Origin of the sequence: Mesobacillus foraminis, assembly GCF_004340465.1 — a bacterium.
GTDB classification, from domain to species: Bacteria; Bacillota; Bacilli; order Bacillales; family Cytobacillaceae; genus Mesobacillus_B; species Mesobacillus_B foraminis.
The window spans coordinates 1-57,181 of the sequence record NZ_SLVV01000001.1; the positions used below are offsets into that span (position 1 = coordinate 1).

60 protein-coding genes are annotated in these 57,181 nt (G+C 42.6%); 22 read left to right on the forward strand and 38 right to left on the reverse strand.

Annotated elements, in window-relative coordinates; all coding sequences use genetic code 11:
* Window positions 1-187 precede the first annotated feature (187 nt).
* The 5 genes from lpdA to EV146_RS00025 all read right to left on the reverse strand — a co-directional run bounded on the left by lpdA (window position 188) and on the right by EV146_RS00025 (window position 6,442).
* The gene (lpdA, locus tag EV146_RS00005; RefSeq protein WP_132000580.1) at window positions 188-1,597 is read right to left on the reverse strand and encodes a dihydrolipoyl dehydrogenase; all 1,410 of its coding nucleotides are present in this window, start codon (window positions 1,595-1,597) and stop codon (window positions 188-190) included.
* A gap of 3 nt (window positions 1,598-1,600) precedes the next feature.
* Entirely contained in the window at window positions 1,601-2,953 is a 1,353-nt protein-coding gene (locus EV146_RS00010; RefSeq protein ID WP_132000582.1) for a dihydrolipoamide acetyltransferase family protein, read from the reverse strand.
* A 162-nt stretch (window positions 2,954-3,115) separates the two neighbouring features.
* Window positions 3,116-4,093, reverse strand: a complete 978-nt coding sequence (locus EV146_RS00015; protein ID WP_121609410.1) for an alpha-ketoacid dehydrogenase subunit beta — start codon at window positions 4,091-4,093, stop codon at window positions 3,116-3,118.
* A 3-nt stretch (window positions 4,094-4,096) separates the two neighbouring features.
* A complete protein-coding gene (gene pdhA / locus EV146_RS00020) occupies window positions 4,097-5,212 on the reverse strand; it encodes a pyruvate dehydrogenase (acetyl-transferring) E1 component subunit alpha (RefSeq protein ID WP_132000584.1) in 1,116 nt (371 codons plus the stop codon).
* A 555-nt stretch (window positions 5,213-5,767) separates the two neighbouring features.
* Window positions 5,768-6,442, reverse strand: a complete 675-nt coding sequence (locus tag EV146_RS00025) for a YkyA family protein (protein WP_241993759.1) — start codon at window positions 6,440-6,442, stop codon at window positions 5,768-5,770.
* A gap of 187 nt (window positions 6,443-6,629) precedes the next feature.
* On the opposite strand from EV146_RS00025, the gene EV146_RS00030 reads away from it, so the two are divergent.
* The 4 genes from EV146_RS00030 (at window position 6,630) to rnjA (ending at window position 10,223) form a co-directional block, all read left to right on the forward strand.
* Complete coding sequence (locus EV146_RS00030; RefSeq protein ID WP_132000586.1) at window positions 6,630-6,752, forward strand: YjcZ family sporulation protein; 123 nt, start codon at window positions 6,630-6,632, stop codon at window positions 6,750-6,752.
* A gap of 149 nt (window positions 6,753-6,901) precedes the next feature.
* A complete protein-coding gene (gene def, locus EV146_RS00035; RefSeq protein ID WP_132000588.1) occupies window positions 6,902-7,456 on the forward strand; it encodes a peptide deformylase in 555 nt (184 codons plus the stop codon).
* 883 nt (window positions 7,457-8,339) lie between these two features.
* Complete coding sequence (locus tag EV146_RS00040) at window positions 8,340-8,552, forward strand: DNA-dependent RNA polymerase subunit epsilon (protein WP_121609414.1); 213 nt, start codon at window positions 8,340-8,342, stop codon at window positions 8,550-8,552.
* A gap of 3 nt (window positions 8,553-8,555) precedes the next feature.
* Window positions 8,556-10,223, forward strand: a complete 1,668-nt coding sequence (rnjA, locus tag EV146_RS00045) for a ribonuclease J1 (protein ID WP_121609415.1) — start codon at window positions 8,556-8,558, stop codon at window positions 10,221-10,223.
* 68 nt (window positions 10,224-10,291) lie between these two features.
* Here the strand turns inward: rnjA and EV146_RS00050 are convergent, their stop codons facing one another.
* From EV146_RS00050 to EV146_RS00090, 9 genes are all read right to left on the reverse strand, one after another.
* Complete coding sequence (locus EV146_RS00050) at window positions 10,292-10,948, reverse strand: potassium channel family protein (protein WP_121609416.1); 657 nt, start codon at window positions 10,946-10,948, stop codon at window positions 10,292-10,294.
* A gap of 141 nt (window positions 10,949-11,089) precedes the next feature.
* The gene (locus EV146_RS00055) at window positions 11,090-11,911 is read right to left on the reverse strand and encodes a DUF4349 domain-containing protein (protein ID WP_158286951.1); all 822 of its coding nucleotides are present in this window, start codon (window positions 11,909-11,911) and stop codon (window positions 11,090-11,092) included.
* 651 nt (window positions 11,912-12,562) lie between these two features.
* The gene (locus tag EV146_RS00060; protein WP_132000593.1) at window positions 12,563-13,018 is read right to left on the reverse strand and encodes a TlpA family protein disulfide reductase; all 456 of its coding nucleotides are present in this window, start codon (window positions 13,016-13,018) and stop codon (window positions 12,563-12,565) included.
* A gap of 84 nt (window positions 13,019-13,102) precedes the next feature.
* Window positions 13,103-13,645, reverse strand: a complete 543-nt coding sequence (locus EV146_RS00065; protein WP_132000595.1) for a peroxiredoxin — start codon at window positions 13,643-13,645, stop codon at window positions 13,103-13,105.
* A 201-nt stretch (window positions 13,646-13,846) separates the two neighbouring features.
* Window positions 13,847-14,968: an N-acetyldiaminopimelate deacetylase gene (locus EV146_RS00070; RefSeq protein WP_132000597.1), complete on the reverse strand. Its 1,122-nt coding sequence runs from the start codon at window positions 14,966-14,968 to the stop codon at window positions 13,847-13,849.
* A gap of 130 nt (window positions 14,969-15,098) precedes the next feature.
* Entirely contained in the window at window positions 15,099-15,809 is a 711-nt protein-coding gene (gene dapD, locus EV146_RS00075) for a 2,3,4,5-tetrahydropyridine-2,6-dicarboxylate N-acetyltransferase (protein WP_132000599.1), read from the reverse strand.
* Window positions 15,810-15,880: 71 nt separating this feature from the next.
* On the reverse strand, window positions 15,881-16,771 hold the full coding sequence (locus EV146_RS00080) for a LysR family transcriptional regulator (protein ID WP_121609422.1): 891 nt from the start codon (window positions 16,769-16,771) through the stop codon (window positions 15,881-15,883).
* An 89-nt stretch (window positions 16,772-16,860) separates the two neighbouring features.
* Window positions 16,861-17,295: a cyclic-di-AMP-binding protein CbpB gene (cbpB, locus tag EV146_RS00085; protein ID WP_121609423.1), complete on the reverse strand. Its 435-nt coding sequence runs from the start codon at window positions 17,293-17,295 to the stop codon at window positions 16,861-16,863.
* Between the two features lie 155 nt (window positions 17,296-17,450).
* A complete protein-coding gene (locus tag EV146_RS00090; protein ID WP_121609424.1) occupies window positions 17,451-17,687 on the reverse strand; it encodes a YkuJ family protein in 237 nt (78 codons plus the stop codon).
* A gap of 242 nt (window positions 17,688-17,929) precedes the next feature.
* On the opposite strand from EV146_RS00090, the gene EV146_RS00095 reads away from it, so the two are divergent.
* Both EV146_RS00095 and EV146_RS00100 read left to right on the forward strand, forming a co-directional pair.
* Window positions 17,930-18,880: an MBL fold metallo-hydrolase gene (locus tag EV146_RS00095; protein ID WP_132000601.1), complete on the forward strand. Its 951-nt coding sequence runs from the start codon at window positions 17,930-17,932 to the stop codon at window positions 18,878-18,880.
* 16 nt (window positions 18,881-18,896) lie between these two features.
* Window positions 18,897-19,133 carry a glutaredoxin family protein gene (locus EV146_RS00100; protein ID WP_132000603.1) on the forward strand — a complete coding sequence of 79 codons (237 nt, stop codon included), beginning with the start codon at window positions 18,897-18,899 and terminating at the stop codon, window positions 19,131-19,133.
* 30 nt (window positions 19,134-19,163) lie between these two features.
* Here EV146_RS00100 and EV146_RS00105 read toward each other — a convergent pair whose 3' ends face one another.
* From EV146_RS00105 to EV146_RS00115, 3 genes are all read right to left on the reverse strand, one after another.
* Window positions 19,164-19,859, reverse strand: a complete 696-nt coding sequence (locus EV146_RS00105) for a DUF3993 domain-containing protein (protein ID WP_158286952.1) — start codon at window positions 19,857-19,859, stop codon at window positions 19,164-19,166.
* Between the two features lie 203 nt (window positions 19,860-20,062).
* Entirely contained in the window at window positions 20,063-20,302 is a 240-nt protein-coding gene (locus EV146_RS00110) for a hypothetical protein (RefSeq protein WP_121609428.1), read from the reverse strand.
* 67 nt (window positions 20,303-20,369) lie between these two features.
* A complete protein-coding gene (locus EV146_RS00115) occupies window positions 20,370-21,584 on the reverse strand; it encodes an EAL domain-containing protein (RefSeq protein ID WP_121609429.1) in 1,215 nt (404 codons plus the stop codon).
* 193 nt (window positions 21,585-21,777) lie between these two features.
* Between EV146_RS00115 and EV146_RS00120 the strand changes: the two genes are divergently transcribed.
* Entirely contained in the window at window positions 21,778-22,653 is an 876-nt protein-coding gene (locus EV146_RS00120) for a metallophosphoesterase (protein ID WP_132000607.1), read from the forward strand.
* 37 nt (window positions 22,654-22,690) lie between these two features.
* On the opposite strand, the gene EV146_RS00125 is transcribed toward EV146_RS00120, so the two are convergent.
* Window positions 22,691-24,790 carry an EAL domain-containing protein gene (locus EV146_RS00125; RefSeq protein WP_132000609.1) on the reverse strand — a complete coding sequence of 700 codons (2,100 nt, stop codon included), beginning with the start codon at window positions 24,788-24,790 and terminating at the stop codon, window positions 22,691-22,693.
* Between the two features lie 151 nt (window positions 24,791-24,941).
* Here EV146_RS00125 and EV146_RS00130 point away from each other — a divergent pair, with 151 nt between their 5' ends.
* From EV146_RS00130 to EV146_RS00140, 3 genes are all read left to right on the forward strand, one after another.
* Entirely contained in the window at window positions 24,942-25,439 is a 498-nt protein-coding gene (locus EV146_RS00130; RefSeq protein WP_132000611.1) for a L,D-transpeptidase family protein, read from the forward strand.
* 122 nt (window positions 25,440-25,561) lie between these two features.
* Complete coding sequence (locus tag EV146_RS00135; protein WP_132000613.1) at window positions 25,562-26,029, forward strand: YkyB family protein; 468 nt, start codon at window positions 25,562-25,564, stop codon at window positions 26,027-26,029.
* A gap of 119 nt (window positions 26,030-26,148) precedes the next feature.
* Window positions 26,149-27,300 (forward strand): aminotransferase A, encoded by a 1,152-nt coding sequence (locus tag EV146_RS00140; RefSeq protein ID WP_132000615.1) that lies wholly within the window; start codon window positions 26,149-26,151, stop codon window positions 27,298-27,300.
* A 191-nt stretch (window positions 27,301-27,491) separates the two neighbouring features.
* On the opposite strand, the gene EV146_RS00145 is transcribed toward EV146_RS00140, so the two are convergent.
* Together EV146_RS00145 and EV146_RS00150 are read right to left on the reverse strand one after the other, a co-directional pair.
* The gene (locus tag EV146_RS00145) at window positions 27,492-28,379 is read right to left on the reverse strand and encodes an NAD(P)-dependent oxidoreductase (protein WP_132000617.1); all 888 of its coding nucleotides are present in this window, start codon (window positions 28,377-28,379) and stop codon (window positions 27,492-27,494) included.
* Between the two features lie 19 nt (window positions 28,380-28,398).
* Window positions 28,399-29,178, reverse strand: a complete 780-nt coding sequence (locus EV146_RS00150) for an SDR family oxidoreductase (protein WP_132000619.1) — start codon at window positions 29,176-29,178, stop codon at window positions 28,399-28,401.
* Window positions 29,179-29,293: 115 nt separating this feature from the next.
* Between EV146_RS00150 and EV146_RS00155 the strand changes: the two genes are divergently transcribed.
* A complete protein-coding gene (locus tag EV146_RS00155; protein WP_132000621.1) occupies window positions 29,294-29,968 on the forward strand; it encodes a GNAT family N-acetyltransferase in 675 nt (224 codons plus the stop codon).
* 150 nt (window positions 29,969-30,118) lie between these two features.
* Here the strand turns inward: EV146_RS00155 and ptsP are convergent, their stop codons facing one another.
* The 3 genes from ptsP to EV146_RS00170 all read right to left on the reverse strand — a co-directional run bounded on the left by ptsP (window position 30,119) and on the right by EV146_RS00170 (window position 32,750).
* Entirely contained in the window at window positions 30,119-31,834 is a 1,716-nt protein-coding gene (gene ptsP, locus EV146_RS00160) for a phosphoenolpyruvate--protein phosphotransferase (protein WP_132000623.1), read from the reverse strand.
* The gene (locus EV146_RS00165) at window positions 31,834-32,100 is read right to left on the reverse strand and encodes a phosphocarrier protein HPr (protein WP_121609438.1); all 267 of its coding nucleotides are present in this window, start codon (window positions 32,098-32,100) and stop codon (window positions 31,834-31,836) included. The genes ptsP and EV146_RS00165 overlap by 1 nt, the downstream gene beginning before the upstream one ends.
* Window positions 32,101-32,555: 455 nt before the next feature.
* The gene (locus EV146_RS00170) at window positions 32,556-32,750 is read right to left on the reverse strand and encodes a hypothetical protein (RefSeq protein ID WP_121609439.1); all 195 of its coding nucleotides are present in this window, start codon (window positions 32,748-32,750) and stop codon (window positions 32,556-32,558) included.
* Window positions 32,751-32,999: 249 nt separating this feature from the next.
* Here EV146_RS00170 and EV146_RS00175 point away from each other — a divergent pair, with 249 nt between their 5' ends.
* On the forward strand, window positions 33,000-33,191 hold the full coding sequence (locus EV146_RS00175; RefSeq protein ID WP_121609440.1) for a YkvS family protein: 192 nt from the start codon (window positions 33,000-33,002) through the stop codon (window positions 33,189-33,191).
* A 53-nt stretch (window positions 33,192-33,244) separates the two neighbouring features.
* Here EV146_RS00175 and EV146_RS00180 read toward each other — a convergent pair whose 3' ends face one another.
* Window positions 33,245-33,904 (reverse strand): oxidoreductase, encoded by a 660-nt coding sequence (locus EV146_RS00180; protein ID WP_132000625.1) that lies wholly within the window; start codon window positions 33,902-33,904, stop codon window positions 33,245-33,247.
* A 141-nt stretch (window positions 33,905-34,045) separates the two neighbouring features.
* On the opposite strand from EV146_RS00180, the gene EV146_RS00185 reads away from it, so the two are divergent.
* Together EV146_RS00185 and EV146_RS00190 are read left to right on the forward strand one after the other, a co-directional pair.
* The gene (locus EV146_RS00185; RefSeq protein ID WP_132000627.1) at window positions 34,046-34,660 is read left to right on the forward strand and encodes a CPBP family intramembrane glutamic endopeptidase; all 615 of its coding nucleotides are present in this window, start codon (window positions 34,046-34,048) and stop codon (window positions 34,658-34,660) included.
* Window positions 34,661-34,709: 49 nt separating this feature from the next.
* Window positions 34,710-35,369 carry a hypothetical protein gene (locus EV146_RS00190; RefSeq protein ID WP_132000629.1) on the forward strand — a complete coding sequence of 220 codons (660 nt, stop codon included), beginning with the start codon at window positions 34,710-34,712 and terminating at the stop codon, window positions 35,367-35,369.
* A gap of 41 nt (window positions 35,370-35,410) precedes the next feature.
* Here EV146_RS00190 and EV146_RS00195 read toward each other — a convergent pair whose 3' ends face one another.
* On the reverse strand, window positions 35,411-36,487 hold the full coding sequence (locus EV146_RS00195) for a YkvI family membrane protein (protein WP_132000631.1): 1,077 nt from the start codon (window positions 36,485-36,487) through the stop codon (window positions 35,411-35,413).
* 196 nt (window positions 36,488-36,683) lie between these two features.
* Here EV146_RS00195 and EV146_RS00200 point away from each other — a divergent pair, with 196 nt between their 5' ends.
* The gene (locus EV146_RS00200; RefSeq protein ID WP_132000633.1) at window positions 36,684-38,825 is read left to right on the forward strand and encodes an ATP-dependent Clp protease ATP-binding subunit; all 2,142 of its coding nucleotides are present in this window, start codon (window positions 36,684-36,686) and stop codon (window positions 38,823-38,825) included.
* A 50-nt stretch (window positions 38,826-38,875) separates the two neighbouring features.
* Here EV146_RS00200 and EV146_RS00205 read toward each other — a convergent pair whose 3' ends face one another.
* Both EV146_RS00205 and EV146_RS00210 read right to left on the reverse strand, forming a co-directional pair.
* Window positions 38,876-40,570, reverse strand: a complete 1,695-nt coding sequence (locus tag EV146_RS00205; protein WP_132000635.1) for a M3 family oligoendopeptidase — start codon at window positions 40,568-40,570, stop codon at window positions 38,876-38,878.
* A gap of 95 nt (window positions 40,571-40,665) precedes the next feature.
* A complete protein-coding gene (locus EV146_RS00210; RefSeq protein ID WP_132000637.1) occupies window positions 40,666-41,106 on the reverse strand; it encodes a MarR family winged helix-turn-helix transcriptional regulator in 441 nt (146 codons plus the stop codon).
* A gap of 144 nt (window positions 41,107-41,250) precedes the next feature.
* On the opposite strand from EV146_RS00210, the gene EV146_RS00215 reads away from it, so the two are divergent.
* Together EV146_RS00215 and EV146_RS00220 are read left to right on the forward strand one after the other, a co-directional pair.
* Window positions 41,251-41,826 carry a LemA family protein gene (locus EV146_RS00215; protein WP_132000639.1) on the forward strand — a complete coding sequence of 192 codons (576 nt, stop codon included), beginning with the start codon at window positions 41,251-41,253 and terminating at the stop codon, window positions 41,824-41,826.
* The gene (locus EV146_RS00220) at window positions 41,826-42,548 is read left to right on the forward strand and encodes a TPM domain-containing protein (protein ID WP_132000641.1); all 723 of its coding nucleotides are present in this window, start codon (window positions 41,826-41,828) and stop codon (window positions 42,546-42,548) included. Before EV146_RS00215 ends, EV146_RS00220 begins: the two co-directional genes overlap by 1 nt.
* A 39-nt stretch (window positions 42,549-42,587) precedes the next feature.
* Here EV146_RS00220 and EV146_RS00225 read toward each other — a convergent pair whose 3' ends face one another.
* Window positions 42,588-42,917, reverse strand: coding sequence for a hypothetical protein (locus EV146_RS00225; protein WP_132000643.1), 330 nt, complete (start codon window positions 42,915-42,917; stop codon window positions 42,588-42,590).
* A gap of 26 nt (window positions 42,918-42,943) precedes the next feature.
* Entirely contained in the window at window positions 42,944-43,513 is a 570-nt protein-coding gene (locus EV146_RS00230) for a spore coat protein (protein WP_132000645.1), read from the reverse strand.
* Window positions 43,514-44,425: 912 nt separating this feature from the next.
* Here EV146_RS00230 and EV146_RS00235 point away from each other — a divergent pair.
* Complete coding sequence (locus EV146_RS00235; protein WP_132000647.1) at window positions 44,426-45,655, forward strand: MFS transporter; 1,230 nt, start codon at window positions 44,426-44,428, stop codon at window positions 45,653-45,655.
* A gap of 201 nt (window positions 45,656-45,856) precedes the next feature.
* Window positions 45,857-46,192, forward strand: a complete 336-nt coding sequence (locus tag EV146_RS00240) for a hypothetical protein (protein ID WP_132000649.1) — start codon at window positions 45,857-45,859, stop codon at window positions 46,190-46,192.
* Window positions 46,193-46,325: 133 nt separating this feature from the next.
* Here the strand turns inward: EV146_RS00240 and EV146_RS00245 are convergent, their stop codons facing one another.
* From EV146_RS00245 to EV146_RS00270, 6 genes are all read right to left on the reverse strand, one after another.
* On the reverse strand, window positions 46,326-46,610 hold the full coding sequence (locus EV146_RS00245) for a ferredoxin family protein (protein WP_121609455.1): 285 nt from the start codon (window positions 46,608-46,610) through the stop codon (window positions 46,326-46,328).
* Window positions 46,610-47,905 (reverse strand): FAD-dependent oxidoreductase, encoded by a 1,296-nt coding sequence (locus EV146_RS00250; protein ID WP_121609456.1) that lies wholly within the window; start codon window positions 47,903-47,905, stop codon window positions 46,610-46,612. Before EV146_RS00250 ends, EV146_RS00245 begins: the two co-directional genes overlap by 1 nt.
* Window positions 47,898-48,923, reverse strand: coding sequence for an electron transfer flavoprotein subunit alpha/FixB family protein (locus EV146_RS00255; RefSeq protein WP_181215899.1), 1,026 nt, complete (start codon window positions 48,921-48,923; stop codon window positions 47,898-47,900). The genes EV146_RS00250 and EV146_RS00255 overlap by 8 nt, the downstream gene beginning before the upstream one ends.
* A 27-nt stretch (window positions 48,924-48,950) precedes the next feature.
* Complete coding sequence (locus EV146_RS00260) at window positions 48,951-49,775, reverse strand: electron transfer flavoprotein subunit beta/FixA family protein (protein WP_132000653.1); 825 nt, start codon at window positions 49,773-49,775, stop codon at window positions 48,951-48,953.
* 403 nt (window positions 49,776-50,178) lie between these two features.
* Window positions 50,179-50,433, reverse strand: a complete 255-nt coding sequence (locus tag EV146_RS28065; RefSeq protein ID WP_277873197.1) for an aspartyl-phosphate phosphatase Spo0E family protein — start codon at window positions 50,431-50,433, stop codon at window positions 50,179-50,181.
* 315 nt (window positions 50,434-50,748) lie between these two features.
* Window positions 50,749-51,234, reverse strand: coding sequence for a methylated-DNA--[protein]-cysteine S-methyltransferase (locus EV146_RS00270; RefSeq protein WP_241993760.1), 486 nt, complete (start codon window positions 51,232-51,234; stop codon window positions 50,749-50,751).
* Window positions 51,235-52,040: 806 nt separating this feature from the next.
* Here EV146_RS00270 and EV146_RS00275 point away from each other — a divergent pair.
* Together EV146_RS00275 and EV146_RS00280 are read left to right on the forward strand one after the other, a co-directional pair.
* A complete protein-coding gene (locus tag EV146_RS00275; RefSeq protein WP_132000657.1) occupies window positions 52,041-53,084 on the forward strand; it encodes an acyltransferase family protein in 1,044 nt (347 codons plus the stop codon).
* Between the two features lie 105 nt (window positions 53,085-53,189).
* Window positions 53,190-54,938: a B12-binding domain-containing radical SAM protein gene (locus EV146_RS00280; protein ID WP_132000659.1), complete on the forward strand. Its 1,749-nt coding sequence runs from the start codon at window positions 53,190-53,192 to the stop codon at window positions 54,936-54,938.
* A 13-nt stretch (window positions 54,939-54,951) separates the two neighbouring features.
* Here EV146_RS00280 and EV146_RS28070 read toward each other — a convergent pair whose 3' ends face one another.
* The gene (locus tag EV146_RS28070; protein ID WP_257535644.1) at window positions 54,952-55,086 is read right to left on the reverse strand and encodes a hypothetical protein; all 135 of its coding nucleotides are present in this window, start codon (window positions 55,084-55,086) and stop codon (window positions 54,952-54,954) included.
* Window positions 55,086-55,247: a hypothetical protein gene (locus EV146_RS27375; RefSeq protein ID WP_162990108.1), complete on the reverse strand. Its 162-nt coding sequence runs from the start codon at window positions 55,245-55,247 to the stop codon at window positions 55,086-55,088. The genes EV146_RS28070 and EV146_RS27375 overlap by 1 nt, the downstream gene beginning before the upstream one ends.
* A gap of 146 nt (window positions 55,248-55,393) precedes the next feature.
* Between EV146_RS27375 and EV146_RS00285 the strand changes: the two genes are divergently transcribed.
* On the forward strand, window positions 55,394-55,741 hold the full coding sequence (locus tag EV146_RS00285) for a DUF3905 domain-containing protein (RefSeq protein WP_132000661.1): 348 nt from the start codon (window positions 55,394-55,396) through the stop codon (window positions 55,739-55,741).
* Between the two features lie 34 nt (window positions 55,742-55,775).
* Here the strand turns inward: EV146_RS00285 and EV146_RS00290 are convergent, their stop codons facing one another.
* Window positions 55,776-57,131 carry a TrkH family potassium uptake protein gene (locus EV146_RS00290; RefSeq protein WP_132001427.1) on the reverse strand — a complete coding sequence of 452 codons (1,356 nt, stop codon included), beginning with the start codon at window positions 57,129-57,131 and terminating at the stop codon, window positions 55,776-55,778.
* Window positions 57,132-57,181 lie beyond the last annotated feature (50 nt).

Here is a 57,181-nt window from a genome sequence, read left to right on the forward strand (position 1 = left end):
AAATCGAAGGTTGAAAACGAAATGGGTCTAGCATTAATGGCCGTGAATTTACGAAAATTCACGGCCAACAGCTAAGAATATAGTAGAAAGACAAGCAAAAACAGAGAAAGGTGAAATTGAGTACGCTCAATTTCACCTTTCTCACTATTTGAGCTAGTTATGGCCCAGCCTCTTTATTATTTATTTTTTACTTAATAATATGAATTGGATTGCCAAGAGCTACTTCAGCAGTTTCCATAGTGATTTCACCAAGTGTTGGATGGGCATGGATTGTCATTGCGAGATCTTCTGCAGTCATGCCTGTTTCGATTGCGAGACCTAGCTCTGCAATCATGTCAGAAGCGCCTGAACCTGCAATCTGCGCACCAATAATCAATCCATCTTCTTTTCTCGTAACAAGCTTCATGAAACCATCAGACTGGTTTAATGAAAGCGCACGGCCATTAGCTGCAAATGGGAACTTGGCAGCTGTAACCTCGATACCCTCATCCTTTGCTTGCTGTTCGGTGTATCCAACTGATGCCAATTCAGGATCAGAGAATACCACTGCAGGAATTCCAAGGTAGTCAATTTCGGATGCATGTCCAGAAATAGCCTCAGCTGCAATTTTACCTTCATAAGATGCCTTGTGAGCCAGCGGAGGGCCTGCAACAACATCACCGATGGCATAAATGTTGCTGATATTGGTTCTGCATTGTTTGTCTACATTAATAATTCCACGTTCGCCAAATTCAACTCCGACCTGCTCAAGGCCAAGTTCATCCGTATTTGGCTTTCTGCCGACCATGACGAAAACATAGTCTGCTTCAATTTTCTGCTCTTCACCTTTCACTTCATAAGTGACGGTTACACTGTCTTCTTTCTCTTCTACACCTTTTGCAAGGGCTTTAGTTATGATTTCGGCACCTTTTTTCTTAAGGTTGCGTTTTACAAGTGAAGACATTTGCTTTTCAAAGCCGTTCAGGATTTCGTCTGCGCCTTCAAGGATGGTTACTTTAGTGCCAAAGCTAGCATAAGCGCCGCCCAGCTCTGTTCCGATATAACCGCCGCCAATAACAACAATGCTCTTAGGAAGCTCCTGAAGATTCAGTGCGCCGGTAGAATCAAGGACACGCTTGGAATATTTAAACGCTGGAATTTCCAAAGGTCTTGAGCCTGTAGCGATAATGGCATTTTTAAAAGTATATGTCTGTGCTGAATTCTCATCCATTACACGCAGTGTGTTTGCGTCCACAAAATAAGCTTCACCGCTTACGATGTCAACCTTATTTCCTTTAAGCAGTCCCTCAACGCCGCCAGTCAGCTTTTTTACAACCCCGGCCTTGAAGTTTTGCACTTTCGAAAAATCCAATGTGACGTTTTCAGCTTTAATCCCCATATCTTCAGAATGCATGGCATTCTCATAACGGTGACCCGCAGAAATTAATGCTTTTGAAGGGATACAGCCGACGTTTAAGCACACGCCGCCCACTGTTCCTTTCTCGACGATTGTCACTTTTTGTCCCAGCTGGGCAGCACGAATCGCTGCAACATATCCTCCAGGGCCTGCACCAATGACTATAGTATCCGTTTCAATTGGGAAATCTCCTACTACCATTTATTACGCCTCCATTAACAATAGTTCTGGATCGTTTAACAAGCGTTTAATGTGATTCATTGCATTTTGCGCTGTTGCACCGTCGATCATACGGTGGTCAAAGCTTAGAGATAGGGCAAGGACTGGAGCAGCCACAATTTCTCCATCTTTGACGATAGGTTTTTCAGCAATGCGGCCAATTCCGAGAATGGCTACTTCTGGATGATTAATTACCGGAGTGAACCACTGTCCTCCAGCAGATCCGATGTTTGAAATCGTGCAAGATGCACCCTTCATTTCATCAGGAGCCAGTTTTCCATCACGAGCTTTGACTGCAAGTTCATTGATTTCATTCGAAATGGTAAATACAGACTTACGGTCAGCATCTTTTACAACAGGAACAAGCAAGCCTTTCTCTGTATCTGCCGCTATTCCGATATTGTAGTAATGCTTATGAACAATTTCGCTTGTTGCATCATCAAGGGAAGTGTTTAATGCTGGATACTCACGCAATGCACTTGTTAATGCTTTTACCACATAAGGAAGGAATGTAAGCTTAATTCCTTTTTGAGCTGCAACTTCTTTGAACTTTTTGCGATGAGCAACAAGCTTAGTTACATCAATCTCATCCATTAAAGTAACGTGTGGAGCAGTATGTTTTGAGTTAACCATTGCTTTGGCAATCGCCTTGCGGATTCCGCTCATCTTCTCACGTGTTTCAGGATACTGGCCTTGAGGAATTGCTTGAGCTGGCGCTGCAGCTTTTTCAGCAGCTGGTGCTTCTTGAGCTGCTGCCGGTGATTCTGCAGCCTGTGGTGCTCCCCCGGCGATGAAGTTGTCTACATCCTCTTTTAATACTCGGCCATTCTTGCCTGTGCCGGCAACTTGGCGAATATCAATGCCTTTATCGCGGGCATGCTTGCGGACAGATGGCATCGCGATGACACGGCGGTTTGGATCTACTTCTGTCTGAGGAGCTGCTGCCGCGCCTGCTCCTGTGGCACCTTCAGCTGCAGGAGCTTTTGCTTCTTCTTTCTTGACATCCTGGCCAGCTTCCATAGTTGATTGAACTTGTGCCTCTGTTTTTTCAGTCTTTGGAGCTTCTTCCTCATCACCTTTAAATTTCAGGTCTTCATACCCAGGAGCATCAAAAGAAATGAGTATCTGGCCCACTGTGGCTACTGTTCCTTCTTCTACCAGAACTTCCTCGACTGTTCCAGCGACAGGAGAAGGAATTTCGACAACCGCCTTATCATTTTGCACTTCGCAAAGTACATCGTCTTCTTGAACTTTGTCACCTGGCTTTACAAACCACTTAACAATTTCACCTTCATGGATGCCTTCACCAATATCCGGCATTTTGAATTGGAATGACACTTGCAATCACCCTCCTATTATTTAAAGCGCGAGCACCACTTTACCTGCAGGCAATGCAGCGAGCCCCTCCACGGCAGGCGTACTGCCGGTAAAGGGGTTCGATCCTGCAGCCAGTAAAGCTAGGCACTGTTGCACAAACTCATCTAAGTTGTCAAAAAAATTTTAGAAAGTAAGTACTTTCTTGGCAGTTTCAATTACATCTTTGTAATTTGGAAGCCAGACAGTTTCAGCTTGAGAGAACGGGAATACCGTATCTGGAGCCGCTACGCGAAGTACTGGTGCTTCCAGGTTCAAAATGGCACGATCATTGATTTCAGCAACGATTTGTGATGCCATTCCTGCTTGTTTTTGAGCTTCCTGAACCACAATTGCACGTCCAGTCTTTTCAATTGAAGCAACAATTGTTTCAATGTCGAACGGCATAACAGTGCGAAGGTCGATAACCTCAACAGAGTGACCTTCTTTTTCCAGTTCTTCTGCAGCTTTTAATGATTCATGAACCATTGCACCATAAGTTACAATCGTCAAATCTTTACCTTCGCGCTTAACTTCTGCTTTGCCAAGAGGAATAGTGTATTCTTCTTCAGGTACTTCCTGGCGGAAAGAACGGTAAAGCTTCATATGCTCAAGGAAGATAACAGGGTCATTATCACGGATAGCAGAAATAAGCAATCCTTTTGCATCATAAGGAGTTGATGGGATGACAACTTTTAAGCCAGGTTGTTGAGCCATCAATCCTTCAAGGCTGTCAGCGTGCATTTCAGGAGTATGTACGCCTCCGCCAAAAGGAGAACGAATAGTTACAGGAGAGCTGTAACGGCCGCCTGAACGATAACGCATGCGAGCCATTTGCCCAGAAATGGCATCCATTACTTCATATACAAATCCAAAAAACTGAATCTCAGGAACCGGACGGTAGCCTTGAAGAGCAAGACCAATCGCTAAACCGCCAATCCCGGATTCTGCCAATGGAGTATCGAATACACGATCTTCACTGAATTCTTTTTGCAGCCCTTCTGTTGCACGGAAAACACCGCCGTTCACTCCAACGTCCTCTCCGAATACAAGTACATTAGGGTCGTTGCGAAGCTCTGTGCGCAACGCATCTGTAATTGCTTGAATCATTGTCATTTGAGCCATGGCTTACTTCGACTCCTTCTCTTTATATATTTCATATTGTTCTTCAAGGTGGTTTGGCATTTCTTCATACATGAAGGAAATTAAGTCCGTTACTTTTTGCTTAGGCTGCTCATCTGCCTTTTTAATCGCATCCTTAATTTCTTCTTTTGCACGTTCGATTACTTCGTTTTCCATATCTTCATTCCAAAGACCTTTTGTTTCAAGGAACTTACGGAAACGAACAAGCGGATCTTTCTTTTCCCACTCATTATCTAGATCAGCCGTACGGTAGCGAGTTGGATCATCCCCAGCCATAGTGTGAGGACCATAACGGTAAGTAAGAGTTTCAATTAAAGTTGGACCTTCGCCATTAACCGCACGCTCACGAGCTTCACGAACAGCCGCGTAAACAGCCAATGCATCCATACCATCAACCTGAATTCCAGGAATACCTGCTGCAACCGCTTTTTGAGCAATTGTTTTCGCACTTGTCTGCTTTTCAACAGGAGTCGAAATAGCAAAACGGTTGTTTTGAACGATGAATATAGCAGGAGCCTTGTATGCACCGGCAAAGTTGATTCCTTCATAGAAATCACCCTGTGAAGACCCGCCATCACCTGTGTACGTAATAGCAACGGATTTTGCGCCGCGCTTTTTCATTCCAAGTGCCACACCTGCTGCCTGAATATATTGGGCACCAATGATGATTTGTGGAGAAATTACATTAACGCCTTCCGGAATCTGGTTTCCGTGGAAGTGACCGCGAGAGAACAAGAATGCCTGATAAAGCGGTAACCCGTGCCAGATAATTTGAGGAACATCACGATAGCCTGGAAGAATAAAGTCTTCCTTTTCAAGAGCAAATTGGGAAGCAAGCTGGGAAGCCTCCTGTCCAGCAGTTGGTGCATAGAAACCTAGGCGGCCCTGACGGTTTAAGGAGATGGAACGCTGGTCCAGAATCCTTGTATAAACCATTCTCTTCATGAGTTCCTGAAGCTGTTCGTCTGACAGGTCAGGCATTGCCGCTTCATTAACCACTTCTCCTTCTTCATTAAGGATTTGAAGTGTTTCAAACTGGTTTTCAATTTTCTCCAGCTGCTTGACTGAGTCAGCCAGAGTTGTTTTTGTTTTCGATGCCATCTATAGTCACCTCTTCCTTTCTAATACAATAATTTATCAATTATACAAAAATAGAATACCCAAAAACCAAATGAAACTTCCATATGCGGGTAAACGAATTACTATCGAGCCATTATACCAACAGTTTGGCGATTGACCAAAAGCAGGCAACTGAATCAGCCCGCATGTACATAAGTTATCATTTTTTGATCTTTCCGCCATTATGTAGTTTTCCACAGAACAAGCCTCGGGAAACACTATTTTCCATATCCAATCCTTCTTCTATCTGTACTACTCATTTTTTTATCCCTATTGATACAATCAGCTCTCACGTAACTCAGTTTACAATAACTAAAAAGGTCCGTCAAATACTAAGATTATCATTTTAATCTTTTTATTACTGTACTAATATTGTTTATTTTTTCTCCATCTGTACTATAAAAATAAAACTTCTGTGTTATAACATTGCCCCTGACAGCTTACTAAATGTCCGTTTATTTTTCCGCTACAATAAAAACCGGCCTCCATTACAGATGCCGGCAAACAAAAATCATTATTTCAGTAAATCATCAGCTGTTATTTGTTATCCTGTGTTTTAACATTCAACCCGGCCGCCCTGTAAAATTCAAGCTTGGCCTCGTTGTATTGATCTGTTTTTTCATTGAATTTCTGGTTGGAATCAAGTACTTTTTTATAGGAAGAATTCACTTTATTAACCTGGTCTTCAAGTTCTTCAATGGTTAAATCTTTATTTTTCAGCAGTGCATACAGCTCTTTGTCCTGAGAAAGGCCTGTTGAGTAATAGTTATACAAGTCACTATGGATATCATAGCGTTCAATCATTAAACTCTGAAGCTCTTCCGCCTGACTCTTTAATTCGGGATCGTCAATTTTCTCAATAATATCGGAAACCCCGCTAAATTCCTTTTTTGATTCCTCAATACTATCCTTTTCTTTATCAATGTGCTCTTTTCTTTTATCAGCGATCGAAATTGCCTGATCCGATAAATTGACGATTTTTTCATATTCGTCCATATTAAGCTCAATAAGCTGGGCATATAACTCTTTTTCTTCCTTCTCAAGCTTCACAAGCGGTTCTTGCTGCTCTTCAAAGGTCTGTTCAATTTCGACAACTTTTTCAAGTTTATCGAACATTTCTTCTGCAGGGGTTTTTCTGTCCATGCACCCTGCAGAGAGTACAGTCAAAGCAAGAATGATAAAAACCAGAGATTTTTTCCGGAAAATTCCCAATTTACAACCTCCTTATATTTCTCCATTTTCACTATAGCGATTTCCCTTTGACTTGACAATATTAAACAAAAACCACCCAATAAAAAAAGGATTCATCTGGGCATCCGCCCATACATTTTCTCACAATCTACATAGGCTAAAGTATCGCTCAACCTATACAGCGAAAAATATCAAGGAGGTTTTCCTTATGTTTGGTTACGGATATGGATGTGGCTATCCTGCTCATGGTTTTGGTTTTGGTAGAGGATTTGCTCTAATTGTGGTACTCTTCATCCTTCTTATCATTGTAGGCTGTGCCTGCTGGAGATAAATAACAAAAGGGAGATGCAAAAACATCTTCCTTTTTTGCATCATTGTATCCACTTAGGCCGTGTCCATGCTGTATGTTTTCATATTAACTTTTTTATAGACATTTGTTAGACTAGGGATTACATAGAATAGACCAGAGGTGAATGAAAGATGTTAACAATGGATAACATCGTACGGGATGGACACCCTTCCCTGCGCAAAGTAGCAGAAGAGGTCCCCTTGCCCGCTTCAGATGAAGATAAAGCAACCCTGGAGAGGATGCTTGAATATGTTAAAAACAGCCAGAATCCAGAAGTCGCCGAGAAATATGGCCTTCGTCCTGGTATTGGGCTTGCCGCCCCGCAAATTGATGTCGAAAAAAGAATGATTGCTGTACACGTACATGATGAAAAAGGAAATTTATACAGCTATGGCCTTTTTAATCCCAGGATTATCAGCCATTCTGTTGAACGTGCCTACCTGACAGCAGGTGAAGGCTGTTTATCAGTGGACGAACCCTATCCCGGATATGTTCCTCGCTATGCAAGAATTACGGTAAAAGGAGTCAGTCTTGACGGCGAAGAAGTCAAGCTTAGGTTAAAAGGGCTTCCCGCCATTGTTTTCCAGCATGAAATCGACCACCTTAATGGGGTTATGTTCTATGACCACATAAATAAAGAAGATCCATTTGCTGAGATTGACAATGCTATACCTGTTGACAGATAAACCACTTGAAAGCCGGCCTATTCCAGAGCCGGCTTTCAACATATTTCCTCCACCCTGGCTCCTCTCGATGGATACAATCGACTTTAAATCTCCACTAATGGTCCAACAAACCGATTCAGGTCCCACATCCCTGTGGCTATTCCTGGCAAAAGTCTGTCGCCATCCGAATAACATCTGACTCTCCCAAAGTGCCCCTCAACTTGTTTCCTTTTGCAATTAGAGCGGTTTAGGCAAAAAAACTGCATCCGCACGCTGACTCATTCACTTAGTATCATTTCATCAAAGAATATATCATTTTGCTGATGCGCCAAACACCCCACGCGAATACTCATTCTAAAGAGTGCTTTCCACTATTTTTTACTGAAAAGGGCGTTGGACAGTTCTTCCCCCCCGCCCAGGTCCCCACCCAATCGATAATTTCAAACATGTTCCATTTCAAAACAACATAATCGTGAAAAAAAAAAACAAAAAGCTTTTTATATATCATATTTTTAAATTCCATCATTAACCACGAGATAAATTACTATTTCATCATATAATATTAGTAAAAAGAAAAGGTTTACACGGAAATCGAGTTAAACTTTCCTTGCACTCCTTTACATTGGACAAGGATTGTTTAAAATAAAGGTAAGGAGATGATCCACTATGTTAAAAAAGCTAAGACGCAAGCTTAGACAACAGTGGAGAGATTTGCTTCGTAAAAAAACAATTGCCTGAGTTTTTGAGCCCTTCAAACTTGCGAAGGGCTCCTTCATTATTGTACATTGGTTAGAGTGGAAACTGGGATATATGTGTAATCCAGGCGTGATTAGAAAAACAATGAAAAAAATGTTAATTTTTTATATAATAGACAAAGTCATGTCAGATAAGGAGAGAGAGCTCTATGATTTTTAAAGTATATTACCAAGAACAACTTAAGGAAGTTGCTGTAAGAGAAAATACTCAAACCCTGTATGTTGAGGCTGGTTCCGAAAGGGAAGTGCGAACAAAACTTTCTGATCGTCCTTATAATATTGAATATATTCAGGCAGTTGAGGGTAGTTATCTTGAATATGAGAAACAAAAAGAAGACTTTGAAGTATTGGAGAATGAATAATTTATGAAATTTGTAAAGAACGATCAAACAGCTGTCTTTGCCCTTGGAGGTATGGGCGAGATCGGCAAAAACATGTATGCCGTCCAATTCCAGGATGAAATCATTGTCATTGACGCTGGTATTAAATTCCCTGAGGACGAATTGCTCGGAATCGATTATGTTATCCCTGATTACTCTTATCTTGTTAAAAATGAGGACAAGATAAAAGGACTCTTTGTTACACACGGACATGAGGACCATATTGGCGGGATTCCTTATTTGCTTAAACAAATTAATGTCCCGATTTACGGTGGAAAGCTTGCCCTCGGACTAATCCGGAACAAGCTGGAAGAACACGGTCTCTTGCGCCAGGCCAAGTTCCATGAAATTAAAGAAGATGACATTATAAAGTTCCGGAAAACATCTGTAACCTTTTTCAGGACCACGCACAGTATTCCGGATTCATATGGAATTGTTGTCAAGACACCGCCAGGACAAGTCGTCCATACTGGTGATTTCAAATTTGACTTCACCCCTGTAGGTGAACCAGCAAACCTTACGAAAATGGCTGAAATCGGCAAGGAAGGTGTCCTGTGCCTTCTTTCAGATAGCACGAACAGTGAAATTCCCAACTTTACCATGTCTGAAAGACGAGTAGGCGATACCATTCATGACATTTTCAGAAAAGTGGACGGCAGGGTTATATTTGCAACTTTTGCGTCCAACATTCACCGCTTGCAGCAAGTAACGGAAGCGGCTGTCGCTAATGGCAGGAAAATAGCTGTTTTTGGACGGAGCATGGAAGCAGCAATCAATATTGGACTTGATTTGGGCTACATCAATGCACCAAAAGAAACTTTTATCGAAGCACAGCAAATCAATCGCCTGCCTGCAAACAAGGTAACAATTTTATGTACCGGAAGCCAGGGGGAGCCAATGGCTGCCCTTTCCAGAATCGCTAATGGCACACACAGGCAAATTCAGATTATCCCTGGAGACACTGTAGTCTTCTCGTCTTCTCCGATTCCTGGAAATACGATTAGCGTGAACCGGATAATCAACTTGCTTTCACGTGCAGGCGCTGAAGTCATTCATGGGAAGCTGAGCGATATTCATACATCCGGTCATGGAGGACAGGAAGAGCAGAAATTAATGCTCAGGTTAATCAAACCTAAATTCTTTATGCCTATCCACGGTGAGTACAGAATGCAAAAAATGCACTCAAAACTAGCAATTGACTGCGGTGTGCCTGAAGAAAACTGCTTTATTATGGACAATGGCGATGTGCTTGCCCTAAGCGAGAATGAAGCACAGATATCAGGAAAGATTCCGTCCGGTTCTGTTTACATTGACGGAAGCGGAATCGGCGATATCGGGAACATTGTGCTCCGCGACCGCCGTATTCTTTCCGAGGAAGGTCTGGTTGTTGTTGTTGTCAGCATCAATATGAAAGACTTTAAAATTGCGGCAGGCCCGGATTTGATATCCCGCGGATTTGTTTACATGCGCGAATCAGGCGATTTGATTAATGATGCCCAAAGCCTGATAACCAAACATTTGAATAAAGTCATGGAACGCAAGACTACACAATGGTCTGAGATCAAGAATGAAATTACGGATACCCTTGCTCCGTTCTTATATGAAAAGACGAAGCGCCGTCCTATGATTTTGCCAATCATCATGGAAGTTTAATATCAATCTTTTTCGAATACGCTTGATAATAAAAGCCCTTTAGCTGCATGCTAAAGGGCTTTTTTGTGCTATAGTGCTTTTCTTTCAAAGCGATTTATATCGGAGTCAGCTCCGATTACAATTAAAATATCGCCAGCACGTATCAGTTCATCCGCCTGAGGAGACACCAGTATATCGTTGCCTCTTTTAATCGCCACAATATTAATGCCATGTCTCGCACGAATATTGAGATCTATAATGGAATTCCCTCCAAGCTTTTCACTTGCCACTACTTCAGCGATGCTGTGTTCATCCGACAGTTCCAGATAATCAAGGACATTGTTTGAAACCATGTTATGAGCAATCCTTTTCCCCATGTCCCGTTCAGGATGTACAACATGATCAGCTCCTATTTTGCGCAGCACCTTTTCATGATAATCATTTTGAGCCTTAGCTGATACTTTCTTAACCCCTAGCTCTTTAAGCATCAAAGTAGTAAGAATACTCGCCTGGATGTCATCGCCGATTGCGACAATCACATGATCAAAATTGCGGATCCCAAGGCTTTTCAACACTTTTTCATCGGTAGTGTCAGCACAAACAGCATGGGAAGCAACAGCCGCAAATTTATTGACTCGTTCTTCATTAATATCAATAGCCATAACCTGCATACCCTGCTCGGCCAGCTCGTTGCAAATGCTTCCGCCAAAACGGCCAAGCCCAATTACTGCAAATTCCTTTTTCATTTAATAGTTCCTCCCAAACCAGCCAACTGTACAGAACTAATTTTAGCACATTGACAATAAATTCATAGACCCAGACTGTGGTACCTAAACTGAATCTTATGGAAAATGCCTAGTATTTTTTCTCCTGGGGCGGTAAATGATTCATCCTTTTTTCCTTCTTAGAAAAATCCAGATTGTTGATAAAACCATTCCAGTTAAAATTAAAATCGGCAAATTCCCGGCAATAAGGACAATTATACCCGACACAAGGGCTAATAAGACATTGATATTCACTGCCAGCTGCTTTTTGACCTTTTGCCATGTATTTAAGTCTGACGCCTGATCAACTTTAGGAACAAGAATATTGGTTTCAAGGGATACCGTAACCGTTGAATAATCGGTCTGATTTTGAAGAAAGTTCTTCCTTCCTGCCAGCTGTTCAATTTCCTCCTGTACGGCAGCAAGATCAGCAGATATCTTTAGTAAATCCTCTGTTTTTTCGGCCTCATCCATAAAAGATAGCAGCCTTGCCTCTACTGCCTTCTTCGAACGGAGCCTTGATTCAAGGTCGACGAATTCTTCTGTAACATCCTGGCCGCTTACATTCCGATGTGTTATTTCTTCAGCTGTTCCCTCCGCATCATGAAGAAATGATTGAAAGTTCCTTTGGGGAATCCTGAAGACCATCGTTTCGCTTAATTGTTCATCTTCAAAAGTGCTGGTTTGTGACTGAACAATATAACCTCCATACGAAATAGCTTTTTTCTCAAGTTTTCCCTGTACTTCTGTATAATTATTTACTTTTAGCTGCAGATCTGCATTGTAGATTACCTTTCTGCCAGAAGATTCAGATTCTGGAGAAGTGTCGCCGGACTTTTTTCCATCTGTATCCTCGGCTTTTTCAACTCTCTCTTCTTGCTCCGAGAAAGCAATATCTTTTTTGTTTAAAGTCCTCTGACTCGGTTTGTTCAGATCCTTTCCCACCCGAAGAGTTCTTATCAGTTCCTTCACTGTTGCTGCTGCATGCAGCGATACTTAAAAGCAGAATAAAAACAGGGAAAAACCATTTTAGCTTCATCGCCCACACTCCTTCTAATTTAACAGATATGACGTAGTGATGACGAAAAGGTTACAGACAAATATACAGCATTCTTAAAAGGTAGGAAGTAATTTCCCTTTACCGTCCTTAAAATCAAACACTTATAAGCAATTGCTTTTAGACGTGTGCTTAAATTTAAATGAGTAGAATGATTTATTCGCTCTCTAACCGGAGTGCAGGGTGAAACTCCTCTAGGGGAGAAGCGGTCATAGGTACCAGACCGGGCGGCTTAAGGTGCCTTGCTGGCTTTTGTACCCCCCTGGAGGTTACAGGCTGTTTAGAGAGCTTTAAATTAGTAGAAGCTTTTAAGACAATAGCGGGGATATCCGCATTAACAAAATCAGTCTATATAGCGGCTTGCCAGTACGAAATCATTATTTATAAAAAAATATCATGGTATTCTAATAAATAACTAAAAGCTTGTAAAATGTAAAATTTGATGATGGAGAGGATGTTTGGAAATTATGGGTGCCTTTCATGTTGCCTGCACTTTTCAGCACAAAAAAGAGCCGGCTTAATAAGCCCGCTCTCCCTTGTTATTCAGCTTTTTCAAGTTCATCAAGTACACGATTGACACGTTTCTCGAGCATTTTCATGCCGCTGCCGCCTGCCTGGAAATGTCGGAGCTTTCCTTCTTTATCAAATACATAATAGGCAGGTACATACTGATTTTCAAAACGGTTAGTCAAATTATGTTCACTGTCCACGTAGATTGGCTGAGTAATTCCATGTTCAGCAGCCACTTTTTTGATTTCTTCCATGTTGAGATCGTCCTCGGACCTTGGCATATGCACAGCAACCACATTTAACTTTCCTTCATATTTATCGCGAAAATCGTTTACCTGCGGCATAGCTTCTTTACAAAGGTGGCAGCTGATGGACCAGAAATGAATCAGCGTGGGAATAGTTCCTATTAGATCTTCTTTTGTTACTTCTCCATTAAGCCAATCTGTCGCACCCGACAGCTCTGGCATTGGTTCACGCAATTTCATCTATTAACACCTCTTTTGGAGTAGTTTACATGTCCAGGAAAAAAGCCTAACTGCTTGTTAGGCCTTAATATGGCTTTCTGGAAATTAAAGAGTGGCTTGTCCAGGCTTCCAGTTAGCAGGGCATAGTCCGCCAGTTTGAAGAGCCTGAAGCACACGCAGTGTTTCATCCACGTCACGGCCGATGTTATTATGGTTTACTACAGAATACATTAACTCCCCTTCTGGGCTGATAATGAACAGGCCTCTGAGAGCAATTCCTTCTTCTTCAATCAGAACTCCATATTCACGTGCCACTACATGGTTTGTATCAGCAGCAAGCGGGTAATTCAAGTCACCCAGTCCGTTCTCCTTGCGGTCTGTTTTAATCCAGGCAAGATGTGTATGAACCGTGTCAGTCGATACACCAATAACCTCTGCATCAAGATCTTCAAACTCATCATAACGATCGGAAAGAGCAGTGATTTCAGTTGGGCAGACGAAAGTGAAGTCCATTGGATAGAAGAATAGAACTGTCCACTTATCATTCTTCATGTTTCCTTCAAGACTTACTTTTCCAAATTCTTTATCTGGCATTACTGCATCCATTTCAAAACGTGGTGCTTGTTTACCTACCATGCGTTCTGGCATCTAAAATCCCTCCAACGTTAATAAAGTCAGGACAGCATACTTTGTCCTATTTTTTGTCAATTATGATTATAGCCGGCCATTTAAATGAAGTCAAAATTAAATGATAATTAATCCAATTAAGATTAATACCATTTAAAACTCCATTATTTGTTTTGCCCTTTTAACAATCCAAATAAACATTTGGAAAATCCGTTTATTGAATTAGTTCCCCTTATACTCGATATATTTTGTCAAAAGCGTTATGGCAGACCCAATGGCATTTTCATCAGGAGCCAGCTTTGAATGGTGAAGCCCAAAGCTTGAATTGACACCCAGCCAGAACATGAATCCCGGGATTTCCTTTAACATATAGCCAAAGTCTTCACCTGTCATTGCTTCTCTGCATTCAATCACCTTGATGCCTTCTGTCTTGTCCGCAAACTCCATGAACTCCTTTGTTAATGTTGAATCGTTATAAACCTGATGATACATTGCACCAAAATCCACGGCCGCCTTGCATTCATACCCTATTTCAATTCCATTGACGATAGCCATGAGCCGCTGCTTAACCTTTGCCATGGACTCCGGGGATAATGTCCGAATGGTCCCTTCAATACGAGCCTTTTCGGCAATAACGTTTTGAACGGTCCCACCGGTTATTTTCCCTATGGTGACAACTGCGCTGTCGAGCGGATCGACGTTTCGGGAAACGATAGATTGGAGTTGGGTAACCAATGAACATGCAGCGATAATCATATCATTCGTTTTATGGGGATAGGCAGCATGCCCCCCCTTGCCCGTCAAATCTATAAATAACTCCGATGTATTGGCAAACAGGAGACCTTCTCTAGTAGCAATCGTTCCGACAGGATATTCTGGAGCAATATGGAGAGCGATGATCATGTCCGGCTTCCATTCTTGCATAATGTCTGTCTTTAGCATTGGTTCCGCGCCACCAGGACCTTCCTCAGCAGGCTGAAATAAAAACAAAAGATCATCATTGATGGGATGGTGGACAAAGTGTGTTACCAGACCTAAAGCAATGCTCATATGGAAATCGTGTCCACAGGCATGCATTCGGCCCTCATGCTGGGACAGATAATCCACCCCTGTTTCTTCCTCGATAGGAAGACCATCAATATCCGCACGGTAGCCAATTGTTTTTCGAGGGTTCAACCCATTGATTTTCACAAAAACCCCAGTTTCCCATGTCCTGATTTCAAGATGGGTTTGCGGGAGACTTTCAAGATAGTGGAGTAAATAGGCCTGAGTCTTGAATTCCTGGAACCCAAGCTCTGGAATCTTATGTAAATCCCTTCTTATCTGTGTAAATATATTTTCCATTTATATGTCCCCTTTTCAATTAAATGAAGCTGGCAGATATGGGGAACCTGCCCTTCAATAGATAGAAAGAAAGCGCGGACAGGATCCACGCTTGCCATTCCATATACGATCATTCACCAGGCGGTTTTCTTTACAGCTGGCGAAGCTCTTGCTTGATTTCTGTTTTGGATTTAGTCTTTTCATCAATCTCTTTTATTACTCGCGCAGGTATTCCCGCTACAACTGTATTTGGAGGTACATCATCGACAACTACAGCACCCGCAGCAACAACCGCACCTTTACCAACTGTAACACCCTCAAGAACAACACAATTTGCACCGATCACTACATCATCCTCGACGATAACCGGTTTTGCAGAAGGCGGTTCAATAACACCAGCCAGTACTGAACCAGCACCAACGTGGCAGTTTTTCCCTACTGTTGCACGGCCCCCAAGGACAACATTCATGTCAATCATGGTTCCTTCTCCGATTACTGCCCCAATGTTGATTGATGCGCCCATCATAATAACAGCATTGTCCCCAATTTCCACCTGGTCGCGAATAACGGCACCAGGCTCGATGCGGGCTTTAATGTTTTTCATATCCAATAACGGGATCGCAGAATTCCTGCGGTCATTTTCAATCACATAATCCTCAATTTTGCCTTCGTTTGTTTCAATCACTTGTTGAATTTCGGACCATTCGCCAAATACAACACCTGAATTTCCAGTAATAAAAGCTTTTGAGCTCGGACCGAAATCGAGGCCTTCAAGGTTACCTTTAACATATACCTTTACAGGCGTAGCCTTTTTGCTATTTTGAATAAATGAAATAATTTCGTTTGCATCCATCATTTTCATTAAGAACCCCTCCAAAAATATGTATTTGCGCTAAAAATTACTTTACCAAACAAAAGATGTGAAAACAAGAATTATTGCTCTTCAGCTGAATCCTCTAAATGCTCTTTGACAATATCAACGAAAGCCTGCACTTGTTTCAGCTGAAATGCTGATTCATAACCAAGCAGCCAAGTATCACGCTTAATAGGCACCCCATGTTCATCAAGAAGCGGAATTTTAAAAATATTTTTCTCCGCACCATTTAAAGTGATTTCGGGCAGTATTGCATACCCGATTCCATTGAACGTCATTTGCTTGCAGGTTTCAATTTGATCCACGATAATGGTTCTCCTCGGAGGAGTCTGGAAGTTCCTCAGCCACCAATCCTGGATTTCCTGATAATAACTCGAATCACTTTTGAACTGGATAAAGGGCCTGTCTGTTTCAAGCATTTGTTCAGGTCTGGTGATTTCAGTATCCACAAGGTTCAGGCTATCCTGGAAAAGATGAATTTTTACACCTTTCCAATCAGGAGTGCCCCTGATAATGCCAATATGGACTTGATCCTCATATAGCGCCTTGGCAATTTCACTGCTCCATCCGGTGATCAATGAAATCTTTGCCTGAGGGTACCTGTTAACAAATTTTTTCAGCACCTGCGGAAGCCAGTTTTGTCCGACAATAGATGCCACAGCAATTTTAAGGGTGCCATATACCTCTGTATCAAGAGCGGAAATGGATTCTCTTACTTTTTCTTCCTTCATCAGCATCTCATTGGCAAACTGGATGACAAGCTCGCCTGCCGGAGTCAGCGACAGTCCCTTTTGCGAGCGGAGAAATAATTTTTTCCCCCATTCTTTTTCAATCGTCTGAAGCCGCTGGGACAATGCAGGCTGTGAAACAAATAGGCGTTCCGCAGCCTTCCTCATGTTCATTTCCTGGGCCAAAACAGTCAATAAATGAAGCTCTGACAGCGAAGACATACTCCCACCCCCAAGACAATCTCTATATTATGTAAAGGCCGCCCGTTATAAAAATCAGCTCCCTGTATCATACGGGAGCTGACTCCATCTTAGTTTGTCTGTAATTCATCAAGCCTTTTAAGAACCGCTCTTCTCGTGAGTATCCCCTCAAAATACCCTTTATCATCCTCAACACATAAAAATGGATGGTCGATGAGGTGGCCAAGGGAGGACTGCAGAGTAGACTCAATCTTTATTCTCGGAATATCTTTATTCATTGCCTCTTCAACTTTTTTTTGTTCCAATAGCTCAAACTCTATTCGTTCAAGGCCTAAAATAGAATCCATTATGATAGGGGTGCTGATTAAGCCATGAAGCCGATAATGCGGGTCAAGCACTGGTATCGATGTATAACCGCTCTTCGTCAATACTAACAATGCATGTTCAAGACTGTTCCCCACCTGGACATGGGCCACCCTCTCCGAAGGAATCATCATGTCCTTTATGCATACCTGTAAGAACTCTTCACTATGAAGACTAAACATCGGCGAAAACTCCCTAGTATCAATTTCAATCTTCTTTATTTTATCATATTACGTTATTTTATGCCGTTGATTCACATCTGTCTCTCTCACCAAATGCAAAAAATAAAGGGGCACACCGGCCCCTTTGGATAATGCATTCTGAACATCATCAATAATTATTGAATCAAATCAAATATTTCAATTGTGATCATGTCTATATTGTCAAATTGGTATTTTTTCGGTTTTTCTTTTTCATTGTAAACTTCCAGCTCATACGTTTCAGTTTTGGGATGAAAAGTAACCTGGCATTTCCGTTCGCCATTCACCTCAAAGAAACGCTGTGCAGGCTCTCCGTTAGCTGCTTGTTCCTGTAGGTTTTTTAATCTTGTAATGATACCCTGAAGCTGTGACATATTCCCTCTCCTTTCAAATTAAAAAGCGGCAGCGGCTTGTCCATGTTCCAGCTGGCAAAAGCCATGCTTTCCTAATTAACTTAAATATTGATGTTTTTAGGTTTCTCTTTTGGCATGTTTCTATCCGCCCGAAATGAATTCTGAATATTTCAAGGACTATTCCTTTACATGCCAATATTAACAGAATAAAATAATGACAGGCATTTGTACAAGTAAAACCTTGTGAACGGAGTGAATTTTATTTGAAAAAGCCTGTCCAGCCGAGCAAAAATATTTTTTTGATTGATGACCATGATCTAGGCCTCGAAGAGCGGACAGGAACCTATGTGCTGACAGCCCGTGACCTCACCCTTATCGAGACTTCGGCAAGTCCATCTGTTCCTTACCTCTTAAACGGTCTTTCTCACCTCGGACTCTCCGGCGATGATGTTAAATATATCATTGTCACTCATATCCATCTTGACCATGCTGGAGGAGCTGGCGCATTCCTTGAACACTGTCCCAATGCACAGGTTATCGTACATCCAAAAGGAATGAGGCACCTTGCTGACCCTTCCAGACTGCTGGCCGGTGCAAAAGCTGTTTATCGCGAGAAATTCGAGGCACTTTTCCACCCAGTCGTCCCTGTCCCAAATGACCGGTTGCTGGCAAAAGGACACGGGGACACTTTGGAAATCGATGAGGGCTGCCTCTTAACCTTCTATGATTCCCCCGGTCATGCCAACCATCACTTTAGCATTTACCACCCTCAGGCAAACGGAATGTTCACCGGAGATACCGCAGGGATTTTTTATCCTCAGCTGTACCGGAAAGGAATTGAGCTTTATATACCCTCTACATCACCAAACCAGTTTGATCCCGAAAAGATGCTTGCTTCGATTAGTCTATTCAGGAAAATGAACCTGGATTGCCTCTTTTTTGGCCATTACGGCATGAGTGATCACCCTGAGGAAGCGTACCAGCAGGTGGAAGATTGGCTTGAACGATTCCTACAGGAAGCAAAATCTGTTTTTGAGGCGGAAGGGGATCTTCGAACTCAAACAGCGGTTTTGAAGAATCGATTGTTTGACAGGCTGAAGATCTTCCTTCAGGCTAGAGGGGTACAGGAGAATGACCCTGTCCTGGAACTTATTTTGCTGGATCTCGAAATCAGCTCAATGGGATTAATCGATTATTTAACGAAAAAAATATGAACGGGAGTAAACCTTAATGAAAGAAATTGTTATCTTTACTCAGAACGAATGCCCTCCCTGTAAAATAGTCAAAATGTTTCTTGATGACCACAATGTCGACTATCGGGAAAGAAACATTTCTACTGACAGTAAAGCACGGAAAGAGTTAACGGAAAAATACGGAGCTTTTTCTACTCCAACTGTTTTAGTTGGAGAAGAGGTTATTATCGGGTTTGAACTTGAAAAGCTGAAGAAAGCATTGAAGATTGAGTAAAAGAAAAGGAGCCAGCAGATGGCTCCTCCCCTAATTAAAAAGGTTAAAGTTAAAAGAGCTTGTACCTAAATAGGTCATAGAATCAGGGGGTTCCTTAAGTGCTTGGCCATTGCCCAATATGGCTTGAAGAGAATTCGTCCACAGGTTGATGGAAACGGGCTCAGCCAGGGAAGTTGCCCCGATGCCTTGATTTCGCAAATGGTCTGATCCTTCAGAAGCGGATGGATAGGCTTCCCTTACTGCCTCAGCTGGCAAATTATCATGCAGCATCTCATTAACCTTCCAGACCCCCGCCTCTTTTATTAACACCAGCCCCTCGTAATGTGTTTCATAGCTTACAGGGCCATCATCACTCGCTGGAAACTTTTCGACGATATAAATTTTTTCTTGAAGGAAAACAACCTTTGTCTCGTCGGAAAATTCAAAAAACGGAATATAGTATGGAGCAAAGTCAGAACCGTATGTTAGATACTTCCCATTCTCCTCCACTACATTTTCCTTAATAAAATCGCTTTTAAATGATTCTGTAAAAAACGGCTGCAGAACTGCTTCCACTTCAGTCATACTTCTTGCCTGCTCGCTTAGTGAAAGTTGAGCATTAAAAGCCGACTCCAAAAATTGCAATACGTCTTCCCTGCTTTTCAGCTGATCTTCCTCCGCATTCACCCGTAACGGAATGGGCATCAACAACAGGATAGCCAAAAAGATCATCGGAACCTTGTTCATCTTCATCCCCCTTTTTCAAGGTATGTTAACTTCAATAGTAACAACTGAACAGGTTAAGTATGACAAGAACTGTTCGCAAAATCTCCCGAGGGATTGACAACGTTAGACGTTCTATTCGCCTTTTACCCTGAATAAACTCGAATTAACACGTAAAAGGACAAAAACCAGGCGTATATAAAAAAACCCCCAAACTGGGGGCTTTCTTATTGCTGGAGATCCATGGTAAAAAAAATGATCGTCACTAATACCAAGGCAAAAAAGATCAGGTAAGTTAAAAAAATTGGATTACGGATGTATGGACGTTCCTGGACTCCCTCTAAAATCTTACTATCAAGATTCCCTTTGGCCTTTTTCTGGCTTTTCGTCAAAACGAGAGTATAGGCCATTGCTAAAGCGAGGATGCCTATTGTCACCAGTGTAAGAATCATAATTCCCAAACTCATTTTTCATCCCCCTCTTAGAGGTTTGCTACTCTTAAAATGTGCCATAGCGGGAATTATTATTCCAAATTTAGAACAGGCCTTCACGATCATACAAATAGGTGGATGAAAGATCGATAAATAAAAAATGCCTGGAATTAACCGGCAGGCAAAAAGTTCTGATGGTTTCGCCGGTTTCAATGTCGTTATACCTGTCTGAAAGGATGCCCTTCCTTTCCTTTCTCATTTTTATGATGTTTTCAAGGAAATATGGGCGCCAGCTCCAGTTTTTTTCGATATATTCGGGCTGTATGATCCAGTTTTGAGAGGATTTAAACACATTAGGGGACTTCTGGAACCCATCCTCGTCACATATATACATCCTGAATGCCATATCATCGGTTTCTATTGCGAGCGTTTGAAGAAGCTGACTGTAATCGGTTAGCTTCTTATGTTTGGCAAGGAGCTCATGTATTCTCGTATTAAATTCCTCGCTTAAGGCAAAAAGTGTCTCAAGCTTTTTCTTTTCGGATAAAATAAATTCGTGGCATTCGTTTTTTAATTTTTCTTTTAAAATGTGACTGTCTACAAAATTCGCAGCCGGCTCCATTAAATAGTGGCCCTGGTAATATCGGCCTCCGTTTTTCCAGGCAAAACGGAGCTGAAAGGCCGTTTCAATATTTTCAAATAACAAAGCGGCCCCAATTTTACGAGCCAGCAAGGATAGTGAAAACAGCACATCCTGATAGGCAGGACCAATAGCTGTTGACCGGAGCAGCTGAAGGCTGACCTTTAAGATATCGGGCTCCAGCTGGCTAATACGGTCAAGGTGGCTGCTGTCATTGCCAATTTTATCTATCGCCACTTTGATGCCGTACGTTCTGTAATAACGCAGCAAGTGATCCAAGTCTTCAAATTTGCCGTCATAATTCCGTTCCGAGACCTCGAGGACAACCTGGTCCGGCCTTACCCCTCGCTCCTGAAATGATAAAATAAGCTGAAGCAGTTTTTGCTCATGATCATACATCAGCAGGTCTGCATCGCGATTAATAAAAAAAAGGATGTCCCCATCCAGATGAACAGCCTGCTCAAATGCTTTTTCCAATATCGCAAGGTCTACTTCAAGACGGTATTCTTCGGGTATCTCAGTATCCTGAAAAAAAGGGCCAAGGCTGATCAGCCCATTGGGCGTCCGATATCTGCCAAGGATTTCATATGCTATTGCGCGGTGTTCATCAGCGCTGAAAATTGGCTGAAAGAAAGGTATTGCATTATCCAAATCGGTCATAATATCTAAAGCATCCAATTAAACCTCTCCCCCGATCCACTCACGGTTCATATTAAAGCCACGTCATTGCAGCTGCATTACTTTTATTTTACCATTATTTCAGCATACTGTGCGTCTGAATTCCCTTAATCATAAGAGTAATAAAAATTCTTCAACTTCCGTCTGAGGTTTGTTAAGATTAAAAGATATTAGATAATGGTTGGGGAAAAAGATGCAAAACAAAGTTACCAGAAGGTCATTCATTAAACGCGCCTTGGGCAGTTTTCTTACAGTCGCCGGAATAGGTGCAGGGGGCTATTTTTATGCCCATGACATTGAGCCGAAACTCCTGGATGTAACCCGTCACGAGATAAAAAACCGCCGGCTTCCTGCTGGCTTTGACGGGCTGAGAATCGTGCAGTTCAGCGATACCCATATTGGATTCCACTACAATCTTGATACGTTTGAAAAACTAATGGACGAAATCAACAGCCTGGCACCTGACATTATCCTGTTTACAGGGGACTTGATGGATAATCCGAATGAGTTCAATGAACATGAAAGAATTGTTCAAACTCTAAAAAGACTTGAAGCTGAGTTTGGAAAATACGCCATATACGGAAACCATGACCACGGCGGCTATGGTTCGGATATCTATAAAAAAATCATGGAAGAGGCCGGGTTTACTTTATTGATGAATGAATCTGATTCCGTTACACTTCTTGATGGCAGTTCCATCTATATTGCGGGCATTGATGATGCCATGCTCGGACGGCCCAATCTCGAAGCAGCCATTCGGGGCATCCCCAAGGATTCCTATACCATCCTGCTGGCACATGAGCCTGATCATATGGCCGACCTGGCAGCAAAGAACAATATTCACCTGCAATTAAGCGGCCATAGCCATGGCGGGCAAATACAACTGCCATTTTATGGTCCCTTGGTCACCCCTCCCTTGGCAGAGGTGTATACTGAGGGATTTTATCAGGTAGGGGATGGAGAAGGAATGCCACTCTACGTCAACAGAGGACTTGGGACAACCAGACTGCCATTCAGATTTTTGTCATGGCCGGAGCTCTCGGTGTTTACTTTAAAATCGGAACAATGACAAAAACGCAGCTAAATTCGCTGCGTTTTTGTCTGCATTATAGTGAAGCTGCCAACAGTTTTTCTGCTTCATTGGAAGGGATGGGCTTCGCATAGTAATAGCCCTGCGCCTTATGGCATTCCGCCTGGAGAAGAAATTCCGCTTGTTCCTTCTCTTCCACCCCTTCTGCTATCACTTCCATGTCCAGGCTTCTCGCCAGGTGGATAATCGTTGTAACGATCGCCGCGTCTTTCTTGCTCTTGAGGACATCACGGACAAAGCTCTGGTCTATCTTCAAAATATCGATTGGAAACTGTTTTAAATAACTCATCGATGAATACCCTGTTCCGAAATCGTCAACCGAGATGACCAAACCTAATTCCTTGAGACTCTTCAGGATAGGAATGGTTTCCCTGATGTCCTGCATGGCCCCTTCGGTTATCTCCACTTCCAGGAGAGACGGCTTGACCTCATACTTCTCAATGCATCTTTTGATTACCCTCACCAAATCATGCTGCAAAAACTGTTTTGGAGAGATATTGATCGCAATTCTAATCGATTTCCCCGTCTTGTCCTCCCATTCCCTGATTTGCCTGCAGGCCTGCTCAATTACCCAATTTCCAAACGGAATAATCAAACCGGTATCCTCCGCCAGCGGGATAAACTCGGACGGGGGTATAAACCCCAGCGTTTTGTTCTCCCAGCGAAGCAAAGCTTCAAAGCTGGCAATCTCCTTGGAACGCAAATGCACCTGGGGCTGAAAATAGAGCTTCAGCTCGTTCTTTTCCAGTGCTTTTCTTAAATGGGCTTCAATCGAGACGACATTTCCAACAAGAGTTTGCATATCTGAGCGGTAAAACTGGAAATGAGCTTTCCCTTTCTCCTTCACCCTATACAATGCCTCATCTGCTTTCCCCATCAGCGACTCTGCATCATTTCCATCATTCGGAAACATGCTTATCCCAATGCTAGGGGTAATATAAAATTCCTGTGAATTGATATAAAAAGAGCGGGCAAACTTTGTTAATATTTTCTGTGCAGCCTTCCCAGCTTTCTGCCTGCGGCAAGCCTTCAGCAGGATGCTGAATTCATCTCCGCCCAGCCTGTAGACAAGGCAATCCTCGCTTTGCATCTCACTGAGGCGTTCAGCGACTTGTTTAAGAATTTTATCTCCAAAATTGTGTCCAAACGAATCATTAATATATTTAAACCTGTCCAAATCAATGGATAGGAGGCTGAATTCCCGGCCCCCGTTTTCTTTTTTACAGGCCAATTCATTTAACTCATCCAGCAGAGCCCTCCTGTTTAAAAGTCCCGTAAGCTGATCGTGGAACGCCATGTATTTGACCATTTCAGCCGTTTTAGACTGTTCGGAAATATCTCTAACAATAACGAAGATTCCCTGGATTTTGGAATGGATGACAATAGGGACGGTTTTAATGTGGACCATTAATTCTGCCCCTTCCCTGATAAAACGGCAGTCAAAGGTTTCGGAGGCTTCCCCCTTTTCCGACTTGTCAGTCATCTCATTAAAAGCATCCAGATCAGGCTTGGCAATGAACTGGTGGATCGAAGAGAATTTCAGTTTTTCCGCACTGTACCCTGTCATTTTGCAGGCAGCAGGGTTTACTTCAAGGATCCCGCCGTCAAAATCAATGGAAAAAACACCATCATGATTATGGTCAACAATGGATCGATATCGCTGCTCGCTATCAAGGAGACGCTGTTTTTCCCTAAAGGCATCTGTTACATCCCGCGTTACACCAACAATATAGCTTATTTTTCCTTGTGAATTTGCAACCGGGGTCAAGATGGTTTCCCCATATACCCGCTGCTGGTCGCTGAGTACAGTTTCAAACGAAAAAGTTACAGGTACCTTTAACTCTTCTGCCCTTGTATATTCCTCCCTCAAAGTCCTAGCCTTTTCTGATGGCAAAACCTCTTCCAGGGTCTTTCCCAAGTCATGACTTTCCATCCCTGCATGCTTAAGTGCATTTTGATTAGCAAAAACATACCGGAAGACATGGGCTTCGCAAACTTCCATTATGAAAACGAGATCCTTAATATGGTTAAAAATAATATCAAAAATAATATTTTCTACTTTTTCATCAGTCTTGGAGTGAAGAATCTGTTTGATCGCTTTCTTCATTTCTTCCATTAAATCATCCTCATGAATGAACCTTTTTGTTTCCCCTTCCTATCCGGGGAAACTACTCCTATTTTACAACGAAACATGAAAAATTGGTTGTCTTTTAACAAAAAAACAGAACCTTGAGAATAAACTAGTCAAAAAGAAAGGCGGGATAAACATGATTCATATTGTCAAGCCCGGAGAAACCCTTAATCTTATAGCCGGAAATTACCGGCGCAGCATCAGGCAGCTCCTGGCAGCCAATCCGAGAATAATAAATCCCAATCTGCTTACTTCCGGTCAGGCAATCACAATCCCGGGACTCCCCGAACCTGCATCCATCCCGTATGCCATCGAGGTTTCTATTGGCCGAAAAACCCTGACATTGTTCAGACGGGGACAAATCATAAAAACCTATCCAATTGCCACAGGAAAAATGCTTACAGGAACGCCCACCGGGGAATTTGTGATCGTCAACCGGGAACCAAATCCTGGAGGTCCGTATGGCGCAATGTGGCTTTCCCTATCCAATAAGGGATATGGAATCCACGGTACCAATGATCCCTCCTCCATCGGAAAGGCGGTATCCAAAGGCTGCATTCGGATGCATAACAAGGATGTCCTCGAACTTGCGGGGACTGTCCCAAATGGCACAAGAGTCATAATAAGACCATAAAAGGTTGTTAAACTTGCTGGTTTTGGGGTAATTAAAACAAAGCAGGACATGTTGCTGTTTTCAACTTGACCAAAAAGAGTATAATATCAATATACCTATGCACTAGGAAAGGAGCCTATACATTGAGGAATGATCATAGCAGGTATGCCCCGGTAGGCCCAACTATAGATAATCTCTCCCAGGCCATCTACATTGTCAACCGCCATGCAAAGACGGCCCCAAACCCCAAATTTTTGTACCAGCTTAAGCATGATGCTATTAAAAAGCTTTTAAGGGAGGGAAAAGCTAAAAAAGTGGGGCTGCATTTCTCCCAGAATCCCAAGCTCAGCCAGCAGCAGTCGGATGTCCTAATTGTATGCGGCAATTATTCATTTCACATCCCTCCAGCAAAAACTGATTTTGAAGACCTCCCGCATTTAGGGAAATTGGATAATGCCGTGCGAAACCCAAAAGCCAGCCTTTCATTGACACAGGCCAAGAAACTGCTTATTTCCTATACTGGATTGACCGACACGCCAAACCAGCAGGAAAAGAGGAAAGCCAACTATCAGAAACCTGTTTTTAAAAAGCTCGGTGAAAGTTATTTTTAAAATGCCAGGCACTCAGTTGCCTGGTTTTCTTTTCGCTTTTCTTTCATTTAGCGAACATTTGATTCAGGGCGGTACCTTTAAATGGTAAAATGAAGCTATCATATTGGAGGGATTAAAAAGTGGAACATTTAGTCAATAAAAAAGTAAAGAACATCGAGATATCCGGAATCAGAAAATTTTTTAATCTGGTTTCCGGTATAGAGAATATGGTATCACTGACAATTGGGCAGCCTGATTTTCCGACCCCGGAACACGTAAAAGAAGCAGGAAAACGAGCCATTGATCAAAACCAGACCACCTACACCCACAATGCCGGTTTACTGGAACTTAGAAGGGCGGCAGCAGATTTTTACATAGAAAAGTATAACATTGCATACTCTCCCGAAACAGAAACGATTATTACCTCAGGAGCCAGTGAAGCCATTGATATAGTTTTCAGGACAATTCTTGAAGAGGATACAGAAGTCATCCTGCCAGGACCTGTTTATCCCGGGTACGAACCGATTATCAAGCTTTGCGGGGCAAAACCTGTCTATGCAGATATTCGCGGAAATGATTTCCGCTTTACCGCAGAAGTCATTGGAAGTTACCTGACTGAACAAACAAGATGCATCGTCCTGCCTTATCCTTCAAATCCTACCGGGGTGAGCCTGACGGATCAGGAACTGAAGGAAATTGCTGACCTTGTTGAGGGCAAGGATATTTTTATTCTGGCCGACGAAATTTACAGTGAGCTTTCCTATGAAAAGCAGCATACCTCCATTGCAGGCTTCATTAGAGAACAGACAATCGTTATTAACGGGCTGTCCAAATCACATTCAATGACTGGCTGGAGAATTGGCATGCTCTTCGCACCAGAATCAATCACGAGACATATCCTGAAGGTCCACCAGTATAATGTGACCTGTGCCTCTTCCATATCCCAGGCGGCTGCTCTCGAAGCCCTTACAGCGGGCATCAATGATGCTGAAGGAATGAAAGCAGAATACTTAAAAAGAAGGGACTATGTCTATGCCCGTTTAATTGAGATGGGACTAGAAGTCGTCAAACCCGATGGTGCCTTTTATTTCTTCGTGCGCATTCCCGATCAAAAGATCCGTTCCTTTGATTTTGCCCTCGATCTGGTCGAGAAAGCCAGGCTGGCAGTGGTCCCTGGAAGTGCATTTTCTGATATGGGAGAGGGATACTTCCGTCTTTCTTTTGCTTACTCCATGGAAACACTTGAAGAAGGCCTAAACCGCCTTGAAACTTATCTCAATAACTCATTCTAATAACAAAGAAAGTGTCCCGGAATTCGAAATGGGACACTTTTTCTTTTATTAGCTCAAAACAAACAGGAGACTCGCAAATTGTGGCAGTGTTACCTCGTGCAGCGCTTTCTCCAGTGGGTTCGCCACGCATGCCCTAGTTCTCCTGTGGCGAATTACTATACAAGTAAATCCCAGACAGAATTGATTCTCCCTTATTTGTTTTCCAGGCCCCAATACTTATAAAGAGCCTGTGTGCCGCTTTCACTTTCGCCTGCATCCGCAAGCCTCTTATACAATGAATAAGCAAGAGCCAGGCCGGGCATATCCAAATCCATCTTTTCAGCCTCTTCAAGGCCGATTCCCATATCTTTGATAAAATGCTTGATGGAAAAACCAGGAGCGAAATCTCCTTTAATTACTCTTGGGGTTAAATTGGAAAGCGACCAGCTCCCCGCGGCGCCTGTCGATATGGTTTTTAGCACCTTCTCAGGATCCAGCCCCGCTTTCTCCGCATAAATGATTGCCTCTGTAACTCCTATCATATTGGTCGCAATGGCTATTTGGTTGCTCATCTTGGTATGCTGCCCTGCTCCAGCATTCCCCTGGAGAATAATATTTTTACCGAGAAGCTCCAGGATCGGCTTTACCTGATCAAAAGCCTCCTGATCGCCACCTACCATAATGGCGAGCCTTGCCTCCCTGGCTCCAATGTCTCCTCCGGATACAGGAGCATCAAGAGCGTGCATTCCCTTCTTTTTCGCCTCATTGTAAATTTTTTCAGCCAATGTTGGTGTTGATGTAGTCATATCAATTAAGTATGTATTTTCCCGGCCATTCTGGACGAGCCCGTCTCCTCCAAGATACACTTCTTCCACATCAGCCGGTGTCCCTATTATGGTAAAAACAACATTGGCTTTTTCAGCAATTTCTTTTGGGGATTCTGCCCATTGTGCTCCATTTGCGAGCAGTTCCTCAGCCTTTTCTTTTGTCCTCGTATGTATGACCAGCGGATAGCCAGCCTCCATCAAATGCCCTGCCATGCTCTTCCCCATGACTCCTGTGCCTATAAAACCAATGACGGTGTTCTCTGTTGTCAGCATGTCCATTCCCCTTTACATTTTAAATTGATTTAACCATCCCACCATCAACAAGAAAAGAACTTCCAGTCATATAGGTATTTGCCTCAGATGCAAGAAACACAACAACCTTTGCAAATTCCTCCGGCTCTCCATATCTTTGTAATGGGATATTGTTTTTTGCCCGTTCCTCGACTTTTTCCAGTGGCATCCCAAGCTTTTCCGCATTAACTTCATCGAGGTGCTTCACACGGTCCGTAGCAATCCTTCCTGGTGCTACCGTATTAATTAGAATCTTATAGGGAGCCAGCTCCTGAGAGAGTGTCTTAGTCAATCCAACAATCCCGGTCCTGAATGTATTGGAAAGAATCAGCCCTGGTATCGGTTCTTTGATCGAAGAAGAGGCTATATTAATTATTTTCCCACCGCGAGCTTTTAGTGCAGGGAGCGCTACACGGATCAATCGGATATACGAAAGAAGATTCAATTCAAATGCGTGTTTCCATTCCTCGTCTGATATCGTCTCAAACGTCCCTGCAGGTGGCCCGCCGGCATTGTTTACTAAAATATCAATTGACCCGAACTTTTCAATCGCTTCATCAATTAATTGTTCAATATCTGCCGGTCTCGTAAGATCAGTTTGTTTATAAGCCGCTTTTCCAGGTCCGCCCAACTGGTTTACAGCCTGTTTGAGCTTTGCTTCATGCCTCCCGGAGAGAAGGACATTAGCCCCTTCGTCTATCAATTCTTTTGCTATTGCCAGCCCGAGCCCCTGGCTGGAAGCTGCTACCACCGCCGTTTTACCTTCGAGTTGAAGATTCATCCGTATCCCCTCCTTTTTCGCATCGTTCATTCCCATTATAATGGTTTTAAGCTGGCAATTCATTTGTTTTGCTGGCAGCCCTATTTCTATAAAAGCCATTAAAGGAGGCCTGCAGATGTATTTAAAAAAATTGTACGTTTTCGACCATCACAAACCGGTAAAGGCCATTATAAGACAATATAATGAAAAGGATTTTGACGGTTTGATACAGGTACAAAAGGAAGCATTCCCGCCGCCCTTCCCATCCGATCTTTGGTGGAACCGGGAACAGTTGCATAACCATGTCACCCTCTTCCCCGAGGGTGCACTTTGCATTGAAATAGATGGAAAGATTGTTGGTTCGATGACGGGTTTAATCGTTCATTATCATCCTGAGGACCCGGACCATAGCTGGGCTGATATTACGGATAATGGATATATTCGCAACCATGATCCTGAAGGGAATACATTATACATTGTTGATATTTGTATTAGTCCGGATTATAGAAAATTGGGGCTCGGGACATGGCTGATGCAATCAATGTATGAGGTCGTTGTCCATTTAAAGCTGGAAAGACTGCTGGGTGGAGGCAGGATGCCAGGTTACCATCTGCACGCAAATGAACGATCAATTGAAGAATACGCAGACAAACTGATCACAGGAGAACTCATGGACCCAGTCATAACCTTTTTACTGCGCTGCGGGCGCACTCCTGTAAAACCAGTGAAGGATTATTTGGAGGATAAAGAATCTCACAATTATGGAATGCTGATGGAATGGGTGAACCCCTTTATCTCTCAGCAGAAATAGAAAAATATACAAAAAATGCCGGCTGTCAAAAACAGCCGGCCAAGTCTGGGGGAAAATGAGAATGATAAGCTTACCTTCAGTCTTACCAAAGTGCTTACTTATTTATACCCGCAGATTGTAAAATTAAACAAATTTATTATTACAAAATTATTACAAAGTGACTGCAGCATTTACTGCTTCAATAACTTCTTCAGTAGTGCCCATCTCCAACACTTTGGAAGCTAAAGCTTCCATGTCGGATTTGGATAGATTGCGGATTAATGAACGGGCTTTCAGAATGGATGTAGCACTCATTGAAAACTCGTCCAATCCGAGTCCAAGCAGGATTGGAATTGCTGTTTCATCCCCTGCCATTTCTCCACACATGCCAGCCCATTTTCCTTCCTTATGAGCAGCATCAATGACCATCTTGACTAGTCGAAGGATGGATGGATTATATGGCTGGTACAAATAGGATACCTGCTGGTTCATCCTGTCGGCAGCCATCGTATATTGAATAAGGTCATTCGTTCCAATGCTGAAGAAATCGACTTCCTTCGCAAACTGGTGTGCGATAACAGCTGTTGATGGGATTTCCACCATGATACCGAGTTCGATGTTTTCGGAAACCTGAACTCCTTCATTGGAGAGCTTCTGCCTTTCCTCTTCAAGGATGGCTTTTGCTTCCCTGAACTCAACCAGGGTAGCAATCATCGGGAACATAATCTTTAAATTCCCATACACACTTGCACGAAGCAAAGCACGAAGCTGAGTCCGGAAAATGTCCTGTTCTTGAAGGCAAAGACGAATTGCCCGGAATCCTAGGAAGGGGTTCATTTCTTTAGGAAGGTTTAAATATGGAAGCTCCTTGTCGCCGCCAATATCAAGCGTTCTGACAACTACAGGCTTTCCTTCCATGCCTTCGAGCACAGCTTTGTAGGCTGTAAACTGCTCTTCTTCGGTTGGAAGCTGGTCACGGTCCATGTACAGGAATTCAGTTCGGTAAAGACCTACTGCTTCCCCGCCATTTTCCACTACTCCCTTTAAATCTTTAGGTGTTCCGATATTTGCAGCAAGTTCAACATGGTGGTTATCAGCAGTAATGGTCTTTTCATTTACAAGCTTGGCCCACTCAGCCTTTTGCTTTTCATAATCGGCCTGTACCCTTTTGAATTCTTCAAGCATTTCAGGTGTAGGGTTAATATGAACCTCACCTTTTAGTCCATCAACGACCACTAAATCACCGTTGCTGATTTCTTCTGTCACAGATTTTGTTCCAACAACAGCCGGTATTTCCATTGAACGGGCCATGATAGCTGAATGAGAGGTCCTGCCTCCGATATCAGTTGTAAAACCCTTTACAAAATTCCGGTTGAGCTGAGCTGTATCAGAAGGGGTCAGATCTTCTGCTACAATGATCACTTCTTCAGTCACCATGCTTGGATTTGGAATTTGAACGCCGAGCAGATGCGCAAGAACACGCTTGGTCACATCACGGATATCTGCAGCACGTTCTTTCATATATTCATTGTCCATTGATTCGAACATAGAGATGAACATGTCTGCTGTTTCTTTAAGTGCATGTTCAGCGTTAACGCTCTCGGTCTTGATTTTATCTTCTATGGGTGCAATTAACTCTGGGTCGCTTAAAACAAGAAGGTGCGCATCAAAAATAGCTGCCTTATCAGCTCCAAGTTCCTTGCCGGCACGATCACGGATCTGTTCGAGCTCCGTTTTGGCTGTATTAAGTGCGGTTTGGAAACGAGCAACTTCCTGATCTGGAGAATCGATTGTCTTCTTTTCAAAAGAAAAATCCGGTTCTACCAGTCGGTAAGCTTTGGCAATGGCTATGCCATTGGAAGCAGCTATACCACTAAGGAAGCTCATTATTCAGCTAAACCTTCTCTTTTAAGAGTATCTTCAATAGTTTTAAGAGCATCAGCTTCGTCGCTGCCTTCTGCGATAATGGCAATTTCAGCACCCTGACCAATTCCAAGAGACATAACACCCATGATGGATTTAAGATTTACTTTTTTGTCTTTATATTGAAGCTGAACTTCTGAATCAAACTTGCTTGCTGCCTGTACAAGTAAAGTTGCCGGACGCGCGTGGATACCAGTTTCTGCTACTACTTTAAAGTTTTTTTCTACCATTAGAAAATCAAACTCCTTTTATAAATGATATAGGTGAAGCCAATTGGTGCCTTTATTACTAAATCGTAAAATGAACGATATAGTCAATAATTTTATCTAGATTAAGATTATTTTCTATTTTACCCAATTCATTTAATGATTCACACCATATATTTCTTCCAATCATTCCCTGAACACTCTATGTAGTCTAACAAAATAAATGACCAGGAGATTGGCCTCACAACAAACAGAATAGCACGTAGTGCCGGCTGAAACAATGAAAAAAATCCGAAAAAATGAAGGCTTTAGCACTTTTTTTATCTAAAACGTTTTCATTCAAAATCTTTCAAAAACAATCATGGATTTATTCTTCACCAATTGTAACTATACCCTAAATACCTTACAATATCCTTCTTTTGAGAAAAACACTATTAATTTAGTATTGAGGGTTTTCACATCCCCTGTGAGCCAGCCTTTTAACTCCGTGGGTGCTCCAAGTATTGATATATGACATCCCCACCCCGTTCTGCTATTCCCCGGAAATGCTTGAAGTCCTCCCGGGCTACGAGGACTTGGCGAAAAGCAAGAAATTCCTGCTTCGGAACATGGTATTCCGTTATGTCCCCATTTTTTAACTGATCTAATACATAATTGATTTCTGCTTTTTCCATAATGTCATCTCCCGAATTAACTATCTAGCTGTTTTTTCGTATACCTAATCATACAGAGGAATACCTCCTCTTTTCAACTAATTGAAGTATTTATAAAAACGTTTTCAAAAAACCATTGAATAATGAGGAATTTTTAGTTATGGTAATAATAATTTAACCGCGGAAGGTTTTTGCCAATTTTAGGAACAATATATAAACAGTTATCAGGCAGCTCATTGCGGGAATTTAGAAAGATGGGAGAGAGGTTCTTTGAAGAAAGCACAAGTGGGAAATGTGATTGAATTCCGGGAAGGATTACAGGGGATTGTCGAAAAAGTTAATGAGAATTCTGTAATTGTGGATTTGACTTATATGGACAACTACAGAGATCTCGAATTGGATCAAAGGACTGTCATTAATCATAAAAACTATAAAATTGTAAAAGAAACAGCTTTTCAATAAATATAACGAACACAAAGGGACAAAAAGCCAATGCCTTCTGTCTCTTTGTTCTTTCACTCTGTACTTCGTAAAATTTCGTCCGACTCATATACCTGAAATCCTTTATCTGTTCCCAACGCTGCAGAAACCATGGTCAGTGCTACGTCTGAAGCCTTGACAGGGCGGTATTTCCTAAAAGGTCCCTGAAACAAGTTTTCCAATGGCAGGGTTATTTTTTCCCCAAGCTTTTCCCCAAATCTGAATTCCTCACGTTTACCTAATAATAAGGACGGACGAATCACAATTAGACTTTTAAAGGGCAGGCTGCGCAGCTCGGATTCCAGCTCTCCTTTAACTCTGTTATAAAAAAAGGGAGAACTTTTATTGGCTCCAATCGCTGAAATCACTAAAAACCTCCTGGCCCCGCTTGAACAAGCCATGTTCGCAGCCTGCAGCGGATATTCATAATCCACTCTCCTGAAGTTTTCCCGACTCTTTGCTTTCTTCATGGTAGTTCCCAGGCAGCAATAAATATCATCCGCCTTAAATAAATCACGATATCTCTCCAATTCATCTAAATTTCCAACCGATTTTGTCAATTTCGGATGACAAGTAACGATCTCCCGGCGTGTAAGAACCGCAACATTGTTATAAGTGTCTTCCTTAAGCAACAGTTTCAGCAGCTCCCTGCCAACTAACCCAGTGGATCCTAGCACCAATGCACTGCGGCTCATTTCTATCCCACCCTTAACTAGATACTTTTAAAAATAAATTCCCTCTCTCCATTACAGTACCCTTTCATGACATTTTTTTCCTTACTCCTGAATTTTATTATCTGATACAATAAGGGGTGTTTTTAGAAAGGGGATTGCTTCATGAAAATAGTGATGGCCGATCGCCGCTTGATATTAGGTTATTTGGTTGCACACATCCTTTTATTTTTTACTTTTAAAGATCAAAATGTATTCTGGTATATATTCACAGCTGCCATGCTGATACTGATCAGTTATTCGATTCTAAATGAGGAATTCGGAGATAAAGCTTCCACGTTTGCTTTTTTTAGTTTCGGTATACTTAGTGGGCTGGCCCTCTACATGGTTTTTTGGGCTGCTCATCTATCCATCACTGAACTGAATCTTCCATTGGGGGAACAAGTAGCCTCTTTATATAGAGATTTCTCTCCAAATCTCGCCTGGCATTTTATCGTGCTAATTTTCATTATCGCTCCCGGTGAGGAAATTTTTTGGCGCGGATTTATCCAAAGGAGAGTGCTGAGGATCACCAATGTAAAAAAAAGCGTTCTTATTTCAACCATGTTATATGCATCTGTCCATTTTTATTCTGGAGAGTTAATATTAGTCTTAGCGGCTTTTGCTGCGGGACTGGCATGGAGTTCGCTTTATGCCTGGAAACGGAGCATACCATTAGTAGTCATTTCACATATTGTTTTTGATTTACTATTGTTCGTATTTCTCCCTTTAAATTCGTAACCTTATTGTCCATTATACCGTCTACTTTAGTAAAACAGGGGGAATTTTAATGAAAATGCGATTACGCTTATTTATGATGCTGCTGTCAGTATCAATGGCTCTATTTGGATGTGGAGCGTCTGAATCATCACAGCCCGCAAAAGACAATCCATCTTCGCCGGCAGATCAGTCAAGTAAAGAAAACTCTGATGACAAAAAGGAACCTGTCCAACAGGATGTCGATGATATGAAAAAAGAAGATTCTGTGATTCGTATTCTTGAACAAAATCTTCAATACACTGTGAATGGCCAAGAGAAAGAAAATACTGCTTTCTTAAAATTCAATGACAACCAAAAATATTCTATGTATGTCCTTCCAGAATATGAATTAAGTGCGGAAGAACCTAATAAAGATGTTCTGTTCCTGTCTGAGGATGACAGCATTTTTATGAGAATCGAACTGCTTCCCCAAAACAGCAATTGGGATACCATTGAGGCCGATGCGAAAACACAGCTGGAGTCTATCAGCAAAAATGTTAAAACTGTCTCCCTTCCTGAAGATCCTTTCTTCAAGGAAGCCTGGGCAATGGAAGTCTCAAATGGCGACGAGATGATCTCATCTTATTTAATAAAAGACAGCGAACTACCTCTTAAACTGATGATCTTTACTAAGAAAAGTAAGAATCATCTTGATCCCTTCATTGAAATGGCCAAAACCATCGGTAAATAGTCTTTTAAAACAATTATAAAGAAAAGCCGGCAGTAGAATACTCACTGCCGGCCTTTATATTTTCCGCTTTTATCAGGCCCCTCCGGGGAAAAAGGTTTCATCCAGAGCAATACGATGAAAACCAAACTTATATACCCAAATAAAGGGTACAAATAGGATAGCAGGGTACTGTAATGAATTCTGCTAATAAAATAACAGATGATAAATATACTGGACACAATGACAAGGCTTGGCACAGGGACGTACTTCCTTACCTGCCTCTCCAGACCAAAGATATTCCCGATTACAGAAGTGAAGATTTCTCCATAAATAATTAAAATGAACACCCAGTACAGGCCAGAAGCGAGATTTTTCATGATTGTCGCCATTGGAATTTCATAGGATTCCAGATTCGGAAGCATAACCAAGGTTAAATGACCCGCCAGCAAAATCAGGGTTAAAGCTATTCCTCCCAATATTCCTCCCCATTTCACCGTACTGTCATCTTTTATTTCTGCAGCAACAGGAACCAGCACAGCCTGCGACAAAGACAGATTAAACGCAGTATAAATAAATGGGGAGACAACGGATTTCCATCCATCTTCTGCCATCGGAATAAACAGGACCTTACTTGTAAAATCAGGAAGCTGAACCGACAGGAACAACAGTATAAAACTGAAGGCAATCATTAAAGGGACCACGAATGCGTTAACCGCAAATAAACCTTTAAGGCCTACAATCATAACCGCAATAGAAAAACCAATGGTAATAAAAATGCCTGCGTTCTTCGGTATTCCAAGCTGCTCCTCAAATACCGCCCCAGCCCCCGACAGCATCACCGAGCATACGCCCACCAGCATTAGAAGCATGATGATGTTAATGATCCTTCCAAGCAATTTACCGAACAAATACTCATTGAACTGTTCATATGAACTCGCACCGATTTGTGCGGCAATACGCATAAGTTTTGAACCCATGAAGATAAATAAGTACCCGCTCATCAATATCCCAATGAGCCCGATAAATCCGAATCGGGAAAAAAATTCGACGATCTCTCTCCCGGTCGCAAATCCCGCTCCCACTACCGTCCCAACATATACGGCTGCAATTTGAAAGGCTGCCCCCCAGTTTGTCCTCACATGATTCCCTCCTTATTTCAAATATATGAAAAAGGGTACAAACCATGACGAGCTTTTTAAAAAGGAAGCAAATCAGGGTTCACATAAGGTAAAAATCACCTTAAGCAAACATCTTGAAAGTCAAAGAAGGTCAAACTATAATAAGAGTACATTGATCAAATATAGTCAAAGTCAATGAAGTTAGGAGGAAGGTTAAATGCTTTGTCAACAATGCAATCAAAATCAAGCTTCTATTCAGTTAAAAATGAATTTTAATGGCAGCGAAAAGCATTTAATGCTTTGCCATTCATGCTTCCAAAAAGAACGAGAGAAACTCGGAGCTTCATTTGGCCCTTCCATGTCCGGCTTCTCCGGATTTGGCCAAAATGATTTTTCCGATTTATTTGATACGCTAACAGGCCAGCATAATAGAAAACCAAATGCATTAAAACAGAACCAAGACGAAGGAAAGGGCAATGGGTTTCTGGACCAGTTTGGACGAAACCTGACCCACGCTGCCAAGGCTGGGCTGATCGATCCGGTCATCGGCCGTAATGAAGAAGTAAACCGTGTAATTGAAATTCTGAATCGCCGAAACAAGAATAATCCTGTTCTTATAGGTGAACCAGGGGTGGGTAAAACAGCGATTGCAGAAGGGCTTGCACTGAAAATTGCAGAGGGGCTGGTCCCTAATAAGCTGAAAATGAAAGAAGTCTATCTTCTTGATGTTGCCTCCCTGGTAGCCAACACAGGAATTCGAGGTCAATTCGAAGAGCGGATGAAACAGTTGATTACTGAATTACAGGACCATAAAAACATCATTTTGTTTATCGATGAAATTCATCTGCTGGTTGGGGCAGGGTCCGCCGAAGGTTCAATGGACGCAGGCAACATCCTGAAACCCGCACTTGCCCGCGGGGAGCTTCAGCTTGTCGGTGCAACAACACTAAAAGAATACCGGCAAATCGAAAAAGACCCTGCTTTAGAAAGACGATTCCAGCCAGTACATGTTTTGGAACCATCTCCTGAAAAGTCAGTAGAAATCCTAAAAGGGATTCAATCCAAATATGAGGATTACCATGAAGTCGCATTTAGTGAAGAAGCGATAAATGCCTGTGTACAGCTTTCACACCGTTATATCCAAGACCGCTTCCTCCCTGATAAAGCAATCGACCTTATGGATGAAGCGGGTTCCAGGTTAAATCTTGAAACGGACTATACCGGCAGGGATCATATCGAAAAGCGTCTATCCGAAATAGCAACAGAAAAGGAAAATGCACTTAAAAATGAAGAATATGAAAAAGCAGCAAAGCTTAGGGATGAAGAATCCAGACTTGAAAAATCTTTAAACGATGCTGGTGGATCACAGCGCCCTATCGTTACTGTTGAACATATTCAGGCCATTATCGAACAAAAAACTGGAATTCCTGTGGGTAAAATCCAGGAGGATGAGCAAGGGAAAATGAAGCATTTGGCAGAGAACCTTGCCAGCAAGGTTATTGGACAGGAAGAAGCTGTCAAGAAAGTGGCTAAGGCAATCCGCAGAAGCCGGGCCGGGCTTAAATCAAAAACCCGCCCTATTGGTTCCTTCCTGTTTGTCGGGCCAACAGGTGTCGGTAAAACCGAGCTGACAAAAACCCTTGCCGAGGAACTTTTTGGTTCCAAGGATGCCATGATTCGCCTTGATATGAGTGAATATATGGAGAAACACAGTGTATCTAAAATCATTGGTTCCCCTCCTGGCTATGTAGGCCATGACGAAGCCGGCCAATTGACTGAAAAGGTGCGCCGAAATCCTTACAGCATTATCCTGCTTGATGAAATTGAAAAAGCACACCCTGATGTGCAGCACATGTTCCTGCAAATCCTTGAGGATGGACGCCTGACAGACAGCCAGGGACGGACCGTGAGCTTTAAGGATGCCGTCATCATCATGACCAGCAATGCAGGCGTAGGACACAGGACAATAAAAGTAGGCTTTGGTCAAAGCGATGCAGTGAATGAAGTCAGCATTCTGGACTCTCTTGGAAGCTTCTTTAAACCCGAGTTCCTGAACCGTTTTGACAGCATCATTGAATTTAAATCTCTTGAGAAAGAGCATCTGCTTCAAATTGTTGATCTATTGCTTGAGGAATTAAACAGTACCTTGAACGAGCAGAAGGTTACTCTTGAGGTAACCGAGGAAGTAAAAGGAAAGCTTGCCGAATTAGGGTACCATCCAGCGTTTGGGGCACGTCCTTTGCGCCGTGTCATCCAGGAGCAGCTTGAAGATAAAATCGCTGATTTCCTTTTAGAGACGCCCGAAACTGAAAAGCTGTCTGCCGTGATGGAAAATGACAGCATCACGATTAAAATCTAATCTGTAATAAAAAAGCGAAGCTCTTAAAAGAGGCTTCGCTTTTTTATTACTTATAACTGATCGTCTTCAACGGAATCAAGCCAAAGCTCGATTTCCCGCACAACTGACTGAACGCTGTTTTTCTCGAAAGGAGATATCAGGTTCGCTTCTCTCACTAGCTCTGTAAAGGGCATGCTTCCTCCGAGCTTGCAGAGATTAAGATAATCTGCCCAGGCCTCTTCCTTATGTTCGCGCGACCTTTTCCAGAATTGGAAGGCACAGATTTGTGCAAGTGTGTAATCAATATAATAAAACGGAGAATTATAAATATGGCTCTGACGCTGCCAGAAACCGCCTCCCTCCAGGTAAGCATTGCCGTCATAATCCTTATGGGGAAGGTACTTATTTTCAATAAGACGCCATTGCTGCTTCCTTTCAGCGGGAGCAGCCTCTGGATTCTCATATACCCAATGCTGAAATTCATCAACCGCTACGCCATATGGGAGGAAAAGCAAGGCTTCACTTAAATGAGAAAACTTATATTTGTCGGTGTCTTCTTCAAAGAATAGACTCATCCATGGCCATGTAAAAAATTCCATGCTCATTGAATGAATTTCACAGGCCTCGTAAGTTGGCCAGTAATATTCAGGAATTTCAAAATGACGGCTGGAATACACCTGAAAAGCATGTCCCGCTTCGTGGGTCAAAACGTCAATATCCCCTGAAGTTCCATTAAAATTGGAGAAAATGAACGGTGCCTTATAGCCTTCAACATATGTGCAGTAACCGCCGCCAGCCTTTCCTGTTTTCGCCTCAAGATCCATCAAATGGTTATTGATCATAAAGGAAAAAAATTCTCCTGTTTCACCGGAGAGCTCCTCGTACATCTTTTTTCCTTTTTCTATAATCCACTCTGGAGTTCCCTTTGGCACGGCATTTCCTGTAAGAAAATTGAACGGTTCATCATAGTAGGTCAGCCGGTCAACACTAATCCGATTCCGGTGCCTCTCCTTCAACTTTGAAGCAATGGGCACAATGTATGTATGGACTTGTTCGCGGAAACCTGCCACCATCTGCGCATTATAATCTGTCCTGTACATTCGGTAATAGCCCAGTTCAACAAAGTTTTTATACCCTAATTCCTTTGCAATTTCAGTTCTGACCTTTACTAGTTGATCATAAAGCTCATCAAACTTTTCTTCATGCTGTGCAAAAAAGCCGAAACGCGCCTCCGAGGCTTTCTTGCGCATCTCCCTGTCTGTGGATTGGATGAACGGCTCCAGCTGGGTCAACGTCCTTTCTTCCCCTTCAAACTGAATCTTCGCTGAAGCAACAAGTTTTGTATATTCAGTAGACAGCTTATTCTCTCTTTGCAGCATTGGAATGATCTCAGGCTTGAACGTTTTTAGCTGCGCTTCGGCGAGGGCAAACAACTGTCTCCCCCATTTTTTTTCGAGCTCCTCTTTAAAAGGAGAAGATACTAGGGCCTCATAATATTTAGCAACAAGTCCCTCTACATTCGGTTCGAGTTCATCAAGATAATCCTGTTCAGCCTTATAGAACTTATTATTGGTATCAATGGAGTGACGGATATAACATATATTCATCATGGTATCCACTTCATTCCGCAGCTCATTAATCTCTTTCATGGCCTCGTCCTGACTATTGGCCGAGGAAGACCCCCGAAACTTTTCTAGTGCCAGTTCAAATTTTTCTGTTAGCTCATCCAGCTGTGGTCTTTTATATTCATATTCTTCAAATTTCATTCTGTAACCCCCCTGCTCTCTTTTTGCCTTCATATGTTTGATATTCTTTTCCACAATCAATTATTCCTTGAAGATAGAAGGATTCAGCCGCTTTTTTAATATTTTTCAACAGAAAGGCCCAATTTTTTTAACAGCTCAATTGCTGTTCCTTTCTCTTGAGAGTCCAAAGCTTGTGTCAATTCATGGATCCTCCGGCTGTGTTCAGGAAAAATCTCCTCGATGAGTTTTTTTCCATCATCTGTTATTTGTGCATACGTAACCCTTCTGTCTTTAGGGCACCCCGCTCTTCTCAACAGACCTTTTTGCTCAAGCTTGTCCACTACGTAGGTGATGCTTCCACTGGCCAGCAGAATTTTACCCCCAATTTGCTGCAAAGGCTGATCCCCTTTATGGTACAGCAGCTCTAATACCGCAAATTCAGTCGGGTTTAGCCCATTTTGCTGAATAACCCTGTTTACTTCCTCATTTAATGCCCGATACGCCCGGGAAAGGACTATAAACAATTTTAGTGACTGATTAACTTGTTCTTCATTCATAACGATTCATTCCTTTAATCCAATTGATAATTAGATTATATACGAAATTCCTGCATTTAACAGCTTATGAGCGTCAGGGTTTATATCTTAGCTAATTGAGGGAATTATACAACCTAATTACTATTACAGATTAGGAGTGGCAAAATGAAAAAAGGTTTTTTAGGAATTGGTGTTATTATTGCCATCATTGTGGTTCTGGGCCTTATGCTGATGTCCAGCTACAATGGTTTTGTAAATGAGGAGGAAAATGTCGACCAGGCATATGCACAGATTGAAAATCAGCTGCAAAGGAGGCTGGACCTCATCCCTAACCTTGTCAACACAGTAAAAGGGTATGCTTCCCATGAGAAAGAAGTCATTCAATCGATTTCCGATGCACGTGCGAGACTAGCCGGCGCAAGGTCTCCAGAGGAAGAAGCGACAGCAAATGCCGAGCTTTCCTCAGCATTGAGCCGCCTTTTGGTGGTTGTTGAAAATTATCCAAATTTAAAAGCTGACACACAATTCACCCAATTGATGGACGAGCTTGCTGGCACTGAAAATCGGATCTCCATCGCAAGACAGGATTACAACGACAGAGTCTCTGTCTATAACAAGAAGGTAAAACGTTTCCCTGGAGCGCTTGTTGCCGGAATTACCGGGTTCGACGAAAAAGTATACTTTAAAGCGGATCCAAGGTCACAGGAAGCACCTAATGTAGACTTTGGAGGCCAAGGGTAATGCTTCCGAGAAAGGCATTTTGCCTTGCTCTTGCTTTTATCTTCTTTTTCCAATTAACAGCTCATGCCGGGTTATCTGGCAACAGCCCGGTTCCTCGCCCTGTTGGTGATATATACGTTCAGGACTTTGCCAATATTTTAAGTGACAGTGAAGAGGCTGAACTAAGAAACATCGGGATGAGGACAGATGATCAGACCACTAACCAGATTGCCGTCCTGACGGTAGAGTCAATTGGCGATACTACCATTGAAGAATACGCTAATCAGGCATACAGGGCCTATGGACTTGGAACACAAGAACATGACAATGGCGTGCTGCTGGTTTTGGCGATGAATGATAAAAAAATCCGGATTGAAGTAGGCTATGGACTCGAGGGGATTATCCCTGACGGCAAGGCGGGCCGAATCCTGGATGCAAATGCAATTCCTTATCTCCAGGCAGGACAGCCTAATCTAGCCGTGATGAATACCTATAAAGCATTGGCTAATGAGGCAACGGGAGATCGAGCAAGCTACCCAGTTCAGGAAAGCCAGGAAGATTCTTCGCCTCCATGGCTGCTGATTCTTGTTATTGTTGGATTGATTTTTTTAGATATAAAGTTTCTTGGCGGCACATTCACCTTTGCCCTGTTATCAATGATTTCCAGGGGCGGAGGAGGAGGCGGTCCAAGAGGCGGCGGGGGCGGCTCATCCGGGGGCGGGGGTGCAAGCCGTGGATGGTAGGCAGGAAAAAGCACCAGGGAACATACCCTGGTGTTTTTTTTACTGGCGGAATGTTTGTACAGGCTGGCCAAAACTTGGCTGAAACGCTTGATTGTATTGCTGTGATAACTGCTGTTCCATTTGACCGCAAAGCGCAATGACTTCCTGGCATCTTTGGATGGCCACTTCATGATTATGAAGACTTTGCTGCAAATATTGAGCCGCTTGTCTTTCACGCTGTGCAAGCTGTTCAAGCATTTGAACATTTTGCTGTTCCTGCTGAAGCATATGACGGTACTGCTGGTTGCTTTGCTGCGTTTGCTGGATAAGCTGCTGGGCCATTTGTCTGCACTGGTTAACTTGCTGTATTCCTTGCTGTGGTGTATTCATCGTGATTCCTCCTAGTAAGGGTGTTGTCAGGCTCTCGGGGCAAAACCAAGTGATTCCGGTGAATACTGATATTGCCTTAATACATCTTGCTGATTGGATAGGAAAGGTACCTGGTAATATCCTCTTCTGTTCATATAAAGAAAGACCTCATAAGCTTGCTCAGAACAATTTTGGGATGCCTGCTGCAATGCATCCCGCAATGGACGGCTGGCAATCTCCAGCGAAGCCCTCATCTTCATGACCGCCCCGCTCTTAAGAGCCTGCAGCATGCCAGATGCGACATCACGGTCTGTCATTTGTGGAAGAGAAGGTTTCGGATAGATCATGTGCGGGCCGTCCAATCCATAAACCGGGTCAACCTTAGGGTTATGCCTTTTATAGACTTCCCCTTTAGTATTGGAAATGGATTCAGACAGGGACACTAAATAATCATACTCACTTAACATAAACGTTAGTTGGGTACTTATAAGGGTACTTAAATCATCATCCTGAACGTGGGACTGATAGAGCCGGAATTGGTGAATAGCCGAAACTGTCCCTTCCAGCACCTCGTGAAGTTCCAGGACCTCATGAGCACCAAGCATAAAATGATCCAACAGAATCCCCCTCTCTGGAATTTCACTTCCAAAGATTATGATGGGTTGAATACGGCGATACTATCCTTTGTGAAATTTACCATGTATTCTTGGTGAATTTGGATAATACTCTACAATTGGATGACACTCTACAATGGCTGACACTGTTTATTGAAAAACCTGTCTCCTGCTTGTGAAAATGGGTTGTTTCATCTTCAAAATACAGGAGATACCTCCTAAAAGAACCACGCCCAGCGTAAAAACAGGGAGTCAGCACCTTTTTTGCACTGCTGATTGGTCCCCTTGCTGGTTTATCGACGATTATTGCCTTTTATCGGTTGATTTTTCTGGTTTATGCATCGATTAATTTCGGTTATGCATAGATTCTTCTCTTTTATTGAAAAACCTGTGTCCTGCTTGTGAAAATGGGTTGTATCTTCTTCAAAGTCCAGGAGGTACCTCTTAAAAGGACGACGCCCTGCGTAAAAATAGCGGTTCAGCACCTTAATTTCAGGGCCGGCCTATAGCCGCCTGGTCACCATGCTGGTTTATCGATCGATTCTTGCCTTTTATCGGTTGATTTTTCTGGTTTATGCATCGATTAATTTTGGTTATGCATAGATTCTTCTCTTTTATTGAAAAAACTGTGTCCTGCTTGTGAACACAAGTACATCAACTTGCAGTTTTTTTAATAGCAAACGGTTCATTTAATGGAGAAAGATCAATACTAGGTACCGCCGCAGCCACTCGGCAATTTTGACATCGGCCAAGCCGCGGTATTCATATACTCCAAGGTGCCCATACACATTTGTGCAGAGACGGGGGATTAATTAACGATCAGAAATGGCGATTTTCATTTCAAATATCTGATAATTTCTGTAATATATATGTAGTTATTAATAAATTATCAATCTATTAAAAGAAGGGGATTTTATGAATCAAAGTGCTGCCCGTCCCTTGCCCCAAAAGGAAAAGGAGACAACAACCTATAAAATTTTATTTATCCTTGGCTTGTGCCATCTGCTGAACGACTCCATTCAATCTGTCATTCCTGCGATGTTTCCTATATTGGAAAAGTCAATGGGACTATCGTTTACCCAGCTTGGCATGATTGCCTTTTCCCTCAATATCGTCTCATCCATTATGCAGCCAGTCATTGGATTGATCTCCGACCGCAAACCAATGCCATTTGTTCTCCCCGTCAGTCTTACTGTTACTTTATTTGGGATTATGGGCCTGGCCTTTGCCCCTAGCTTTGAATGGATTATCCTTTCCGTTCTGTTGATTGGCCTAGGGTCCGCAATCTTTCACCCGGAGGGCTCCAGGGTCGTCTACATGGCAGCCGGTCCAAGGCGAGGTCTTGCTCAGTCCATATATCAGGTAGGGGGAAATTCCGGCCAGGCATTGGCTCCGCTGATAACAGCATTGATTTTGGTGCCTTTCGGCCAGCGGGGAGCTGCATGGTTTATCATTGTTGCCGCTGCAGCGGTAGCCCTTCTTTTTTACATTGCCACCTGGTATGCGGGCAGGCTGAAGGAAGCCTCTTTAAGAACTAAAGCAAAAAAAGTGGTCGGCAAGGGGAACCAGGGTTTCATCAAAAAAATCAAACAATCGTTAATTGTTATTTTGCTTCTCATTTTTGCCCGGTCCTGGTATTTATCAGGAATCACAAATTTTTATGCTTTTTACGCCATTGAAAAGTACGGGCTGACTATTAGGGAATCGCAGTTATTCCTGTTTGCCTTTCTGATAACAGGTGCGATAGGCACATTCTTTGGAGGTCCACTGGCGGATCGCTTCGGAAAAAAAAGAATTATTTTTCTCTCCCTTATTGGAACGGCACCGATTTCGATTCTGCTGCCATTCGCCCCTCCAGCTGCAGCCTTTGCCATGCTGGCTTTATGCGGCTTTATTTTGATGTCAAGCTTTTCGGTTACCGTTGTGTATGCACAGGAACTGGTCCCGGGGAAAATTGGGACCATGGCCGGTCTGACCGTTGGGCTTGCCTTTGGCATGGGGGCACTCGGTTCTATTGGTCTTGGCTATTTAGCCGATCTAATTGGCCTGCCATTAACCATCATTTATACAGGGTTTCTTCCTTTACTGGGCATCATGACCATCCTGCTCCCTTCCGATGAAACCTTAGCTGCCTGGAATCAATGAATTTAATCTTAAGGGAGCGGCCTAATCACCGCTCCTTTTTATATTCGGAAAACTGGCGGATTACTATTCTTAAAAATTCAAGACTTTATCAATCAACTGGGCGAATTGTTTATTCTTTTAAAATTTAATAATTTTCTGTAAATTTATTCCCCTTCCACTTATATACTATAAGTACAACAACTTTTCGGGGAGGGACTCCACATGCAAAATGAACATTACCGGGATTTTTACGGAAGAGCATTAATCCCTGCTGGTTCCTGTGATTCAAAATTATTTATCGACCATTTTTCAGGTCAGTCAATACCGTCTCATTGGTTCATCGCCTTAGAAGGAAAAACAGCCTTGGCAAGCACTAAATTTGAGTGGATTGTATCTGTTTTTCCATCTGACAGTGCTGGCATATACGATGCAAATGCACCTTGCTATACATCAATCTGCTTTGACAGCATTCATGAGGCGATTGAAACCGCCCGCCACATCGAAACTGAGCTTCGAAACGATACCCCTGCTGCCGCTCCACAAGAGAAAATTAGCTAACCCTCATTGAGCCGCACTTATTAGCTTCATTTCTTTTTCCTCCATCATGTGAAAAATCCTACAAAACCTTCCATACATACATATACATAAACCCAAAAAGAAGCACCGGTGCCCATTGCACCGGTGCTTCTTATCAGGCCAGCCTGAACACAATTCCATGCCCGCCTTTCGGATATTCCCACTTGATATTCTGATAAGGGCATCCAATACGGCAGCTCCCGCACTCATGGCAGCCCTCATACCCTACCTGCATCCTTAAGCCCTCCCATTTGTATACTTCTGCCGGGCAGAACACTGTGCAAAGTTTATCCGGGCATTGGGTCATGCAAATATCATGGTCAAGTACAGTGAGATGGGATTTGGTATCACATTTGAAGCGCAGAAGGTACTGTTTTTCTTCGATGTTATTCGTTGACATCACTTCACCGCCTTCCAGGCTCGGTATATATCCTTTAGCACTCTGATTGTGCCTTTTTCTCCTGTAACGCTCCGCATGATTTCCTTCTGTTTATCTTTTTTAGGCGTGCCATCGACCGTAAAGAATTTGCTGGCAGCCCTGTTAACCATTGGAACATAGTCTCTTAGGTACTGAGGATATTTTTCGAATACATGCGTAGCATCCTTGTATTTTTCCAGATCCTTCATGATAAAACTTCCATATAATTCCTCTCTGTAGCGGTTGAGACTGGATTCACTGAAATCTCCTTCATGCTTTGCTAATATAATGGTTTCGGCCGCCATCTTCCCAGAGGCCATTGCCATATTGGATCCTTCACGGTGTATGGCATTGACAAGCTGGGCAGCGTCCCCGACGACAACCACGCCATTGCCGGCCACCTTTGGCACGGACCGGTACCCGCCTTCGGGAATCAAATGGGCAAGATATTCGGCCGATTCTCCTCCTTCCAAAAATGGCTTCACCATTGGATGCGTTTTCAAATAGTCGAGCAACTCATATGGCTTTAGCTTTGCCTTAATCATACTTGAGAGGGTTGTTCCAACGCCGATGTTAAGGCTATCCTTGTTTGTATAAAGAAAAGCGGTTCCTAAATTGCCCTTAGTCGAGTCGCCAAAAATTTCTATCGTACAGCCTTGATTTTCACTAAGATTAAACCGTTCATTAATTTTATCCTTTGAAAGATTGATAACTTCCATAACGGTCAGAGCCACTTCATCTGGACGAAACTCTTTATGGAATCCCAGTTGTTTGCCCAGCAGGGAATTAACTCCGTCTGCCAGGACCACAACATCTGCAAAAACATCGCCATCTGGCCGGTCTGTTCTTACACCTACGACTTTCCCGTCCTCAACTAGGCATTCTGTTACAACTGTTTCATTAACCAAGAGAGCACCGGCTTCTACTGCCTTCTGGGCGAACCACTGGTCGAACTGTGCTCTGAGTACAGTAAAATTGTTGTAAGGCTCCTGCCCCCATTCAAGTCCCTTATAACCGAACTGCACGACCGACTCCTTATCCATCATCCAGAATCTTTGCTCGATAACGGGTCTTTCCAGCGGCGCTTCCTTCCAAAACTCGGGAATGAGCTCCTCCATTTGCTTCCGGTATAGGACTCCGCCCATTACATTTTTGCTTCCTGGGTACTCCCCTCTCTCAATCAGCAGCACATTCAGCCCATTTTTGGCACATACAAAAGCACAGGAAGTCCCAGCCGGTCCGGCCCCAACGATAATTACATCAAATTTTTCAGGCATAGTTGATTTCCCCGCCCTTCTCCCTGCCTATCTCTTTAAACTGCTGAATTAATTTCGGGATAATCTCATGGGCATCGCCCACAATTCCATAGGTGGCTACGTCAAAAATTGGGGCCTTCGGATCTTTGTTTATAGCGATGATCAGCTCCGAATTCTTCATGCCCACCACGTGCTGGATTGCCCCCGAGATTCCAATAGCAAAGTAAACTTTGGGCGTTACCGTCTCTCCGGTCTGCCCGACCTGGTATTCATGCGGCAGCCAGCCTGCCTCTACGACATCCCGGGAGGCACCGACACTTGCACCAATGGTGTCAGCAAGCTCGTGTATAAGCTGGAATCCCTGAAGGTCCCCCAGGCCTTTTCCTCCTGCAACAATAACATGGGCCTCCGCTAAATTCGTTTTCTTTGTTACATTTTTCACAATTTCAAGCACCTTGGTACGCATATCCTCTTCTTTCAGGTTTAAATCTTCCTCAATAATGCTTCCTTTCCTGCTGATATCGGGTTCAAGTGCCTTCATTACTTTCGGGCGAACAGTCGCCATTTGGGGCCGGTGCTTTTTACAGAGTATCGTGGCCATTATATTGCCGCCAAAAGCTGGCCTGCTTGCTTCTAGGAGCCGCTTGTCAACATCTACATCGAGCATAGTGGTATCGGCCGTCAGTCCAGTGCTAAGATCAGTGGCTACAGCACTGGCCAGGTCCTTTCCATTAGGGGTTGCACCATACAGGAAAATCTCCGGCCTGTATTTTTCCGCAAGCTGAATCACAGCTTTCATGAAGGCTTCTGTCCGGTAATGCTTGAGTATAGGCTGATCGATGACATATACGGCATCTGCGCCGGAATAGATGACCTGGCATGCAAGGTCCTTTACACCATATCCCAGCAGAATGCCCGACAAAGGGACATTTAATTTATCAGCCAGCTTCCGACCTGCACCGAGCAGCTCCAGGGAAACGTCTTCAATCTTGCCTTCATTAACTTCAATAAATACCCAGACTCCACGGTTTTCTTCCATGATTGATCCCCCCTTATACTTTATTAGTCACTTTGAGTTATTAAAACTAAAAAGATCTTTCCTTTCCATTAAAATATCCATCAGCTCATTCAACTGTTCTTCCAGGGCTCCTTCAATCATCTTCCCTCCTTCAAGCTTTGGCGGAGTGAACATTTTCCCTACGATGGTCGGGGACCCTTTTAAACCCAGCTGTTTTCTGTCCACCTCTCCCAGGTCGCTGACTGACCATACAACAGGTTCATATCTGGCAGCCTTAATCATATTTGGCATTGGGGCATATTCAATATCATTTATGTCCTTCTCCACAGTCAATAGGCATGGGAGCTCAGACTGTATGAGTTCATACCCGCTGATTTGTTTTCGTTTGACTATTAGATTTCCCTCGGGGAGGTTAATCCTGGTTACCTCTATCACATTTGTAATCGGCGGGATATCAAGACGTCTTGCAATCCCCGGTCCAACTTGTCCAGTGTCTCCGTCGATTGCATGTTTCCCGCATATAACCATATCAACCTCCAGATCCATTGAGATTTTTTCAAGGGCCTTAGATAGGGCATAGCTGGTTGCCAACGTGTCTGCACCTGCAAACGCACGGTCTGATATTAAGAAGCCCCTATCCGCTCCAATTTCAATACTTTTCTTTATCACTGCAACTGCCTGCGGAGGACCCATGGATAAAACTGAAACTGTCCCGCCTGTCAGGTTCTTGATCCGCACAGCCTCCTGAACAGCGTGGGCGTCGTAAGGATTTAATATTGCCGGGGCACTTCGCCGGTCCAATGTGTTGGTCTTGGGATTGATTTTAATAATTTTCGTATCAGGTACTTGTTTCACGCAGACAACAATATGCATAGTTTTGTCACATCCCCCTTGGAAGCGGTTACTTCATAAAAAATAAAAAAATGTGTGTAATACGATATATGAATCGTTTTACACACATAGTACAACTGTTTTATACTGAAGCTTAAATCTTTAACAGAGTGGGGCAAACTGGATTAGTGATTTTATTTTCTCTTTCAAAGTTTGGGGACCATTAAAATTCTGAGTGAGAATATGGAAGGCCTCTGAGGTATGCTTTTTAAAAATAGCATTTCGGTTCGGTTTAATGGGGATTATACCAAGCCGGCTTGGGAAGGCACGGCAACAAATGTTGATCATGATTTGGATCCAAATTCTTTTCTGTAAGCATCGTCAAAAGAGGTGCCCGTAAAGGACACCACCTTTTCTGTGGGCTCTAGGGGTAAAAAACAAGGTACTAAGCTTCATAAGTGCTCATCGGGCTATTGAATTTATACATTAACCACTGCAAATTGCAAAATAGGATTCCTTTTGATAGATTTCTCTGCTGGTCTTTTTGGACCAAAGCCTGATACTTATAGATCAGCTTGTCCAGTTCCTGACTGCAGAGGATTGTTTCATTGCTGCTAAGTCCTGTTTCGCGCGCAATAGCGATCATTTCTTCCCTCTTTTTTTGAATTTGCTCTAAGAGAGGATGGTTATATTCGCGCACTTGCAACTCCTCCTAATTAAGTCCAACCCCCTCGTTCTTTCCTAAGAACAAGCGGCTTCTTATAGAAGTATTACAAATATTTAATTTCCTGTAAATAGATTCGCAAAATTAGACAGTTTTCTTCGATAATATTTTTTTGTTCGACAAGTTACAGCGTCAAATTGCCACATAGCCGGGAGCCCCATTTAAAATCAGCAAGAATACAAAATGGAGAAATTGATATTGATAGCGCTTACAGGATTAATTATTGAAAAAAAATAATCAATCTAAACTTCAAGAGCAAAGATTGATTATATTTATCATCCTATTAGAGCGCTAGAGCCTTTCCTGTTTAAATCCTGCTCCCTCTAAACGGAGGAGCAGATCCTTTATATCAGTCCTGCTTCCGGCATAGCCGGTTAAAGTCCGGTTCTTCCCGATTACTCGATGACAGGGGATAATGATTGGAAGCCGGTTTGCTTTATTTGCCTGGCCCACAGCTCTTACAGCCCTCGGACTTCCTACTCCTTCAGCAATATCCTGGTAGCTTTTTGTTGAGCCAAATGGAATCAGCTGTAATTGCTCCCATACCTTCTGCTGGAACTCGGTGCCACTGGTTTTCGTTGGAAGTGTAAACGAGCGTCTTGCTCCCCCAAAATACTCTCTCAATTGATTGATAGCATCCTGAAGCAGGTCGTGCCGATCTTCCCTCGTCAGCATATCAATATCTTCATGTTTAAAGAAATCCTGTTCTCCCATATGAATAGCTGAAAGCAGGTTATTCTCTGCTACAAGAAAAAGTGTTCCAATTTCAGATTCCATGGTTGTATATATACGCATCGTTTCTCGAAGTCTCCTTAGAGTTATTTAGATAATGCAATACATGCGGTCATCCACATGCTTACCATTTAAGTGATCGGGCGTTCGCCCCTTATCTTAAATATTTGAGAGATGCCATTTTTAGATTGCTTTTCTTCTGGTCCTCTATAGCCCACTGCTAAGAAAGTCCCGGAATATTAAAGGATCATTGGAAGAAGCGGCTCTTGTTAAGCCGGATAGAGTGGAAAGAATTAAAGTGGCAGGTGCCAGGATATAGGTGTTAAATCCGCTTCCTCCAGATCTGAAGGGCAGGCCATCATAGTATATCATAGAAGATCAATTTTAGTGGATATGACAGCGGACCTTAGCCTTGCTGCCTTTTTGCAGGAAACCCCTCACCGTGGGAAAAGTATTTTGATCCAGTAAATAACTCTTAAGTTTGATGCTGCCAGTCTGGACAAGCCTGCTCAATGACTCATGCCTTTGTTCACCACCCTCATAGTTATTCGGCTAGCCTTGACATGCTTTCTGCCCTCAACTATATTCAATAAATATTGAACAATTTCTTCTCTTATTTTAAGGCTTGTCATCCCAAAATGCTGTGACAAATGTCTAATCTTCCATCTCTTTTTTCGCGCCTTTTGTGTGAATGATTCGCTGCAAATTGGATAAAAAAGATGATATACATAATCTTCATGGTGAAGCCCTTCCTATACCGGCATTCACCAATAAACCATACTTTTTTCCCAGGTTCAGTTCTGGCATAAAGGGAAAAGGTGTTTTGTGGGGGCTAAAATTGGGGAGGAATTATGAAACAGCGAAATTACTATTTTGATAATGCAAAATTTATCCTGATTTTTTTTGTGGTATTTGGGCATCTTTTGAGGACTTTTATAGAAGACAACGAGATTATATATACCATCTATAAGGTCATTTATACCTTCCATATGCCCGCATTTATCCTTGTTTCGGGTTTCTTCGCAAGAGGCTTTAACGAAAAAGGATATATAGCAAAGATAGCCAAAAAACTCATTTTGCCGTATTTGATTTTCCAGCTCATTTATTCTGTATATTATTTTTACCTCTATGACAAATCTCATTTGACCGTGGATCCGCTTAATCCTCATTGGTCTTTGTGGTTTTTAATCAGTCTTTTCTTCTGGAATATAATGCTGATAGGATTCTCCAGGCTTTCTCCAGGGATTGGGCTGTCTATCTCCCTGTTGCTGGGGCTTGGTGTCGGATATTTAGATTGGGTTTCAAACTATTTAAGCCTGTCGAGAACATTCGTGTTCTTTCCAATGTTCCTGCTTGGGTACCATCTGACTAAAGACCATGTCAAAAAAGTAACAAAGCCCGGGTTCCGCATCCTGGCCTTAGTATCATTCCTTATTGTCTTTGTCGGCTTCACCCTATACCCAACTATTGATTATAAATGGCTGCTTGGTTCTAAGCCATATAGTGCAATGGATTCAGCAGCAGGTACAGGAATGCTGATCAGACTTGGTCTTTATGGGTTAAGTACCATAATGGTATTCAGTTTCCTTGCTTTCGTTCCCAAAGGACAGTATTTCTTTACAAAGCTTGGAAAGCATACCCTTTATGTCTATTTGCTTCATGGATTTTTTGTTCGCACGTTCAGGGAAAGTGACGCTGCCAGTTATTTTCAAGATCCAGAGACGTTATTATTCCTGGCCGGGATTGCTCTTGCATTGACACTTGTCCTGTCCAGCGGTTTTATAACGGCGATTGCACAGCCAATTATTGAATTGAAGCTGTCCCGTTTTATAAAAGTTAAATATAGAACGGCTGCACTGTACAAATTATTCAGAAAGAAAATGCTTAGCAACTAAACAAAAGGGCCCTCCAGCTGGATGGGCCCTATCTATTTGGGCAACAATGGAGTATAATAAAATGTTGGTTTATACCTATACAGGATAGTTAAGGAGTAATTTTTTATGAATATTATATGTGCCACTTTAAATGCTAAATATATCCATACCAATATTGCGATCCGTTACTTAAAGGCCTATGCCAGCCCCGAATATGATGTTCAGCTGGCCGAGTACACGATAAAAGATCCAATCCTTAATATAGTTACCGACCTCCTGCAAAAAAGCCCTGAAATTATCGGTTTCAGCTGTTATATCTGGAATATAGAAGAAACCATAAAGGTCATCCGGATGATAAAAAAAATCAATCCTTCGATCACGATAATTGTTGGCGGACCTGAAGTCACCTATGATGTGACGGACTGGATGACAGAGGTAAAGGAATTTGATTTTATCGTGATTGGTGAAGGTGAGCAAACCTTTAAGCAGCTGCTGGCTGAACTTGAAGGCAGCAAGTCCTTTGAAAGTGTCCCGGGGATTGCCTATCGGTTGGATGGCAAGATAAAAATCAATCCCCAGAGAAATAAACTGGATTTAAAAGAGCTTCCTTCTCCATTCAGATTTGCGGAAGATATTCCTCATCTCGGCAAAAGGGTCACTTATATTGAGACGAGCAGAGGATGTCCCTTCAGCTGCCAGTTTTGCCTGTCTTCCATTGAAGTTGGAGTTCGGTACTTTGACCGGGAGAAAGTGAAAGAGGATATTCGCTATTTAATGGACAATGGTGCAAAGACAATCAAATTCGTGGACCGGACCTTCAATATCAGCCGCAGCTACGCGATGGAAATGTTCCGATTCCTGATTGATGAGCATCGTCCCGGCACCGTCTTCCAGTTTGAAATAACAGCTGATATCATGAGGCCGGAAGTTATAGAGTTTTTAAACAAGGAAGCGCCCGCGGGCCTTTTCCGTTTTGAAATTGGCGTACAATCCACCAATGACTTTACGAACGAACTTGTCATGAGGAAACAAAACTTTGAAAAACTTAAACGTACTGTAACGATGGTAAAAGAAGGCGGCAAAATTGACCAGCATCTTGATTTAATTGCCGGTCTCCCGGAGGAAGATTATTCATCATTCAAGAAGACATTTAATGATGTTTTTGCAATGAGACCTGAAGAGCTTCAGCTCGGTTTTCTGAAGATGCTTAGAGGGACGGGGCTGAGATTGAGGGCAAAAGACCAAGATTATATTTATATGGACCACTCCCCTTACGAAATCCTCGGCAACAATGTGCTTCCTTTCAGTGATATCATCCGGATCAAGCAAGTGGAAGATGTACTTGAAAAATACTGGAATGACCATCGGATGAATCAGACCGTCGAATATCTGGTGACAAAAGTATTCGAGACACCTTTTGACTTCTTTCAGGAGTTTGGAGCCTATTGGGAGAAACAAGGCTGGTCTAGAATTGGTCATCAGCTGGAGGATTTATTCCGGCGCCTTCACCAGTTTCTTAGTGAGCGCGGAATGAAGGACATGTCCATTATAGAAGGGCTGATGAAATATGATTACCTGGCTGGAAAAAACCAAAAGCCCAGGAAGCCCTGGTGGGAGCTCGATAAGGATAAACATGAGAGATCAGCATTATATAAGGAGATTATGGACAGCGGGATTTTTTCGGAACAAATCAGCTTGAACGAGAAGGACTTGTACAAACATACTGTTATCGAAGAGATATCGTTTGATCTGAACAACTATCTTTTAACTGGTGAAATTGAAAAGGTACCTTCTGTCCTGCTAATACATTTCGATCCTTCCCTAAATGCGTCTAAAGCTTATTCGTGTACAAAGAAACAACTGAAGCCGGCTTAATGCCGGCTTTTTATCACTTGTTTTTCCGCTTTTTCTTCGGAAATGGAGTTTCATACATTTTCGCAGCATTTAAATCCCCGAACTCCATGCCAAATTCAACATTCGCACTTTCTCTTTTGCCGTTATTGGCCTTCTTCTGAGTATTCATCAGCTTCGGCCCTTTCTTCCAAGCTTGGAATTGCGGTTTGCAAACTTGCCAGCATCTTCCCCATGGGTAAATTCTGCCGAGAACTCTGATTCGTGGGTATTCCGGTGCGGTGTTTTTGTATACTTTTCAACAGCATTTCTTTCCGCTTTGCGTTTTGCCATTTGACCACCTCCACCTTTATTAAAGCAATCTTATTTTTCTCGTTTTCGGCGGGTATATGTATGTATGGCCTTTCCTGTTTTTACAATTACAAAGTGCACATAAGTAACAGGGAGAAACAGAAAATAACAAAAAAAGGACTGATTAGATGGATAAAAAAGCAGAGGAACTTCGGCCGCTGGACGTGGATCAATCACTCCCCCATCAAATAAGTGCTCCCAGCTTTAAAGGCACAGGCATGGAGATACAGCCTCCATTTAAGAATGATTACGGAGTCGTAATCGGCGACAGCCATTATGCATCTCCTGAATCCCCACTTGAAAATTGGGACGAGAATACGGACCCCGCAATCATGTCCGGCGAAAAATGGGTACATCCAACAAATGATATCGGCTGGAATACAGCCGAGAACCAGGAGCTGCTTGAAGAGAAGCGAAAGCCGCAGGCTTATCCCTTCATGCATCCTACCATTGATGTAAGTAAAGGTCAGGATTAAGATAAAAAAATCCGGGGTTCCCCCCCGGTATTTTTTATCCAATAATAACTCTTTCCTTTGGATACCTAATCTGTGTATTTTCGCCCTTGCCCCCAATGAAAAGCAGGAACAATATGATTCCCACACGGCCGATAAACATTAATGTGATGATGACAAATTTTCCGATTATGCTTAAATCAGGTGTAATCCCAAGAGACAGGCCATTGGTCCCAAAAGCTGAAGCAACCTCAAACACAATTGCCGTCAGGCTATGGTCTTCTGTAATTGTAAGGATGACGGTTGCCGTAAAACAAATGATCATTGCCATGATTGTAACGACAAGTGATTTTGTAATATCCTCCTCTGTCAATTCCCGCTTGAAAATTTTTATTGATCGTCCTCCTCTTCCAAAATGAAAAAGAAAGAGCAAATTGAGCGCAAAGGTGGTTGTCCTGATGCCTCCTCCCACAGAACTGGGAGAAGCTCCAATAAAAATCAGTGAACTCAGCACGAGCAGTGTAGGCTCCGAGAAGTTATTCATATCCATGGTTGCAAGCCCGCCGCTTCTTGTTGTTGCGGATTGGAAAAACGAATAGAAAAATCCCTCAACCCATGATTTATCAGCTAAAAAGTGATTTTTTTCAAGCAGCATGATTGCTACAGTTCCGAATACCAGCAAACCAAAAAAAGTAACAGTTGTGATTTTAGTAAAAAGCGAAAATCGGTGAATATGATTTTTATTTCGGTTCATCAAATATTCTTTGGTCTCGATCAATACAGGGAAACCAATTGCCCCTAGTGTCATTAACAGGATATTAATCACCTGGACAAAATAATCATTGGCATATGGAATCAGAGAAGAACCTGTTATATCAAAACCAGCATTTGTCGTAGCAGAGATGGATGCAAAGAGTCCGTGCAGAAATGCATCTTCCCATGCAGAATAATAGTTGAGAAAATGGACACCCAGCAGGACGGCCCCAATCAATTCGATTAAAATGATTAGAACAAGAATTCCTTTCAGCATTTTCACGAGACCTGAAAGGCCCATTTGATTTTGATCGGCCATGATCAGCCTTCTTTCTCTCAATCCAATTTTCTTGCCAATAATCAGCCAGAAAAAAGTACCTAAAGCCATGATGCCTATGCCGCCGAATTGAAAAACAAACATCAAGATATAATTTCCGGTCACTGTAAAGGTTTCACTTATATTGACCGTTGTGAGACCTGTGACGCTCACGGCACTGACAGCTACGAAGAGTGCATCCATAAAGGACCAGTCTGCCCCGGGTTTTATTGATATTGGAAGGCTAATCAATATCACTGCAACAGAAACAGCAATCGAGTAATATAAAACAATCATCTGTGCAGGGGTCATTCTGTTCAACCAGGTTCTAAGTTTTGTTAACATCATAAATTTCCTTTCAGTTCTTTCCTACCCCTTATCATATAAAATATAAA

Coding starts and splice junctions, on each gene's coding strand:
- lpdA (WP_132000580.1), bottom strand. CDS start 1,597: ATGGTAGTAGGAGATTTCCCAATTGAAACGGATACTATAGTCATTGGT.
- EV146_RS00015 (WP_121609410.1), bottom strand. CDS start 4,093: ATGGCTCAAATGACAATGATTCAAGCAATTACAGATGCGTTGCGCACA.
- pdhA (WP_132000584.1), bottom strand. CDS start 5,212: ATGGCATCGAAAACAAAAACAACTCTGGCTGACTCAGTCAAGCAGCTG.
- EV146_RS00030 (WP_132000586.1), top strand. CDS start 6,630: ATGTTTGGTTACGGATATGGATGTGGCTATCCTGCTCATGGTTTTGGT.
- def (WP_132000588.1), top strand. CDS start 6,902: ATGTTAACAATGGATAACATCGTACGGGATGGACACCCTTCCCTGCGC.
- EV146_RS00040 (WP_121609414.1), top strand. CDS start 8,340: ATGATTTTTAAAGTATATTACCAAGAACAACTTAAGGAAGTTGCTGTA.
- rnjA (WP_121609415.1), top strand. CDS start 8,556: ATGAAATTTGTAAAGAACGATCAAACAGCTGTCTTTGCCCTTGGAGGT.
- EV146_RS00050 (WP_121609416.1), bottom strand. CDS start 10,948: ATGAAAAAGGAATTTGCAGTAATTGGGCTTGGCCGTTTTGGCGGAAGC.
- EV146_RS00060 (WP_132000593.1), bottom strand. CDS start 13,018: ATGAAATTGCGTGAACCAATGCCAGAGCTGTCGGGTGCGACAGATTGG.
- EV146_RS00065 (WP_132000595.1), bottom strand. CDS start 13,645: ATGCCAGAACGCATGGTAGGTAAACAAGCACCACGTTTTGAAATGGAT.
- EV146_RS00070 (WP_132000597.1), bottom strand. CDS start 14,968: ATGGAAAATATATTTACACAGATAAGAAGGGATTTACATAAGATTCCA.
- dapD (WP_132000599.1), bottom strand. CDS start 15,809: ATGAAAATGATGGATGCAAACGAAATTATTTCATTTATTCAAAATAGC.
- EV146_RS00080 (WP_121609422.1), bottom strand. CDS start 16,771: ATGTCTTCGCTGTCAGAGCTTCATTTATTGACTGTTTTGGCCCAGGAA.
- cbpB (WP_121609423.1), bottom strand. CDS start 17,295: ATGTTTAGTCTTCATAGTGAAGAGTTCTTACAGGTATGCATAAAGGAC.
- EV146_RS00090 (WP_121609424.1), bottom strand. CDS start 17,687: ATGTCACAGCTTCAGGGTATCATTACAAGATTAAAAAACCTACAGGAA.
- EV146_RS00100 (WP_132000603.1), top strand. CDS start 18,897: ATGAAAGAAATTGTTATCTTTACTCAGAACGAATGCCCTCCCTGTAAA.
- EV146_RS00105 (WP_158286952.1), bottom strand. CDS start 19,859: ATGAACAAGGTTCCGATGATCTTTTTGGCTATCCTGTTGTTGATGCCC.
- EV146_RS00110 (WP_121609428.1), bottom strand. CDS start 20,302: ATGAGTTTGGGAATTATGATTCTTACACTGGTGACAATAGGCATCCTC.
- EV146_RS00120 (WP_132000607.1), top strand. CDS start 21,778: ATGCAAAACAAAGTTACCAGAAGGTCATTCATTAAACGCGCCTTGGGC.
- EV146_RS00125 (WP_132000609.1), bottom strand. CDS start 24,790: ATGGAAGAAATGAAGAAAGCGATCAAACAGATTCTTCACTCCAAGACT.
- EV146_RS00130 (WP_132000611.1), top strand. CDS start 24,942: ATGATTCATATTGTCAAGCCCGGAGAAACCCTTAATCTTATAGCCGGA.
- EV146_RS00145 (WP_132000617.1), bottom strand. CDS start 28,379: ATGCTGACAACAGAGAACACCGTCATTGGTTTTATAGGCACAGGAGTC.
- EV146_RS00150 (WP_132000619.1), bottom strand. CDS start 29,178: ATGAATCTTCAACTCGAAGGTAAAACGGCGGTGGTAGCAGCTTCCAGC.
- EV146_RS00155 (WP_132000621.1), top strand. CDS start 29,294: ATGTATTTAAAAAAATTGTACGTTTTCGACCATCACAAACCGGTAAAG.
- ptsP (WP_132000623.1), bottom strand. CDS start 31,834: ATGAGCTTCCTTAGTGGTATAGCTGCTTCCAATGGCATAGCCATTGCC.
- EV146_RS00165 (WP_121609438.1), bottom strand. CDS start 32,100: ATGGTAGAAAAAAACTTTAAAGTAGTAGCAGAAACTGGTATCCACGCG.
- EV146_RS00170 (WP_121609439.1), bottom strand. CDS start 32,750: ATGGAAAAAGCAGAAATCAATTATGTATTAGATCAGTTAAAAAATGGG.
- EV146_RS00180 (WP_132000625.1), bottom strand. CDS start 33,904: ATGAGCCGCAGTGCATTGGTGCTAGGATCCACTGGGTTAGTTGGCAGG.
- EV146_RS00185 (WP_132000627.1), top strand. CDS start 34,046: ATGAAAATAGTGATGGCCGATCGCCGCTTGATATTAGGTTATTTGGTT.
- EV146_RS00190 (WP_132000629.1), top strand. CDS start 34,710: ATGAAAATGCGATTACGCTTATTTATGATGCTGCTGTCAGTATCAATG.
- EV146_RS00200 (WP_132000633.1), top strand. CDS start 36,684: ATGCTTTGTCAACAATGCAATCAAAATCAAGCTTCTATTCAGTTAAAA.
- EV146_RS00205 (WP_132000635.1), bottom strand. CDS start 40,570: ATGAAATTTGAAGAATATGAATATAAAAGACCACAGCTGGATGAGCTA.
- EV146_RS00210 (WP_132000637.1), bottom strand. CDS start 41,106: ATGAATGAAGAACAAGTTAATCAGTCACTAAAATTGTTTATAGTCCTT.
- EV146_RS00215 (WP_132000639.1), top strand. CDS start 41,251: ATGAAAAAAGGTTTTTTAGGAATTGGTGTTATTATTGCCATCATTGTG.
- EV146_RS00220 (WP_132000641.1), top strand. CDS start 41,826: ATGCTTCCGAGAAAGGCATTTTGCCTTGCTCTTGCTTTTATCTTCTTT.
- EV146_RS00225 (WP_132000643.1), bottom strand. CDS start 42,917: ATGAATACACCACAGCAAGGAATACAGCAAGTTAACCAGTGCAGACAA.
- EV146_RS00235 (WP_132000647.1), top strand. CDS start 44,426: ATGAATCAAAGTGCTGCCCGTCCCTTGCCCCAAAAGGAAAAGGAGACA.
- EV146_RS00240 (WP_132000649.1), top strand. CDS start 45,857: ATGCAAAATGAACATTACCGGGATTTTTACGGAAGAGCATTAATCCCT.
- EV146_RS00245 (WP_121609455.1), bottom strand. CDS start 46,610: ATGTCAACGAATAACATCGAAGAAAAACAGTACCTTCTGCGCTTCAAA.
- EV146_RS00250 (WP_121609456.1), bottom strand. CDS start 47,905: ATGCCTGAAAAATTTGATGTAATTATCGTTGGGGCCGGACCGGCTGGG.
- EV146_RS00255 (WP_181215899.1), bottom strand. CDS start 48,923: ATGGAAGAAAACCGTGGAGTCTGGGTATTTATTGAAGTTAATGAAGGC.
- EV146_RS00260 (WP_132000653.1), bottom strand. CDS start 49,775: ATGCATATTGTTGTCTGCGTGAAACAAGTACCTGATACGAAAATTATT.
- EV146_RS00270 (WP_241993760.1), bottom strand. CDS start 51,234: ATGGAATCTGAAATTGGAACACTTTTTCTTGTAGCAGAGAATAACCTG.
- EV146_RS00275 (WP_132000657.1), top strand. CDS start 52,041: ATGAAACAGCGAAATTACTATTTTGATAATGCAAAATTTATCCTGATT.
- EV146_RS00280 (WP_132000659.1), top strand. CDS start 53,190: ATGAATATTATATGTGCCACTTTAAATGCTAAATATATCCATACCAAT.
- EV146_RS28070 (WP_257535644.1), bottom strand. CDS start 55,086: ATGAATACTCAGAAGAAGGCCAATAACGGCAAAAGAGAAAGTGCGAAT.
- EV146_RS27375 (WP_162990108.1), bottom strand. CDS start 55,247: ATGGCAAAACGCAAAGCGGAAAGAAATGCTGTTGAAAAGTATACAAAA.
- EV146_RS00285 (WP_132000661.1), top strand. CDS start 55,394: ATGGATAAAAAAGCAGAGGAACTTCGGCCGCTGGACGTGGATCAATCA.
- EV146_RS00290 (WP_132001427.1), bottom strand. CDS start 57,131: ATGTTAACAAAACTTAGAACCTGGTTGAACAGAATGACCCCTGCACAG.